This is a genomic window from Streptomyces sp. P3 (genome assembly GCF_003032475.1).
In the GTDB taxonomy this organism is placed as follows: domain Bacteria; phylum Actinomycetota; class Actinomycetes; order Streptomycetales; family Streptomycetaceae; genus Streptomyces.
In genome coordinates this window covers 7,333,677-7,391,347 of the sequence record NZ_CP028369.1, presented here as the reverse complement: position 1 = coordinate 7,391,347, position 57,671 = coordinate 7,333,677, and the positions used below count along the sequence as shown (strand labels likewise).

Genomic DNA, 57,671 nt, shown 5'->3' with positions numbered 1-57,671 from the left:
TTGCCGCCTATGACCGCGACGACCCGGGTGCCCGTTGCCGGACTCCGGCGAGTCTATCTGGCTTGTGCGGCAAGGGCCATGTGACGAAAACCGCCTGGCCCATCGGCGCACCGCTGCTGACCGCCGCCGTGGCCAGCGTCCGCGTCTGGCACATCGGCGGCACGAGCCGTACATCCTCAAGCACTAACAGCGACCCTGCCCGTGCCGCCAACGAGGCCGCCGCTCTCGCCCTCCTCACGCACCACCGGGTCCCGAGCTCCCGCCTGCTGCACGCTGACATCGAAATGCAGCCGGCCTGGACCGCCCAGAACGTCGTCCAGGCCGAGCCCGTCCCCGCCGACCGGTTCCTGGATGAACTCGCCGGTCCCCTCGCCGCAGTCCATGCCATCCCCGGAACGCACTTCGGGCGCCTCGCCGGAGCCACCCGCCACCACACCTGGCGCGACTACCTCCACGACCGCCTGAACCTGTACACAGAGCCACGGCACCCGATCTCGCTACCATCGCAGCAGCCCTCCGCCAAGACCTCGACCTAGTGAATCTCGACATCGAGCACCGGCTGCTCCACCACGACCTTCAGCTCGGACACCTCGTCCGCGTCCCAGAGGGCCCACGTGTACTGCTGGACTGGGAACTCGCCGCTTTCGGCGACCCGACGTCCGACCTTGCCCGCCTCGCCGTACGTCTACGCCTGCTCTCACCTCAGCCCGTGCTCGCCCATGGGCCCGCTCCAGCCGACCAGCGACGCCTGGAGCTGTACTGGCGTCTCCACCTCCTCGCCGATGCAGCTCTGGCCACCAACCCCGAAGTCCAGGCACACGCCCTGGCCCTCACCACCGGCACCATCACATGATGTGAAACCGCGGGCCCGTCACCGGCCGTCGAGGCCGAAACGAGCCGCCTCGTAGCACACCGCGGGGCAGAATCCCGATGACCGTCCACGAAGGGGGATGATCCGAGTGCGACCCAGCCAACAGATGCGCGACCTCGGCATCGTCCAGTACGGCGCCCCCATCCTGGCCGAGCCCGGCCGCTCCTTTGAACTCCCGGACGAGCGGAAGCAGGCCGACGCCGTCGTCGGTCAACTCCTCGACGCCATGGAACGCATCCGCCGCGCACACGACTTCTCCGGCAAGGGCCTGGGCCTGGCCGCCCCGCAAATCAGCATCGACCGGGCCGCAGCCGTCGTCACGCCGCCCGGCGCCGACCCGATCATGCTCCTCAACCCTCGTATCACTTCCGCATCCGACGAGATGGACGAGAAGTTCGAAGGCTGCCTGTCGTTCTTCGACGTACGGGCCCTGGTTCCCAGGCCCCTGCGGATCACCGTCGAGACGGTGACGCTGGACGGCAGCACCACGACCACGGTCTACGAACGGGGCGAAGCCCGGCTCATCGCGCACGAGATCGATCACCTTGACGGTCTTCTGCTGCTGACTCGGATACGGCCCGGAATGACCCCGATCCCCGTCGAGGAGTACCGCAAGACGGCCGAAGCCACCGGCCGGGCCTGGTCATATGAGTAGAAGAGGCAGGGCATCACCGTGGGCAGGCACGCCCCTCCCGGACCGCCGGACCAGCCGTCCCGCGCGGCCCCTAGCATCGACCCCGACGACCCACTCGCTCCCTACCACCGGCGCAGGTGTGCACCGATGGACGTCTACCGCCGACACCGGCCCGTCGGCGGCGGGGCCACCCACCGTGCGGCCGGAGGAACCGCGGGTCCTGGAGCCCTGGGACGGCTTCGCATACGTGCCCGAAGGCACCGCGCCGAACCTCGTGGCCGCTCAAGCCTGGGCGGCCGGCGGACCGGCGCCGGGCGGGTAGGTCACCGGCTCGATCGGCCCAGGCAGAGCTGGGATCTCGGCGACAATCGCCTCGCTTCAGACACAAATCCGGACCATGGAAACGTTGAGGATTGGCCCGGCTGCAACAACCCGGCCGAACTGCGCATTCGGCTCGATGTGGCGCTCGAGGAGAACGTGGAACTACTCGCAAAGCTCGCCGAGCCCCTAGCCGAGAACGAAGCCAGGATCCACGCCACATGCACCGAGTAGCTCGTCCGCAAGGAGTGCATGTGCTACGAATCATGAGGCGTGGAGGATTGGAAGATGGGCTGGATAGTGTCGAGGTACGCCGACAAGGAAGGCAGGCCAGTTGCATGGCGGACGAGATCGTTGTCGCACAGACGACCATCGACGACGAGGACAAAGCGATGGTCCTGGCGCGAGGCGCAGTCGAGAACCATCTGGCCGCCGGTGCCCACATTGACCCGCCGTTGACCGCGGTCTACTGGTGGAAGGGAAGGATCGAAACCACCCGCGAATGGCGGATCTCATACAAGACGTCCTCCGATCGTCTGCCGGAGCTTGAGACTTGGGTGGCCCAGGAACACACCTATGAGGTTCCGGAGTGGGTCGTCCTGCCAATTGTTGGCGGGTCCGACGCCTACCTGTCGTGGGTGGCCGACGAATCGACCGCAAAGTAGGCCGGAGGATGAGCGTCCGGTTGCTTTTGATGACGCCGGGATGTTCGCCGACCGGGCCGACGTCCGCGTCTGAGCCACGGCATCGGGCGGCAATGCGGCCTCCCATTTTGCTAACCCCAGGGTTCGGAAGGAGTCCTACACCGGCGTGGTGGACTGCCACTCTCGATCGAGGATCGCGTGCACTACGGAGTCCCGCCATCTGCCAGCTTTCAAAACGTGCTCGCGGATCACTCCTTCCTCAATCATCCCGACAGCCGCCATCGTCTTGGCCGAAGCGTCGTTAAGAGGAGACCGCGCTCCCCAAATGCGGTGAAGGCCCAAATCGTCGAAGCCGACGCTGAGCAGCAACCGCACCATGTCCACGCCGTATCCGACGCCCCAGGCATCTGGACGCAGCGCGAAGCCTGTGGTGGCTGCTCGCTGCTGATGCGGATCGGCAGCGAGACGGCCGAACCCGATCAGCTCGTTCGTGTCTCGTTCGATGACGGCGAGAGCGTATTCGATGCGCGGAGTCGCCCTCGCCGAGGCGATCGACCTGGCTACCATCTGGGTCACCTCTTCACGGCTACGCGGTTCGAACGACAGGTGCTCCGTAGCTTCGGGGCTGCCGTAGATGGCCAGCACCGCATCCACGTCCTCATGGGCGAGTTCACGCACTGCAAGGCGTGGGCCAGAACGTCCGACCGGATGCATGGAATACATCACATGATCCCTTTCCAGCTCCAGGGACGCGGCTCGGCACGGCCGCGCAGGCAGTCGACGCGGTACTGTGCCTCGGCTTGCCACACCGGGCGCGTTGCGGCGTGCTGGGCCGCGTAGGTGGTCATGCGCAACTCACGGGCTTCAGCGAGGAGGTCATACCCCTCCCACTGCGTGACGTCTATGCCGTACGCAGCACAGAACTCGGCATACTCCGCTGCGGTGACAGTACCGGTCGTGGACACCTTGACCGCGATGGACACCAGATCCCATTCTGGCGGCCCGACGGAGGCCCGCTCGAAGTCCAGCAGTACCGGCCCATCCGTCGTACGTACGACGTTGCCCACCCACGCATCACCGTGTACAACACACTCGGGCAGGCCCTGGGGCCGGCGCTCCCACTGCTCGCGAAGTTCCGCATGCCGGTCCCGTAACCAGGCGCGATCGTCCGCCGACAGCGACGTGGCCGCCTGGATCCGCTCAGACACCCGGACGAACGGGTCCAGCCGGTCGAGCGGCAGGTCCGGGACCGGCAATGGGTGAAGTTGCTTCAGCAGCGTCACGACGTTCATGACGTTGGCGATCTCGTGCGGCGGGAGCTCGGCCCAAAAGGTCACGGGCTGGCCTCCGGCCTCGATGGGCTGCTCAAACGGCAACGCTCGCACGGCCGACACTCCGTTGTCGGCGAGCCACCGGGCCACGAGGACCTCACGCAAGGCTGCCTTCCACTGGCCAGCGCGGGCGATACGGACGATTACATTGCTGGCGAGACGCCAGATCTCATTCTCGGCGAGGCGGACAGGCTCGGCGCCTGCGGGGTCGAAGTCTGCAAGAGCGCAGGCTTCTTCTAATACGGCACGGGCGGGTACAGCCGAGATCGTCATATCAGCAAGGTAGTCGTGAACCGCTTGTGCTGGTGAGGGTTGCAACGCCTGACCAGCCTGGCGCCGGACTGCCTACTCGCCCTTGGGCTCGCCTGCGGCCAGCTTCGGGCCGATCCGGGCACACCGAGCGGCATAAGCCTGAAGATGCAGACTCTCGAATTCGGCTCGGTCCCAGTCCTCTGGCCTCACCTCCCCGTCCGGCCAGATGTACGCCAAGCCGTGGTCGCCGGTCGAGAGGCTCACCTCCCGCAAGTCGTATCGGTTGTCCTCGAACGAGTCGAGCAGCGTCCATTCCTGGTCGGTCAGGTCGGTGAGCAGGAGGCCAGCCGCGGCGGTTCCGGGCGCGGCAACAAGTCCGGGATAGACCCGGCCTTCGAGCGCAGCAGCACGCCACCCCGGTGCAGAAGCAAGAATGTGGGCCGGTACTCGCCCCAACAGAGCTTCGAGGACAGCAGCGAACTGGAGCGTGCCGTAAACGAACAGCCCGCCAGACGCATCGGAGAGGCGATCGAGACGGCTGGAAGGCTGGACCAAGGTCATGCCTGCAAGGTAGTCGTGATCCGGCGGCGCGGGTATGCCGCCTCCTCCATGTGACAACGGGGGTCGCACTGTGGACTGGCCGCACGTGACTCGCCCGGGATGGGCGTCCGGTCCGGGAAGCCGCGCATCGCAGGGCCAGCCGCTCGGTGGTACAGCTACAGGGTCTCGCCGGGGATGGACAGGTACGTCTCGCGGAGCGCGCTCAGCACGGGGTGAACAGTCGGCAGTTCCTTGTCGTCGATCGCCGACAGGGCGCGTACCCCGATGCTGGTGTTCGTCGCGAAGGCCGCCGCCATGCGCTTGGCCTGGTCGAGAGTCACGGGGACAGTGCGGTGCTCAACGACGTTGGTGTGCTTCTGGAGGAGGGCCATCGTCACGCCGGGCAGCACAGGTGCCTGCGGCCACACCACGGTCCCGTTGCCATCGATGAAGGCAACGTTCCAGGTGCCGCCCTCGCTCACGAGACCGTCGCGGCCGACGAACAGCGCGTCGCCGAACCCCGCGCGCTGTGCTGTCCCACGGGCGTGCAGGGCACCGAAGAGACCCACGTGCTTCACCTCGGGCAGGTCGCGCTCGTACGGCACGCTCATGGCGCGCAGCGGTTCCGGGGGCAGAGCGCCGGCACCCCGCACGGACACCATGATGTGAGGCTCGTCAGCGTTGGCCGGGTGCCCCATCTCCACCTTTGGGTCGTAGATCGTGACGCGGGCGACGCACGGGCTGCTCTGCCCCTCCAGGGCCCGGCGGATGTACTCGCGAACGAGCGTGGTGTCCAGATCCGCGCCCCACACGGTCTTGCAATCCCGTACGAGCCGTTCCATGTGCAGGGAGAGGCCCCGGATGGCGCCATCTCCATCGATGCGCATAGACGTGAAGTGACCGAAGTTGGTCAGGGCCAGGGGGAGCAAGTCGTCTGCGGACACCGGCTTTCCATCAAGAGTTGCCATGCGGCCCAGCATGTCAGGACCGTCCGCTTCTGCGGCAACCCCGGTCACTCGCCGTCTCCGAGCTGGTCACCAACGCCGTCGAGCACCGGACCGGAGACGTGGGACCCCGGGTCCACCACCACGGACAGCGAGTTGCGGATCGAGGTCACTGACGACATCCCGACTCCAGCCGATCTGCGCTCCTCATCACTCCTTCTCTGCCCAGTAGTTCTCCAGCATCTCGCCAGGCCACGCTGGCTCGTGAACCGGGCCGCGCGGACCCATCTCGATGAAGAACGGAGACAGGTCGTAAATCTTGGTGCCGACCACGGCGTCCAGGTCGGTCACCCGCAGACGGAGGCCGTCGACTCCCATCAGGCGGGGGAATGACTGTGCGAGCTGATTGGGGCGCCGGTGGTTGCGGTGCGCGAAGGTGCCTGTTGCCGGCCATTGCGGGTTTCCGCGCGGGCTGCGAGCGTGGTACTCGACGTCGCTCGGGGACGCTTGGTCGAAGTGCCAAACGACCACCAGATGAGAGAACTCTTCCAGCCCCTGCACAGAGTCGAGGGGAAACTCATCCTCATCGAGCTGAATTACCGACTCGACGCCACCCCAATAGTCATCGGCGACCTCCGTACGGCCCGCGACAACCTCCCCGATCGGCTTGATCTCCAAAGCCATGGCCCAGCCTTTCGACTCCGTCTCAACGACACTTGCGATCAATCTACTTGGGCCAGATATGCGGACGCACGGGCATCGAGTACGCCCACCGCGGGGATGCCGCGCTTCCGGTAGGGCGACAGAAGTCGTCGCATCTCGACGACCCTCTGCCGCGCACGGCCGGAGTAGATCCCGTCCTCCATCGCGTCCAGGACGCTGGTCCATGTCGCGCAGGCTTCTTCGACGCCACCTTGTGCGATTTGCGTCGCGCCCATGTACCCGAGGGTCACCGCGTGCGTCCGCCGGAACGCAGTTCCACGCGTGCGCACGGAGCGCCGGAACTCCTTGATCGCCCTCTGGTGATCACCGAGATCCCGCAGCGTGCATGCGGTCTCGTGTGCCAACGACGCCTCACCGAAGAAGAACGTGCGGTCCGGCTCCCTGATGCCGTCATGGGCGTTCGACAGATTGTCCTCCGCTCGCAGCAGGGCCCGGACCGCCTCTTGATTGTGGTCATTCGCAGCGAGAGTCCGCGCGTGCACTACACCCAAGAGAGCACGTTCCCGGGGCGTGGCGGCTGCGTACCGCTCGCCGTGCACCGAAGCCTGCGCGATCTGAAGGGCTTCTCGTCGGAAACCAAGGTCGAGTGCCTGGTGCGCCATGGCCCGCAGTATGTGTCCGATCAGGGGTGCGTCGCCGGAGCGCGCTGCCAGCTTCACCGCGGTATTGAAGCGCTGGAGCGCGATCGCATGCTCGCTGTTGTCGAAGCCCATCCAACCCGATAGATACGCCAGTTCGGCGGAGGCCGCGAACATGGCGCGCCGGGTCTCATCGTCAGCGAACCTGCCCCGGAGGAAGTTGTGGGCCTCATTCCGCAGGTACTCGTCGACCGCGCGCCGGCCGTGCCCGCCGCCACGCCGCTGGTCCATGCGCGAGAACGCTAGGGTCAGCTCCCGTACGGTCTCGACGTCTCCCCGGCCGACGCGCTTGCCCGTCGACGGCTCTTCGGCTGGTGGCCGCGACATGGCGTCCCACCACGTCTCGTCCGGCAGGATCAGGGCCGCCGCGGAGTACACTCCGCCTGCCAGCAGGCGGCGCCGGTCCGGGTCCACGCCACTCCCTATGTCGTTCAGCGTGATCAACGGATCGACGCGCCAGTCCAGCGCCCCCTGCGCTGGTGAGGTGGAAGCTGCGAACCCGATCTCTTGTGGCGTGATCTCACGCTTCAAGCGACGGGACAGCGCCTGGCACAAGATAACCGGTGCGATTCCCGTCGGCTGGGTGCCTCCCACCCACATGCTCACGTGGGAGCGCCCGATCTTGGAGTTTTCCCGGACCTCGCCTCTCAGTGTCTCCTCGGCGACTCGGTTGTACGCCGCGGCAGCCTGGGCCCGTGACCAGCGAGCTTCCTCCAGCAGTGCGGCTAGCTTCTCGTTCCGCTCGCGCGCCATCCTTGCGCCCCCACCAGTGAACTCGATCTTTGACCACGTTGACCGACCTGCGCTCTCTGGAAGCCCAAGGCCAGCCACAGCTCCAACGCTAGACTCAACTAGCCGCCCACGTTCGACATGTGGCAGAAAGTCACCTCACGGGGCAACCTCTGGTCATTCAAGGCGGCCGGGCTCAGGTCGGTGGGAGAGGAGCCGGGCGCGGCCCTCTTGATGTCTCAGGCCGGACGCTTGACCATGACGGCGTACAGCGGGGAGTCGTCGGACGGTTTGGCCTCGTCCTGCTTCTCATAGCCCCACTTCTCGTACAGAGCCTGCGCACGCGCTCGCCAGAACACGGCAAACCATCGAGGCCACGGGCACCAGAGCGCCCGCGGTCGTGAGCTGGATCGAGGAGTCCCGTCGATGGACGTTCGGATGCGTGGAGTCGACGAGGAACACTCTACGGCGGAGGTCCTTGCCACCGTGAGCTGATAACTACGCTTGCCCTCATGGCGACTAACAGCGTGAGCGTTCGCACCCTTGACGGCCTGCACCTGGCGGGCACCCTGGTACGTCCCCAGAAACCGACACCGTCGGCCGTGGTGCTTGTGCACGGCGGAGGCGTCACCCGTGAAGAAGGCGGCTTCTTCACGCGGCTTGCAGACGGCCTTGCTGACGCCGGTATCGCCTCACTCCGGTTTGACCTACGCGGCCATGGCGAGAGTGAAGGACGGCAGGAAGAGCTAACGCTCTCGACAATCCTCAACGACATTCGCATCATGCTTACGCACGTCCACAAAGCGACTCAGGCCGAACAAATCACGTTGCTAGGCGCGAGTTTCGGCGGCGGTATCTGCGCCTACTACGCCGCAAAGCGGCCGAACGAAGTTACTCGGCTCGTGCTGTTCAATCCTCAGCTGGACTACAAGCGGCGGACTATCGACAGTCGGCCGTACTGGACAGATGACGTCATCAGCGAGGAAGCTGCCCAGGAACTCAACGAGCGCGGCGCACTTCAGTTCACGCCAACGCTCCACCACGGGCGGCCCATTCTCAACGAGGTGTTTTGGCTTAATCCCCATGAAGCACTCGGGGAGGTTCAAGCACCAACTCTCATCGTGCACGGCACGGCTGACACGCTCGTTCCGTACGAGTCCTCGCGCGTTGCTGTCGAGCAGTTCACGGCACCGGTTGAGCTCGTGCCCGTTGAGGGCTCGCAGCACGGTTTCGCTGTCCATGATGACCCGCAATACTTGAACCCTAAGAGCCAGGGATACCAAGCCTTCGTCATCCGCACCGTGATCGAGTGGCTCAGGCAGTAAGCAACTCACGGAATTCGCGAACCGCAGGCCGGCTACGCCACCTATCAAGGGTCAGAAGTACCTCGCCGAGGACGCGCACTGTGCGCTCTGACTTCACTTCGCGCGCCACTTCGGCCGACTCCTTGCCGACCTTCGCGGCTTCATCAGGCTCACCGCTGAGCGCCAATGCTGCCGCCCGTCGTGCATTGAAAAAGCCCGTGTCGCGGCGGGAGAGGCTACCCGTGCTCAGTACGTCGCTGAAGAGATCGACGGCGAGACTCGGCTTACCGGCCTCGGTGTAGGTAATTGCATCGCGGAGCAGGCGCGTGTGCCCAGTGAAGTACGCCCCGAGACTGTTTGGCTCCTCCTCGGGAACGCTGGCCAAGAGGTTTTGTGCCGTGTCCAGTTTGCCGCGCACCACGTCGAGCGGGTCCCCGAGCATGGCGCGACCTAGCGCTTCTTGCTGCGTAACTTCGGCCCGGACACGGACCGGCAGCTGCCAGCGGGCATTGCTGGCAGCTTCGGCAAGCGTCAGCATGCGCAGGGCATCACGCTCGTCGTACGCCATCTGTGACTTTTTGAGAAGTACGTAGCCCTGCATGGCTGCGTTGTCCGCTTCCTGCGCCCACTCCATTGCGCGGTCATACCAGAAGACGGCCGCCTGCGGCTGTTGAATGTCTCGGTACAGCCATCCGGTGAACTCTGCACCTTCCGCACCGACGGCGAGGAGTTCACGGCGCACACGCGGCGTCACGTCCCGAGCATGGCCCTCAATCGCACCCAATAGGCCGAGCATAACCGGCAGCGTCTTCTTCGGGCCGAGCGCCCCGTCGTCGCGCTTGGCTTGTTCGAGTTGGCGACGGAAGTAGCTAACGACCGGCCCGTCGAGGTAGCGGGCATCGTCCAGCGCAGCCGCAATGTGCTCTAGCTCGTACAGCCCGAGGCCAGGCAGCGCGGCAGCTGCTACGCCAGTCCTGAGCAAGTCGCGGCGGTTTATGGGGCTCATGGGGTCTCGCTTGCGTGCGTCCGTGGCGGTGCTGTCCGCCGAGTGACCAAGTAGCGTGCCCAAACCGCTCGCTGCAAGGGTCTCAGCGTTTACCGGCACCAGGACTGTCCGGCCGTGGATAACGATCGGCAGCATCACGCCGACCTGCGGAGCCTCTTTCTGAGCGGACGACGTTTCTTCGGGTGGTGGCACTACAGGAACCGCCTCGGTAGAAACTTCCTGCATTGACCTGGGCAACTTGAACCACAGTAGGTCTGCCGGAATCCGCAGGCTATGCGCCCACCTCATGAGTTTGCTGAGGTCTTGCGGAGGTTTGCCGCTCTCAATACGGCTTAGTTGCGCCTGATTGAGTCCGAGCCATACCGCCATGGCTTCTTGCGAGAGCACACGGCCATGCCACGGATGCGTGCGATAGGCGTAGAACACCCGGCCCATGTGCCAACTACTCAGCGCTTCACGCATGGTGGGCCGCTGCCAGAACTCCGGGGGCACAACGGGCGGGGAGGCCACAGCATGAGCCCGGTCCTTACGGAGGCAGAGGGCGCACCGGTTCGCGTAATTGTCCCGTGCCAACCGCGTGCCACAGGCGCAGTGCCGAACCTGCCCAGTTGCCATGTGCCGTACCCCGCTCGTCTGGCGCTCCGCTCTGGGAGCCCAAGCCTAGAGACGCTAGATGTCCGCTGTCCGGCGGTCCATGCGTCTCATGCATACCCGCTCATGCAACGACGCAATGACGCAAGAGGGTTCGCGGCCCTCATGCTCCTAACCGTGCTTCGCCCGATGGCGTCCCGCCAGGTGGTGTAGTCGGGCAGCGTCCCGGAACGCGCGGGTGTCTGCCCGGGGCGTGCAACCGCTGGCGGTGCATGCTCCCTGAACAAGGGCAGGCCATCGCGCAAGTCTCTCTGGTGAACGGGCAGTTCGACCGGAGGAGCACGCGATGGCCTTGTCCCAGTCTGAGCTGATGCGGCTGCTTGAGTCACTACGTCAGGCCGATGGAGTTGAAGCAATCAGGGTGGTGTGCGAGCGCATCCTGCAGGAGCTGATCGAGGCCGAGGCCACCGAGGTGATCGGCGCCGCGCCGCGCGAGCATTCCCAGACGCGCACGACCTGGCGCAACGGTCACCGGGACAGGCTGCTGACCACGCAGGCCGGCGACCTGGACCTGAAGATCCCGAAGGTGCGGAGCGGGTCGTTCTTCCCGTCGCTGCTGGAACGCCGGCGGCGGATCGACCGGGCGTTGTTCGCCGTGGTGATGGAGGCATACGTGAATGGTGTCTCGACCCGCTCGGTCGACGACCTGGTCAAAGCACTCGGTGCGGACAGCGGGATCTCCAAGTCCGAGGTCTCCCGCATCTGCGGTGAGCTGGACGAGGAGCTGACCGCGTTCAAGGAGCGGCCGCTGGACCACACCGTCTTCCCCTACGTCTTCCTGGACGCCACCTACTGCAAGGCCCGGGTCAACCACCGGATCGTCTCCCAGGCCGTGGTCATCGCCACCGGGATCTCCGCCACCGGACACCGCGAGATCCTCGGGCTGATGGTCGGCGACAGTGAGTCGAAGCCGTTCTGGACGAAGTTCCTGCGCTCGCTGCGGGCCCGCGGCCTGGAGAACGTCCAGCTGGTTATCTCCGACAGCCACAGCGGGCTGGTGGCCGCGATCCGCACCGTTTTCCTCGGTGCGGCCTGGCAAAGGTGCCGGGTTCACTTCGTCCGGGACGTGTTCTCGGTGATCGAGAGGGGCTCCGGGGAGATGGTCGCCGCCACCATCCGCACCATCTTCGCGCAGACCACCGGCGAGCAGGTGCGCACTCAGCTGAACGTGGTCGCCGACATGCTCGGACGTCAGTTCCCGCAGGTCAAGAAGATGCTGCTGGACGCGGCAACAGACATCACCGCATTCGCCGACTTCCCGCCGGCCCACTGGAAGAAGATCTGGTCGACCAACCCGCTGGAGCGGCTGAACCGGGAGATCAAACGGCGGGCCGATGTCGTCCAGGTCTTCCCCAACCCCGCCGCTCTGGACCGGCTCGCCGCCGCGGTGCTGGCCGAACTCCACGACGAGTGGCAGGTCTTCGACCGCCGCTATCTGTCGGAAGCCTCCATGGCCGAGCTCTTCACCACCAAGTCAACCGAACCCGAACCGCAGATCACCCCACAACCGGAACCGAAACAGCTGCCGTGACTACACCACCTCGCGGGACATGACCCTTCGCCCAGCAATCGACAGCAAGGGAGCACCACCATGGACCCGGGAACCCGTCGTCAATCGACGGGAGTTGGCCGCGCAGACCGCTGTGCACTGGATCCATGCCAAACGCACAACGTTGACGTGGCAGCGGCCATGCGTGCCCATCCCGCGCGCACCACGCCACCCGCTGCGTCGATGTCCGCAGACGATCTTTGACCACCTTGACCACCTCCGATCTCTTGACCCCATTCCAGTCACCGGGATTAGGCGGTTCGCTCTTGTAGGCCGGCTACTCGACGAGCGGGAGCACCCCCACATGAACTCCTCTACTGGCAGATCCACTGTCTCGAGCGCCGTACTGCTGGGCGGCGTCGGCCCGCAGTGGCACGGTGGGACCGGCCCCCGATGAGCCCCGCCACGGCCGTCGCCATGGTCGCAGCAGAACTCGTGCACCAAACCGCCCTCGGTTTCGCGGTGGCCTTCACCCCGGACAAGGCCCGAGTCGGACGCATGCGGCGGATCACCGCCGCCCACTTGCGGCTGTGGAGAGTACCTGGGCCGACCGCGGAGAACATTGTGCTCGCCGTCTCCGAGCTTGTCGCCAATGCCATCGAACACGGCTGCGGAGACATCGAGTTGACGGTCCTCTACTCCTGCGGAGAGGTACGGGTCGAAGTCACAGACGGCAACCCGGCGCCAGCCAAGCTCACCGTTGCGGACGACGAAGATGTCTCCGGCCGCGGGCTGTTCCTCGTTGCCGTCCTCGCACAGGACTGGGGCGTCAGCGCCGACGGCAGGTCGACGTGGTGCGTCTTCGGCGTTCCTACGAGGAGGTCGTGATGATCGCAGTCACGCGAGAAGCTGCCTCAGGACTAAGCCGGCGATGCTCCACCGAAGTAGTGAGTCCACTACCTGCATCGTCGTCCCCTCCCGAGATTTCAGGGTCGTCTGGGGGGAGCGACGGAACGGCCCAGCCGCAACGACTCACCGTTGTTGGGTCGTTCGGCCCTGATGGTCGTGTAACCAGTGGGACGTCCCAGGACGTCCCGACCGGGTCCTGCGGCGCGGTACCGGTGTCTACGGGCCCCTTGGACGATGCCCATGTAGCACGCTGCGCCGTGCTTCACCTGGACGAACCGCCCTTGTCGGCGAGTGGCGGCTCGAAATGCCTCGGCGGCTCCTCCTTGAGGGCCGCCGAGGTGACACCCCGATCGCTAACTTCGTATTCGATTAGTGGAGTTGCCCTTATGCCTCGCACCACGGCCTCGGCCCACCCAGTCGGCAGTGGGCAGGTGGACGGCGTGTCCTGGCCGGAGGGCTCATTCAGGGAACTGAGCCTTGACCTGAGGACCGTTGTATCGACCCTCGCACCTGGACCATCGCCTGTCGCGGCGCAGGAGACCCTTCACCGCGAAGTGACCAGACTGGTCTTCGCCGAGACTGCCTCCGTCAGCGAAGACCCGGACGAACGACACGTCCAACTGCTCCTCATGCGCGGTCACTTGATGCGACTACTCGGAGCAGTCGTTCCTGTCGATGCCAACGAGCCTCCTCTGGAAGACGCTCGACTGGTCATACGCGTGCGTGCGCTACTCGACGAAGAGATTCCCGGCGACACCGTGCGTGCGGCGTCCCTGCACCGGCGGATGTCCGAGGTCGGGCGGGAGCTGCTCGCCGTCTTTCCTGCTGTCGACGCCTCTGCCGACATGGTCGACGGCTGGGGCAGGACTGTGTGCGCCGGGTTCGATTCGACCCGTATCCGCGAAGCCATTCGTGCAGCGAAGTCCTGGAAGCACGCGGGGGTGTACCCGCATCCGCGCACCCTCGCGGCGGTCACACGAGCGCTCAGCGGCTACGTCACCACTCTCGTCCCCCACGTCTCGATCCACTTGGAATCGCTCGCCGCCGGGAGTCGCGGGTCCGCATGCGGTGAGGCGATCGAACGCTCGCAGGAGGCCCGCGACGTCGCTCCGGGAGAGGGGCTCAAGGCGGCGAGGGAGCACGCATACCGTCTCGCCGTCCACACCGAGACCCTGGTGCGCTACGCCGAACAGGACTGCGAGCGGGACGGTGCATGACATGACCGGGTCCTATCGCGCGGCGCCTCCTCAGCGGATTCACCGTGCTCCGGCCGCCCCACCGAATTCGGGCTCACCCCGCAAAGACGAGCCGGCCCCAGGGCGCGTTCGACGTGGCTGGCGACAGGCTCGCGAGCACCGGGGCGCCGTCCTCCTCGCTACCGCCATCAGCCTGCCCAACGTCTACGTCCTCGCCGAACTCGCCCTGCAGCTCTACGGCGGTTCGTAGCTCACGCCCCAACCAGCCGACCAGCGAAGTGGGCCGGCCCCGATAAGACGACGACTGTGCCAGAACACCAAAGGAGTACGACCATGCCGGCCCCGGACGAGACCGTCTCGCCGCCGCTCTCCCCTCAGGAGCGGGAGGCTCTGCTGGGCATCTCTCAGGGAAAGACGACCGCAGAGACGGCCTGCGACATGGGAGTGTCCGACAGCACGGTCAAGACGTACATCCTCCGGATCGGCGGAAAGCTCGGAACTTCCGAGCGGGCGAGCATGGTGGACCTCGCCTACCGTCACGGGTACTTGGACGTCCCCGGGCCTGTGGACTACGTCGTCAAGCTGCCCAAGGAGCAGCACACCGTCCTGGCAGGGCTCGCCGGCGGAAAGACCGTCGAGGAGATCGCGGCCGGCGCGAAGCGTCCGCTGTACGACGTGCGCAAGGACGCTCGACGCCTGCTGCGGGCGCTGGGTGCTTCCTCGGCCGCGCACGCGGTCACGCGAGGATGGCAGTTGCGTCTCCTGAGCCCCGCGACCGGCCGTGACAACTCCGGAGACGTCGTCGCCATGGCAGGACAGGCATGAACGCCCGCGTCGAGGCCGGCAGCCTGCGACCGGGCAGTGGCCCCGTTCACCAGCACGCGGGGGACGTGTTCACCTGCGACCGGCGGCAGGACTTCGTGCCCCACGTGATCCGGACGCACCGAGGTGGGCGCTGGCGCAGGGTGGACCGGAGTAAGAACGCCGGTGAGTGGGCGAAGTTCGTCCATCGCTCCGAGATGCTCGTGTTCGACGTCGACGACGGTGGGGAGGGCGGCCCCGGCATCGTCACGGGAGTGATCCCGTCCAAAGAAGACGTCACGGCACGCCTGGCCGCGCTCGCTCCAGTGCCGGGGACGGCCGTGGCCGAGATCGGTACGGACTGCGGCTGGACGGCAGCCTCTCTGGAGCACCATCTCCAGGGCGGCCAGGTGGTGACGGTCGCGGACACAGAACGTCTCGCCGAGATCGCCCGGCAGCGCCTACGTCCCTACCCGCGGGTTCAGGTGGTCAGCGGGTCTCAGGCCGGGGTCTTGGGACCGGCGGGTTCGTTCCACGGGCTCATGTCCCATCGTGCGGTACGCCGTGTGCCGTGGGAGTGGGTCACCCGGGTTCGTCCGGGTGGTCGGCTGTGCCTGCCGGTCCGTACCGCTCTGGGCGGATCCAGCACTCTGCTCGTCCTGACCGTGGCGCGGGACGGGGCGTCGGCCAGTGGCCGTTTCCACGCCGGACCGGCTCCGCAGACCGTGTGGCTGCGCGAGCACCGCCCTGGTGAGGGCAGCTCCGTCGAGTCGCAGGGCAGCCCGAGGGCGTCGGAAGCCCTGGCCGCGAGGGGGGCGCACGTACGGCTGGCTGCCCGGTTGTTCGCCGGCATGCTTCGCCCTGACCTTCGGATGCAGGTCGTGCGCGGCGTTGCGCAGCTCGAAGGCGACGTTGCCGACCGCCTGCGTATTCATGACCACCAGGCGTCTCGGGCAGTGGTCTTCCTCCACTCCCCCCGCATCTACGAGTGGGGGCCGCGCGATCTCGGCTCCGATCTGTTCGACGCGCTCGGTCAGTGGCACGCGGCCGGAGAACCAGAGGTGGAGCAGCTGGGCGTGACGATCACGGAGACCGAACACACGCTGTGGCTCGGTGCACCGGACGGTCCGTCGTGGCGTCTGCCCGAACTCCACACGATCACCGGCGAGGTGGAGCGGCATGCGACCTGACCATCCGATGCTCCTGCACCCCTCCGCAGCGATCGCCGAGTTGCAAGCACGGCCGTCGAGCGCCCGGATGCAGAACTACCTGCTCGGCGGGCGAGACCACTACATCGTCGACCGTGACGGGGCCCGTCGGGCGGCCGACCGCATGCCGTTCCTGGAGAGCGCCGTCCGCCACGAGCGCATGTACGTGCTCCTGATGGTGCAGGCCCTGGCCATCGCGGGCATCCGGCAGCTGGTCGACTTCGGCTGCGGCCTTCCCTACAGCCCCACGCCGGTGGATGTCCTGACCCGCATTCATCCCGACGCCCGCGCCGTGTGCATCGACAATGACGTGCTGGTGCACACTCACGCCGACGCAATGATGACGGGCAAGGCGCTCGCTGTCGTCGAGAGCCTGTGCGCCGACGTACGCGACCCCGAGTCGGTTCTCGCTTCCAGAGAAATCCTGGAGACGATCAACTGGCGAGAACCGGTCATCCTTCTGTTCGGTAGCGTGCTCCACCACATCGAGGACACCGCGGCGCAGCCCCTGACCGTCCTCGTCGACCAGTACAAGCACGTCGCCGCCACCGGCAGCGCTCTCGTCATCACGCACGCCACCGCCGACGTCTCGGGCAAACCCGTGCGCCGATTCGCCAAGACCATGACGGCGGCCGGCTGCCCCGTCCACCTGCGGACGAAGGAGCAGATCGCCCGACTGTTCGACGGCTGGCAACTGAGCTCCCCGGGCCTGACCGCGCCACAGACACTGGCACTCGAATACCCGGTCCTGCCCCAGGCCGCGTCATACGCCGGCACGGCCCGAAAGGAGTCCGCGCGTGGCCGAGCTGTGTGATCAGCAGATCGGCGTGATCAAGCCGGTGACCAGCCAACTCTCAATGGTGTCCCGGATAGAATCCGTGACGTCCGGAAACGGGCACCCGGGCGTCGCGGTCACTGACGCTAGACGTCACGTCTGCACCCCGGAGATCCGCATGCCCCACACCCGCGCGTTCGCGCGCGTTCCCGAAAACCCCTTTGCGGGTCGGCTAGCCGACGTCACGCCGCGGTGCCCGGACGCGAGCCGACGTCGGCCGCACCCCCGTCTGACAGGCCAGCGGTGAACAGGCAGGCAACCTCGCATCGGGGCGGGGACGACATCGTGCAGCGCCACCGGGAACCGGTCGACGTCCATCTCATCCTGCGGCGTGGCGGCGAGGTGCTGCTGAGCCGGCGGGCGGGAGACACCTACGCCTCGGGCTTACTGCACATGCCCTCCGGGCACCTCGACGGCGACTTCGAGGACGTGGTCACCGGGCTGGTCCGGGAAGCCGAGGAAGAGCTGGGCATCATCATCCGGCCGGCCGATGTCCGCGTCGCGCTGGTGATGCAGCACCGCAGCCCCGCCGGTCACAACCGCACCGGCTGGTTCTTCGAGGTCACCCGGTGGATCGGCGTCCCGCGTATCGCCGAACCGGACCGCTGCTCACAGCTGGACTGGTTTGCCCTCCACGACCTGCCCGACGACATGGTGGCGTACTGCCGGGCCGGCCTGGAGGCGTACCGGGACGGGCACTCCTTCGCGCTGCATCTCCAGGAACCCGACGACCCGATCGTCTACGAAGCGAACGGGCCCAGCCGTCTGCACCCCTTGCCCACGCGGGCGCCGGACCCCTACGCCGTACTGGGTGAGCAGCTCGGCACATTCGCTGAACGGACCATCGGCCCGCTGAAGGAGGTCACGGACGCCTCCTGGGCGCGGGAGGCTTCCCACGTGTGGCGGCTAACCGGACGCGACAGCGGGAGCTGGTACCTGAAGGTTCACCAGGGGCCCAAGTTCCACCAGCGTGAGGTGGGCGCCCTGAGAGAGTGGGCCCCAGCCCTCGGAGCCGACCGCGCCCCGCAGCTCGTCGCCGCCGACCCCGAACAACTCGCCGTGATCGTCAGCGCGCTTCCCGGCCGCGTACTCCACGGCGCCGACCTGAGCATGGCCGCCTGGCAGTCGGTCTACCGCCAGCTCGGGCAGCTCCTGCGGGCCCTCCACCTCGGCGAGCCCCCGATGATGGCGCAGGCCCTGGGCGGGCTGGCCAAGCTGGAACGGCACCTCGCGGCAGCCGACGGGCTCCTCGAGCCCGGAGAGGAGACGCTGGTGCGGTCCCTCGCCCTGCACCTGCCCCGTGTACCGCCCGTCCCCCATGGCCGTCGCCACGGTGATGTACAGCGGCGCAACCTGCTGCTCGACGACCACGGGACCCTGGCCCTCATCGACTGGGAACGCGCGGAAATCGGGCCCCTCGTCAGCGACTTCGTACGCATCGCCGACACCTGGATTGACGCGCCCGAACTCGAAGCCGCCCTGTTCGACGGCTACGGCCGCACGCTGTCCCCGGACGAGGCCCAAGCGCTCAAGGGTCTGTCGGCCCTCGACGCGCTCAGCGGCATCCAGTACGGCGCCACCCACGGCGACCCCGAACTCGTCGAGCGCGGGCATCGCACCCTGCACCGGCTCCGGAAGGAGGCATGACGACATCCGATCCCACGGCATCGGAGCGGGTCAATGAGCATGCCTGGCGATAGTACGGGCGCAGGCAGCTCGACCGGTCCCGACCACCACACCTACACCTTCGAACGGATTCAGGAGCTGCCCTTGGGGCGCTGAGCAAACGCCGGCTTCCGCCAGCCGGCATCCATCGCCGAACCACCCTGCAGTTGGCGCCGACGCCGGAGGCGAAGGCGCACGAGGCCCCGTAAGGAACCCCTCTATGACCGATGTGACCGTGGCCCCCGACGAGGCCACCCGGCTCCGCAACAAGGTCGTCGACCAGCTCAAGGAGGACGGCACGATCGTGTCGCCTGCGGTCGAGGCCGCCATGCGCAAGGTGCCCCGGCACCTTGCCGTACCGGAGGCGTCGCTGGAGGACGCGTACAGCACGTACAACGCCGTGATCACGCAGGAGGACGAGCACGGCAATCACACCAGCTCGGTGTCCGCTCCGCAGATCCAGGCGATGCAGCTGGAGCAGGCCGGCATCCGCCCGGGTGACAACGTGCTGGAGATCGGCACCAACGGGCCGAACGCCGCGTACCTCGCGGAGCTGGTCGGGCCCACCGGTCAGGTCACCACTGTCGACATCGACCCCGCGCCCGCCGACCGCGCCAAGCGGTTCCTCACCGAGACCGGCTACGCGAGCGTCAACGTCGTCGTCGCCGACGCCGAGAACGGCCTTCCCGAGAACGCCCCCTACGACGCGATCGTGGTGACGGTCGGCGCCTGGGACATCCCGCCAGCCTGGATCGACCAGCTCAAGGACGATGGCCGGCTCGTCGTGCCGCTCCGCATCAACGGCCTGACCCGCACCTACGGGTTCGTCCGGCAGGCTGACCACCTCGTCGCAACCAGCGCCCACGTGTGCGGTTTCGTGGCGGCACAGGGCGCCGGCTCCCACAAGCAGCAGGTCATGCAGCTGCCCGGGGAGGAGGGCGTCACGTTGCGCTTCGACGAGGGCTTGCCCGCCAACCCCTCTCTGCTGGACGGCGTCCTGAACAGCGCCCGCGCCGAGACGTGGACCGGGGTGACCGTCGCCAGCCAGGAGCCCATCGGCACCCTCCAGATGTACCTGTCCACACAGGTCCCCAAGTTCTGCTTCATGTCCACCAAACCCGAGTTGACCACCGGCAAGATCGGCCCCACGGGCAACAGCTGGTCCATGGTCGCCATCGACGGGCCGCACTTCGCCTACACCGTCGTGCGCCGCGACACCGAGAAGAAGACCGCAGAGTACGGCGTCCACGCCTTCGGGCCCGACGCGGCCGAGTTCGCTGAGCGAATCGCCGACATCCTCCGCACCTGGGGCGAAAAGGTGCGCGGCGCTGACGGCCCGCGCATCGCCGTCTACCCGGCGGGCACGCCCGATGACCGGATCACCGGCGACCGGATCATCGACAAGAGGCACAGCCGGATTTCGATCTCCTGGTCGGCCGTCTGAACCGCGGCGCTGGGCCAGGGCGTTCTGCACCATCCCATCGGACAAAGAGAGTGATCACATGACCACCGCCGTACTGCACAGCGTCCCCGCCCCAGTCGGGCTGCCGGTCGACGCCCTCGCCGACGACGACTTCGAGCTCGACATCCGGGTCGTCATCTCCGAGAGCCCCCTCACTGTCTTCATGTGCCCCACCAGCGACGGCTGCGGCAACACCTGCGTGAACGGGGCCAGCGCCTGCCAGTCCTCCATCGAGGACGCCGCCTGACACGTGGCGTCCGCCGGGGCGGCAGCCGATCATCGCTGCCGCCCCGGCACCCCCCGTCCGCGCACCCCACAACAGGAAGGGACACCGGTGGCCCACGGAATACCCCTCACGTATCAGTGGCAGCCTGGAATGCTGCTGCGCGCCTCCACCGCTTCCCGGCCGATCCCTGTGCCGGACTTTGACCTGCACGGCGACGACGCCACGATCCGTGGTCGGCAGTGGCTGGAGGAGGTATGGCGCGCCCCAGTGCCGACGGCGCTGTCCGCAGCCAGCCCCGTCCTGTGTCAGCGCGTCACCGAGATCCTGAACGGCACCGTCACCGACGGCCGCCGTATCAGGCGGGCCGTCCGGTCTGTTGCCGCGTACCTCCTGCGGTGGAACCACCGGCCCACCCCGTTCGGGGTATTCGCCGGCGTCGCCCCCGCTGAGTCCGCTCAAGCCGCCCATATTCTGTGGGGTGAGGGGTACCGGACTGTTCTGCGGCCTGATTCCGACTGGCTGACGGACGTCATTACCCGCCTGGAGAGCCACCCCGCTCTGCTGGCCCGGCTGACGGTCGTGGCCAACAACACCGGCCGCTCCCGCGGCAACCGGCACGTGGTGGACGGGATGCCGACTGACGCGCACACCTCCGGTTACGCCCCCATCGAGCTGTCGGTCCGTCTGACCCGGCCCGTGGCTGCCGTGCTGGAGGCTGCCCGCGCCCCGATCCCGTACGAGCTGCTTGTGCACCGTCTGTCCGGACAGTTCCCCACCGCACGCCCTGAGCAGCTCGCCGGCCTGATCTCCGACCTATTGAGCAAGCACATCCTGATCAGCAGTCTGTGGCCCCCGATGACGTCCGTCGACACGCTCGCCCACATATGCGATGAGCTGGAGAAAGCAGACGCCACGGGCATACCCGATATCGCAGAGCTGGCCTCCCAGCTCGCTTCGATCCGGGGCGGCTTGAATCACCCGGACACCGTCGCCCCTTGGACGCTCGGAGACCCGCTGACGCAGAGCATGCGGCACGTGAGTGCCACCGGCCGCGTCCCGCTGCTGGTCGACGCCGCACTGGACTGCACCGCCTACATCCCCGAAGCCCTCCTGGCCGAAGCCGCCGAGGCAGCCCAGGTCATGCACCAGCTGTCGCCTCATCCGTACGGGTATCCGCAATGGCGCGACTACCACCAGCGGTTCCTCGACCGGTACGGCAACGAGGCGCTCGTGCCCGTACTGGATCTGGTCGCGGACAGCGGCCTCGGACTGCCCGCGGGCTTCCTGGGCTCCGAGCGCGCCCGACCGCCGTATGAGGTGACCGACCGGGACGAGAAGATCCTGCGCCTGCTCCAGGGGGCGATGCTCGGTGGGAGGCGTGAGCTGGTCCTCACCCGGGCGGCGATCGCCGACCTGACCGCCGGCCACACCGAACCGCTGCTGCCCGTGCCCCGGGCTGAGATCGCCGTGGAGATCCACGCCTCCACTCTGGAGGCCGTGCAGGGCGGCGACTACCGGCTGCTGGTCACCGGCGCCCCCCGCCCCGGCAGCAGCATGCTCGGCCGGTTCGCGCACTTGCTCCCGCCGTCCGCTCAGAGCGCGCTCACCGACTCGTACGCGACCGCCGGCCCCGGCGCCATCGCGGCGCAGCTGTCGTTCACCCCTCGCCGGCGCCGCAACGAGAACATCGCCCGCACCGTGCAGGTCCTGCCCTTCACTATCCCTCTCGGCCAGCACCACGAGTCCGGCCCCGGCGTGATCCCGCTCGACGACCTGGCGGTGACTGCGGATACCCGCCGGTTCTATCTGGTGCGCAGGTCAACGGGGCAGCAGATCGAGCCTCGCGTCACCCATGCGCTGGAAGCGTCCGTCCACACACCGCCGCTCGCCAGGTTCCTGGCGGAGATCACCACCGCCCGCAATGCCGCCTACCGGGCGTTCACGTTTGGCGTCGCCGCCACCCTGCCCTACCTGCCACGCGTGCGGTACAAGCAGACGATCCTCGCGCCTGCCCGTTGGTTGCTGTCCGCCGAGGAACTGCCCGGCCGGTCCGCCCCCATGGCCGACTGGGACAAGGCACTAGCCCGATGGCGCGAACGGCTCTGCGTCCCTGACCGCCTTGCTCTGGTCGAAGACGGCCAGCAGCTGCCCCTCGACCTCGACCAGCGCATCCACCGGGCGCTGCTGCGCGCCGGCGTGGACCGCAACCGCGTTGTCGAACTGCGCGAAAGCACCACTGCGCGGGACTGGGCATGGATCGGCCGCCCCCACGAGCTCCTGATCCCTCTGGCGAACTCCACCCCCGCCGACCCGCCCCGCCTGCCGGAGGCCGCTGCCGCCGCCCCCGGGACACCCAGCCAGCCCACCGTCCTGTATGCCCGTCTCTTCGCGCACCCCCAGCGCTACAACGAGATCCTGTCCGGCCACCTGCCCACGCTGCTCGACCAGTTCACCACCATGCCGCTCTGGTGGTTCAGGCGCCATCGCGACACAACCCGCCCGGCCTCCGACCAGCATTTGGATCTGTACCTGCGCCTTCCCGATTCAGCCGCCTTCGGTCCGGCCGCCCAACTGGTCACCGGCTGGGCAGACGCCCTCAGCGGCCAACATCTGGCGGCCGGCCTGGAGTTGGCTACCTACCCGCCGCAGACCGGCCCGTACGGGCACGGCCCCGCTCTGGACGCCGCGCACCTGGTGTTCGCCGCGGACTCGGCCGCCGGCGTGGCGCAGATCCGTGCCGCTGCGGATGACGCCGCCACCGGGCAGGCCCTGACCGCTGCGAGCATGTTCGACCTGACGGTGCGGTTCACCGGCGACGCAGATCAGGCGTCAGACTGGCTGACCCGCACGCTCCCTCAAGAACGCGGCCCCATACCCCGGGATCGAATCGCCCTGGCCCAGGCTCTGGCCGATCCCGAGCACACCGCACTCCAAGCCCTGCCGGGCGGCCCCGAGGTCGCCGCCGCCTGGCGGCAGCGCGCTGCCGCCCTGACCGCCTACCGGCAGCAGCTGGCCACCGGGCACAACTCCGACAGCGTGCTGCGGTCGCTGCTCCACGAGCACCATGTGCGGGCGCTGCCCGTCGACCCCGATCACGAACGCACCACCGGCCGGCTCACCCGGGCCTGCGCCCTGCGACACCGGGAGCGGCAGCTATGACCACCGCAACCAGCCCAGCTGTGCTGGCGGACACCTTCGCCCGCCACCTGGCCACCCCCGTCCCGCCGCCCGAAGACCAGCCCTGGGCGGCGCAGGACCTGGCCGCCGGCGCCGCGGGATCCGCGCTCCTACACATCGAACGCGCCCGTACCGGAGACGGCACCTGGCAGCAGGCACACCCCTGGATCAAGACCGCCGTCGCCACCCCCGTCAGCGCCGCCGACACCAGCGGCCTGTACCTGGGGGCGCCTGCGGCAGCGTTCATGCTCGACTGCGCCGTTACTGCCGAGGCTCCCCGGTACCAGGAGGCGCTGGCAGCCCTGGACCACCACGTGGCTCAACTCGCCCACCGCAGATGCGACGCGGCGCGGACTCGTATGCGCCACGGGCGTCCAGCTGGCTTCCGCGAGTACGACATCTTCTACGGGCTCACCGGCATCGGCGCGTACCTGCTGCGCCGGTCCCCGTCCGGCACCGCGATGGCACGCGTCCTGGCCTACCTCGTACAACTGACCCGCCCCATCCGGCACGGTGACCAGGGCGTGCTGCCCGGCTGGTGGGTCGATCACCAGCCCGACCTCACCTCGTCCACCGTCCCCGCCGGCCACGCCAACTTCGGCGCCGCCCACGGCATTACCGGCCCGCTGCTGCTCCTTGCCCGCGCCCTGCGCCAAGGCGTGAGGGTCGACGGCCAGGAAGTCGCCATCGACACCATCCTTCACTGGCTCGATACGTGGCGGCAGGACGGCCCCGCCGGATTCTGGTGGCCCGAGCACCTCCGCCTCGGTGAACTCCGCACCGGCCGTCCCGCCCAACCCGGCCCGGCACGGCCCAGCTGGTGCTACGGCACCCCCGGCATCGCCCGCGCCGGACAGCTCGCCGCCCTCGCGCGCCGCGACCCGGCTCGCCAGCGCCTGTACGAGGACGCCCTGGTCCGCTGCCTGACTGATCCCGATCAGCTGTCCGAGATCACCGACGCCGGCCTGTGCCACGGCTGGGCGGGCGTCTACCAGACCGCCTTCCGCGCCGCCCACGACGCCGCCGCCCCGGCTCTGCGCGCCACCCTGCCCGACCTGGCCGCTGCCCTGACCCGGCACGCCCGTCCAGGCGGCGACCCCGGCCTCCTGCAAGGCGCCGCGGGCACCGCTCTCGCCCTGACCACCGCAGCCCACGACGCTGCGCCGACCTCGGGATGGGACACATGCCTACTGATCGACTGAACCAACCCTCCCTCCTGGAAGCGACCCTGCACGCCGTGCTGGATGTCATGGCCGGAGGCGACACGGACACCGCCGCAGCCCGCGCCGGACTCGAGCTCGCTGACCTGGACGCTGCCGTCGCCGTCTACCAGCAGGCCGGGCAACAGGCCCTCGCCCTACAGGCGGGACCCCCGGCATGGCGTCAGCTGTACATCCAGTGCACCGACTGGGCCAAGGCCGAGCAGACCGCCGCCGACCACATCGCCCCCGTCCTGGACCAGGCCCAAACTGGCGGACTGATCACCGGGTGGTGGTTCATCCGTAAGCACCCGTGCTGGCGGATGCGGCTGCTCCCGGCCTTCGGGACGCAACTCCCCCCGGCACTGACCGACATGCTCGACAAACTCACGGCCGCCGGACAAGTCCACCGCTGGTGGCCCGGCATCTACGAACCCGAAACCGCAGCGTTCGGCGGCGACACCAGCATGACCATCGCCCATACCCTGTTCCACGCCGACAGCCACGCCATCCTCACCACAGCTCGTGGCGAGCTGGGCCGCCGGGAGTTGTCACTGCTGCTGTGCGCCACCCTGATGCGCGCCGCCGGACTGGAGTGGTACGAGCAAGGAGACGTGTGGCACCGCGTCACCCGGGAACGGCCCCTTCCCTCAGACGTACCGGCCGCCAAAATCCACGCCATGGCCGACAGCCTCCGACAGCTGCTCATCGCTGACACCAGCCCCTCTGGTCCCATGCTCCAGTCGGACCGCACCCTCAAGCCCGCCGCCGACTGGGTGAGCGCGTTTCGGCAGGCCGGAAGAGACCTCGGCGCAGCCGCCCGGGACGGAGCCCTCGACCGCGGCCTGCGCGAGGTCATCTCCTACCACGTGATCTTCCACTGGAACCGGATCGGCCTGCCCGCCCGCACCCAGAGCGTCCTCGCTCACGCGGCACATGCCGCGATCCTGCATCCCGCTGACCCCACGGAAAGGCCGATGCCGTGACCGCGCCGCCACAGCACCCACAGGCAAGGCTCCGTCGGCTCTCCAAGCGCTTCCCTCTGGTCAGCCGGTCCCACCTCGTCTACCCCAGCTTCGCCGCCCGGCTCGACGAAGTCCGCACCTGCGGGGAGAAGTCGGCGCAGGACGGACCTCTCCTCGACCGGATCAACCTCGCATGCGCCACCTGGAACCTGTCCGCACTGATCGCCTCCGACAGCGGGCTGACCGACCTGGCGACAGACCTCTGCCGACGTCAGCTCCGTCTCTTCCAAGCCGCATGGCCTGTCACCGGGGACACCGCCATCGCCAGCCTCCAGCCCATCGTCAACCTCGTACGACTGACCGCCCGAACGGGCGACCCGCAGGCCGCCTATCAGCAGCTCATGAACGTGCACCGCACCGCCCGTGACGGCGGCACCGTGACCGTCCACAGACAGGCCATCGACCTCACGGGCTTCACCACCGAAGCCACCTTGGACCACATCCAGCCCTGGCTCCACGACCTCTTGCTCGACGACGGCACCCGGCTCCTGGTCGCCGCCGGCCAATGGCATGAGGCGGCAGAACACGCGACCGTCTATGACGAGCGGCCCGAGCGGCTGTACGGCAGCAGGCAAGCACGCATCGTTGCGAACCTGCATACGGACGCCCAGGACACGGCCAACTCCCTGATCGACAAGGCCACGATCACGGAGCCGTGGGAGGAAGCCGTCGCGCAGATCCTCCGCCACTACGCCGACCACCTTGCGGGCCGCGCCACAGCACGAGGGTTCGCCGCTACGGCACTCGCCGTGCGGGATGCGCTGGAGCCGGACCCGCCACACCTGCGCATGTTCCGGGTGCGGCTGGCCCTGGCCGCGATCGACCTGGCTCCGGAAGGCTGCGAAACCCTTGCGCGCCCCCTGTACGACGCGATCGTCAGCGACACCACACAGGCGCGGGACGCGTACGCAGCACGCGAAATCCTCCGCCAGCCCGCTCCACCGGCTGACGGGTGGTCACGCCACGAGCTGGAGGCGATCGTCCACGACGGCGGCCTCGGCGGGGGCACGCTGCCGGAATCGGTGCTGTCCACATTGATGCGGGCTGTCAGCACGGCTGGGGCGAGCCTCGCTCAGTGCCTCACCGAGGACGGAGGTGTATCGCCGCATGCGAGAGGGCCAGGCGTCAGCTGATGCAACGACCGCCGATGCTCGGGGGGCGTGGGATGCGTGCCGCTCTCACCCGCCACGCAGTCGCCGCCTTCGGCCACACCTGAGTGCTTCCGACCAGCAGGAGGCTGGGGCATCGGCTTCGCCGCCAGTCGCCTGTGTGGAGGCGCAAGCCACCGACGCGCCTCCCCGTCGTTCCACCCCGCCAGCCCCTAACCTCGCGCGAATGGAGACCACCGTGACGCCCGTCACCGATCCCGCCGTATGGCGCGACGAGCTCGTGAGCCGCCTCGTCGACAGCGGCCACCTGCGCACCCCGGAAGTCATCGCCGCGTTCCGGGGCACTGATCGCCACCGGTTCCTCCCCGGTGTCGACCTTCAGAGCGCCTGCGTCGACGACGCCGTGGCGATCAAGCACGACGCGACGGGCGCGATGCTTTCCTGTATCTCCGCACCCTCCATCGTCGCCACCCAGCTCGAACAACTGGGCGCCCAGCCCGGCCACAAGATCCTCGAAGCTGGGGCCGGCACCGGTTACAACGCCCGGCTGTTGTCAGAACTCGTAGCTCTCGAAGGCCATGTGTGGACCGTGGATGTCGACCAGGACCTCGTCGACGGCGCGCGGAAGAACCTCGCGCAGGCCGGGGCCGCAAACGTCACCGTCGCACTGGGCGACGGCGCCGCCGGTCTGCCCGAACATGCGCCCTTCGACCGCATCCAGTTCACGGTCGGCGCCGGGGACATCCCCGTGCGGATTCTCGACCAGCTCGTCCCCGGTGGACGCCTCGTCATCCCGATGCGGATTCGCGGCAGCATCTCCCGCAGCTTCGCGTTTGAACGCGACGGCCAGACCTGGAGGACGGTCTCCACCGAGATGATGACGTTCGTCCCCCTGCGCAAGGGCGTCTGCAATGACGTCCGAACCATGGTCGACATGGCAGGTGACGGCGACGTGCGCTTGGAGACCTACAGCGAGCAGAACGTCGACCGCGAGGCGATCCGCACCGTCCTGGACCAGTCCCCAGCCGAGATCTACACCAACGTGAAGTTCCGCAAGGGCGACTCCTACGAGTGGCTCTACCTGTATTTGGCATACGTGCTGCCGAACGGCCTGTCCCGGATGCCGGGGTCCCGCTCCGGCCTCATCCCGAACTTCGGCTGGGGCTCGATGACCGCACTCGACAATGACTCCTTGGCCTACCTCACGAAGCGGGAAGGCGAGGACGAGCACGGCACGTTCTGGCAGATCGGCGTCATCGGCCACGGCCCGCGCGCCTCGGAAGTAGCCGACCGGGTCGCCACCGAAATCAGCGAGTGGAACCAGAGCTGGGGCAACGGCTCACCCGAACCCAGCTTCCGCATGGCCGTTGGTGACGCCCGCAACCAACTGACAGCCTCCGAACCGCGCTTCGTCATGGACAAGCCCTGCAGCCGCCTCGTCGTCCACTGGCCCCGCAGGAGTTGAGCCGACGATGTCACCACAGCAATGGAGGGAATTCAGTCCGGTTGACCAGCATCACCGAACATGCAGCGCAGCGGTATTTCCCGTTCTGGGCGCCAACACCCTTGTGCACCATGCATTTTTCACAGGCTTCTGACCTGAGAGCATCGATTACTTCCCTGGTTTACCTGTAAAATCATCGAAGGCCGGAAACGGTCACCCGGGCGTCGCGGACATGACGCGAGACGACAAGTCTGCGCCCCCGGAGGACATCGTGCCTGCCCCGTTTCCCGCCTTAGCCGGTATGACGGCCCATCTCGGCCGCGCCCGGACCAATGCGGTCACCAGCTGCGCAGGTGCGCCATCCTTCAGGCGCGCCGTCGCTTCAAGTCCCGCAGCCACGCGGGTCATTGCCGCCGACCCGATTGGCAACGCGGGACCCCTCGGACGCACTCGCCCAGCAGAAACGCAATTCTGTGAGCATCACTGTCTCCCTGGTTGTTGTGCTGGCCGTCATGGTGTGGTTGCTGATCCGCAAAGGCGGCCTCAAGGCAGGCCACGCAATAGCGGCCGTGCTCCTCGGCTTCTATCTCCGCGACAGCTCGCTTGCTCCGTCCATCAGCCGCGTCGTACAGAGTGCGGTCGAGACGATCAGCGGGATCCGTATATAGACCGGCCGCCGGGGCACCCCCGTGGACCCGGGCCGTACGCCGCCTCCCCCGTCGGCTGCGGTCAGGCGCGCGTGCCCCGGCGGCCACTCCCACCCAAGTCCCGGCCTGCACGCTGCGGTCCCCGCCCCCGGTGCGGGTGCGCTGCTCGCTCGTTCCCTGCCGGCTATTCCCTCCTCCCTGTCGGGACCACGTTCCGCGAGGTCACCAATGTCTGATCAGTCATGCCCGCGACCCATCGGTCACCGACGTGGCCAGCGTCGGCGTGCGCGCGGCGCCGAGCCACTACGCACCGAGAGGGGGCTGCACCTGCGGCTGCGGCTTCTGGTGCTCGTGCCCGCCCTCTTCGTCGCGGCGATCTTGTGTATGGCGGCTGCCGTCGGCGCGACGGCACGCGTCCATGTGGATGGCTGGATCATCGGGGCGGCGGCAGCAGCCGCCGGCCTGGCCGTGCTGGTCTGCGCGGACTGGATGGCAGTTCGCACGGCGGCTGAGCTGCACCGGCAGCGCAGCGAGTATAGCGATTCCGTGCATGGCTGGCTGCGGCACTTCCAAGCCGGCGTGGACGAAGGACGCAAGAGCATCAGCGATGCTCTGGAGCAGATCGACCGGGGCGAGCGGCCTTCCCCTCCTGACTTCTCCACAGCGCAGGCGAACTCCGGCGGCAACCCGTGGAATGAAACCGAGGCCGCTCTGTTCCAGTTGCACGCAGAAACGTGGCGGGCGGTGGTCAACGGGCGGCAGACGGAACTGACGCAGGCGCTTGTCTATCTGGCCGGGGGCTTGACCCTGCTGCTCGTACGTGCGCTCGGCATCGTGACGGAGCTGACGAAGCAGGTCCAGGACCCGGACGTGCTGTATCGCGTGTTCGACGTCAACAACCTGCTCAAGCGCATGCGGCGGTCGGCCGGACGGCTGGCGGTTCTGGGCGGTGTGAAGGCGCGCACGCTGAACCAACCGATCGGGCTGGTGGACCTGCTGCGCGGCGCGTCGGGGGAAATCGAGAAGTACGCCCGGGTCCGCATGCACACATCCACCCTGGATGTGCAGATACCGGGCTTCGCCGGTCCCGATCTGATCCACCTGCTGGCCGAGTTGGAGGAGAACGCCACTCTCTGCTCCCCGCCGGACAGCAAAGTCGTCGTGCGCGCGACGAGGGTCACCGCGGGTCTGGCCGTGGAGATCGAGGACCGGGGCATAGGCATGGCCCAGGGCGAACTCGATCGCTGCAACCGGATGTTGGCCGATCCCCAGGACACGGACCTGGCCGAGCAACTGGCCCAGCGCCAGACCGGCTTGCTCGTAGTGGCCAAACTCGCCCGCCGGTACGGCATCCAAGTGCGACTGCAGAAGAATCTCATGCACGGGATCACGGCGCTCGTGGTGATGCCGGACAAACTCCTGCTCTGGCAGAACGAGCCGGCGGCACCGTCACAGGCTCACGCATACGTTGCCGCCACACCGGTCCCGGCAGCGCAACTCACAAGGCACCCCGGTCCTCGGCCGTCCGGCGGTCCTCGGCCCAGTCCTCCGGCCCCAGTCCCAGCGGGGACGGCGCCACTGCCTTACCGTGACGCGCGGCCTGCCCCTGGGCGGCGCCCCGTCGCCTCGACAGCGACCACGGCAGCACCGCCGCTCGGCGCCACACCTGACACTCGCCCCCGGTTGCCGCAGCGAACACCACAGGCAACGGTCCATGAGCGCGCGGCCCCTGCCGAGCCAGAGGCCGCCCCCGTCCCGCTCGCGCCGCCGGATCCTGCCTTCGTCAGCAATTTCACCCAAGGCGTGCATCGCGCGGAACAAGCCGCGGCAGACAGCGAGACGCGACCGCCAAAGGGGAGCGCGAGCTGACCAACGCAACGCGCCCCACACATCCTTCGTGCCTCGCTTCGCGCCTGAGCACCAGTCCGTACAGCGTACGGAGATACGGAGAATTGGAATGACCACCGACTCGACGGCAGTACAACCGGATGTGGTTGTGGACGAGCTCCTCAACGACTTGGCCCAGCTGCCCGATGTGACGGGCGTCCTGCTCGGCACGCAGGACGGTCTGCGGCTGGCTCACGCCGGACCGAGCATGGACGGCAAACTGGCAGACCGCCTGGCCGCAGTGATCAACGGCCTGTACTCGATCGCTCACGGAGTCGACGACGGCGAGGGCCGTGTCGAACAGGTCCTCATCAGGAAGAGCAGCTTCCTGCTGTTCATCATGAGTGCCGGGAGCCCCCCGTCCGTAGTGGCGCGAAATGCGGGACGCGACCCGAAAAAGGTCGAAAGCGTGCTGGGTGTGCTGACCAACACCCGCGCGGACGAGGGAGCCGTCGGTTTCGCGATGGTCGACCTGATCAAGCGGATGGGCGAGTTGCTGACCACAGAGGCACGTGTGGGCGGGGCTCCTTCCGGTGACGGCCAGTGAGATGGCGTCCGCAAGCAGCCCGGCCTGGACCGTCGAGGACACCGAGGCCCCCAGCCTCTATGTCCTGACCGGCGGCCAGACCAAGCCCACGCACGACTTGCAGATCGAGACGCTGCTGTGGGCCGAGGGAGAACCGCCTGCGGGCCAGCCGCCGGAAGTCGAACAGGCGATGGCGTTGTGCCGGGATCAGCCCCTGGCCGTCGCTGAAATCGGCGCCCTGATCGGGTTGCCCTTCCAGATCACCAGGATCCTCATGTCCCGGCTGATCGACTTCGGTGCGCTGAATGCCATGACCGCCACGCACTCTGCTGACCTTCCCGACGTTGCTCTCCTGAAGGCCCTTCGCAATGGACTCCTCAAGCTCTGACCTCGGGCTGCCGCGCCGGCTCGGCGGCGCGAGTGCCACCTCCGTCAAGATCGTTGTCGCCGGCGGGTTCGGGGTAGGCAAGACCACGTTTGTGGGCGCCGTCTCCGAGATCACTCCGCTGCGTACCGAGGCCGTGATGACGGCCGCCTCCGAGGGCGTGGACGACCTCACGCTGCTGTTCGACAAGAAGGCGACCACCGTCGGCATGGACTTCGGCCGGATCACCTTCCCGCAGCTGAACACCGTGCTGATGCTGTTCGGCACGCCTGGGCAGACCCGGTTCTGGTTCATGTGGGACGAGCTCACGCGAGGAGCCCTCGCTGCGGTTGTCCTCGTCGACACCCGCCGCCTCGACGAAAGCTTTCCCGCGGTCGACTACTTCGAGCGGCGCGGCCTGCCCATCATCGTGGCCGTGAACGAGTTCGACGACGCCTGCCGCTACGACCCCGACGAAGTCTCAGCCGCTCTCGCCCTGCCGGCCACGGTTCCGGTCGTGCTGTGCGATGCCCGCAAGAGGGCGGACGCGGCCGGCGTACTCGCCCATCTCATCGACCACGCGCTCACCCGCCCACATTCCCCTGCCACCGTCCTTCAAGGAGCACAGCTGTGAACTCCCACGCTCCGTCCGACCTCCTGTCCACCGCCGGCCACGACATCGACTGGCAGAGCCACCTGCCCGAATTCTTCGACCCCACGGCTCCGCCCGTGGGCGCGTTCGACGCCTTCGCCCAACAGGTCGCCAACGCGGCCGGCACTCCGTACGCCATGCTCAACTGGGTCGGCAGCGAGCAGTTCTTCCTCGGTCTCGCCAACCCCTCCGGAGGCGAACTGCCCGTGGTGGGCCGCACCATGCCGCTGACGCACGGCTTTTGCCCGCACGTCGTCCAGCGCCGGGGCTCGCTGGTCCTGACCGATGTCCTCGACTTCGACGAGTTCGCCGGCAACTCGGTCGTCGACGAGATCGGGGTCCGCGTGTACGGGGGAGCTCCTCTCATCGACGAGCGCACGAACCATGTCTGGGGCACGGTCTGCGTGGTCGGCACCGAGCCGCGCAACCGCTCGGAAGGTCGCCCGCTGTGGACGCTCATCGACCACTACCGCGACCTCTTCATGACCGAGTTCTACCGGCGTACCAGCTCGTAGCAGCACCCGCGCGCCCGGCCGCACCACCCGCGACCACCACCCCGAGGGGGAGACAACGATGCCCACGATGTCGTCCACGACTCCGGTCACGCCCGACTACGAAGCCCTGGTCCAGCAGTTCGACGAGTTCGCCGCTGCGGAAGTCACCCCCCGAGTCCAGCGCATGGAGTCCTCCCCTCACACCGTGGAACGCGACCTGGCGCTGCTCATGGCCGAGCAGGGATGGTTCGGCGCCACGATCCCGCGCCAGTACGGCGGTATGCATGCGGGACATCTCGCCAAGACCCTCATGATCCAGAGCGTGGCGCGGGCATCGGGCGCGGCCGGCGCCATCCTGCAGGCGAGCCAGCTGCCCGTTTCGATGATCATCCACTTCGGCAGCGACGAGCAGAAGGCCATGCTGCTGCCCCGGATCTCCTCCGGGGACACGCTGCTGTCGATCGCGGTGACCGAAGAGGAGACCGGCAGCCATGTACTCGGCATGGAGACCACCGCCCGCCGCGACGGCAGCGACTGGATCATCGACGGCAGCAAGGTCCACATCGGCAACAGCCACATCGCCCACGTCCACTGCGTCGTGGCCCGCACCGCCTCCGCTGACGCGGCAGGCTCCCGCGCCCTGACCGCCTTCCTCGTCGAACACGACCGCGACGGACTGACCGTCGAACCGCACCGGCCCGCCCTCGGCCTCCACGGCTTCAGCTTCGGCAAGCTCACCTTCGACGGCGTACGCATACCCGAGACCAACGTGATCGGCGAAGTAGGCGACGGCAAGGACATCGCCTACAGCAGCAGCATCCTCTACGGCCGGCCCAACCTCGCCGCGGTATCCCTCGGCATCCACGAAGCGATCATGGAATGCGCCGCCAGCTTCCTTGAGGGACGCCGCCGCTACAACGGCACCCTCGCCGACCTTCCCGTCCTGCGTGACCGGATCGGTGCCATGAAGTCCCGGCTGATGGCCTGCCGCGAACTCGCCCACCAGGCCGTACACATGCTCGACCACGGCCAGAGCTGCGACGGCGAACTCATCAACTCCAAGTACCTCAACCACAAATGGGCCGTCGAATCCGGCCAGGACGCCATGGAACTGCACGGAGCCCACGCCCTACGAACGGACTACCCCCTCCAGCGGCTCTGGCGGGACGTCCAGCACACCTACTCCCCCGCCGGAACCGGCGAGGTCCAGCGCCAACGTCTAGCCGAAACCGAGCTCGGCGCCCCTCCCATCCAGTGGTCCGAACGACTCGCCGCCAAAACCTCGCTCTTCCTCCCCACCAGCACAGCCGCCTAACTCCCAGGCACCCGCGCCCTCAAACACCACAACCAACTTCGGGGAACCCCGACCGCCTATCTGCCTGCCGCCTGTCCAAGCTCCACCCGTCGAGTGGAGCCTGCCGACAGCGCGGCTGACCGTGGAACAGATCACGCGCCACGACCTTCCCACCCCATCTCCCACTCAACCGACACGGAGCACCTCCATGACCAGCACAACTCCCGCCGTACGTACGACCGACACGGACGTGTCCGCGCTGTTGGTCGAGGCGCGACGGGAGCTGGACAGCATCGCGAACCGGGGCATCGTCTCCGCCCCACGTGCCGTCGCCGACACTCTCACCACACTGAAGGAGCTCGCCCCCACCCTGATCCCGCACGCCCGCACCCTCGCCGCAGCGCTCGGCGACAGGGAACGCTCCGAACTCCACGAGCTGATTGAGCGGACCGAGGCCCGCTCCAACTCCCGGCCGCGGGCGGACCTCGCGTACGAACACCTGCTGGTGCTGGTCAGCCAGTTGCAGGAGCTGCTGCGCTGGCTGGAGCGAGCGCACGGCATCTCGTGTCGACGCACACAGGCAGCCGTCGCCAGGCGCCGCAGCAGCGAAGAATTTCATCCGAACCAACTGGGGTAACGGTCTGCACGTGGTGCCAATCGGCGCTCGTCATCGCCACCTTCGAGCTGCACGCCCGTGCAACAGATCCTCAGCACCGCCGTGTAACCGGGGCCAACGGCGCGCGAAGACGCCCCTGCCGTGCCCCGAAGTCCCGGCTGGTTTGGCCCGCCTGACGCGGCGGGGCGGCGGGACGACACGCCCTACCCGCTGAACGAGTGCCTTCCGATCCCTCTTCGACGACATCGAGGAACCGACCGACCGTGAATCAGCTCCAGACCTCACCCCCGCTGTTTCCGCACCAGCAGGAGGCCGTGGACATCCTGGCCAAAACCCTGATCGACTCCAGCCGGGTCACCGCAGTGATGGCGTGCGGGACAGGCAAGACGCGGGTGGGCGCCGAAGTCGCGGGCCAGGTCGCCGAGATCGGTTCCCGGCGCCGCCTAGTGGTCGTCCCCACCCTGGAACTAGTCCGCCAGACGATGATGGAATGGGCACACCAGCTCGGCCGACACCGGCTGGGCCGCATCATCGCGGTCTGCTCGGACCGCGAGGTCCTCTCCGCCCACCGCACCGGACTGCAGGACGAACTCACCAGCACCGAGGCCCAAGTCGCCAACGACGCCGCCCAGCTGGCAGCCCTCGCCAAAGACCCCGGGCCGCTCACCATCGCCTGCACCTACGCCAGCCTCCACATCCTGGCCCAGGCCCAGGCCCACCACCGCATGGCGCCTCCGGACATCGCCGTGATCGACGAGGCCCACCGCACCGCGGGCGCCGCAACCAAAGCCTGGGCGGCCATCCACTACGACGACATCATCACGGCGCGCCGCCGCCTGTATCTCACCGCAACGCCCCGGATCCTCGACGGCGAGGGCGAGGACGTCATCAGCATGGCGGACGAACGCCTGTACGGCCCGGTCGCCTACCGGCTGCCTTTCGCGACCGCCATCGACCTCGGCTTACTGGCCCGCTACCGCCTCGTGGTCCCCGTAGTCACCAGCAGCGAGGCCCACCAGCTGCTCGGCCGGGACGACGCCTTCCTGCGCATCGGCAGGACCGCCGTGGCCGCCCCCATGCTCGCCAAGCAGCTCGCCGTGCTGCGCGCCGCCCACGAGCACGGCATCAGGCGCATGATCACCTATCACGGCAGCATCGCCGAGGCGAAGTGGTTCGCCACGCTCCTGCCCCGCGCCCACGCTCTCCTGCCCCCCGACCAGCGCCCTACCGCCTTGGCCGCCGAGCACGTCCACGGCAACCAGACCGTCGCCCAGCGGCGAAAGGCGCTGGACCGGCTCGCCGGGCAGGAAGACGGCCTGATCGTCGTCTCCAACGCCCGCGTCCTGTCAGAAGGAGTCGACGTCCCTGCCGTGGACGCCGTCTGCTTCCTCAGCCCGCGAAGCACGATCGACACCATCCAGGGGACCGGCCGGGCCATGCGGCTCAGCGACCGCAGCCGGCCCAAAACCGCGACCATCATGGTGCCGGTCTTCCTCCAGCAGGACCAGGATCCCGAAACCGCGCTGAGCTCCACCCCCTTCGGTCCGGTCTGGCAGACGGTGCGGGCCCTCGCTTCACACGACGAGACACTGCACCAAGAACTCGAGACCGCCCGCCGCTCCCTCGCCACCCCCACCGCTACTGGAAGGGTTCGGCTCGGCGCCGGCACCGAAGGCGAGCTGCCCGACTGGCTCTCTTTCACCGGCATTCCCGTCCCTCCGGACTTCGCCGACGCCATCACCGTACGGACGGTTCGCGCGGCCACCACTGTCTGGCCCGAATACCTCCAGGCCGCTGAGACCTACCGGGCCGAGCATGGGGACCTTCGTGTCCACGAGGACTACCGCACCCCCACCGGACTGGGCCTGGGGCGCTGGATCGCGTACCTGCGCAAACTCCACCGGCTGGGCAAGCTCTCGCCTTCCCAGATCGAGGAATGGGAAGCCCTCGGGATGACTTGGTCAGTTCCCGATCAGAAACTGCAGGAACTGATCCACGAGCTAAGGGAATTCAAGAGAGAATACGGCCACCTGGACGTCCCGAAAACCTACGTCGCCAAGAGTGGCGACCGCGAGTACACGCTCGGCCAGATATATGCCAGCCTGCGCACCTCCTACAGATACGGACAGGTCCCGGATGCCAAGGTAGCGGCACTCAACGCGGAGGGATTCATCTGGGACCGGGCCGAGTACGTCTGGAATCAATTCGTCTCAGACTGCCGCGAGTTCATGATCTGGAATGGCCACCTCGACATACCCCAGACCTACGTCCTGCGCGGTCGAAGCATCGGCCAGCAGGTTTCCGGATTCCGTACGCATCCGGACCGCCTAACTCCCGAGCAGCGCAGAACACTCGACCGCATAGGCTTCGTCTGGGACTCGCTGCAATTTCGCTGGGACCTCCATATAAAGGCAGTCACCGAGTTCAAGACCGAGCACGGGCACCTGAACATCCCAGGCAGCTATGTGATCGAAAAGCCCGTCCTTCTTCGCCCACGCAGCTGGATGAACACATGCGTCCAGAAATACCGGAAAGGGAAACTCAAACCGGAGCGACATCAGCAACTCGTGGCCCTCGGAATGAAGTTCCCCGACTAGCAGGAGAGACGGTGCCAAGTGAAGATCTCCGCCGCGGACGCGCCAATGCCTGACCGGTCGGCCCGCCATGCTGATCAAGCCGCTCCGAGCTCGATCGCGCCCCGAACATGCCGTCTTCCCACTCACCTCATCGGCCTCATCTGTATCGGCCGTCGGTGTTTCGGCCACCGCCGTCATGTGGTGGACCCGCTTGAATCAACGGCCACGAGCGTGCGGACCGCGAGATTGGGCGGCTGGGGATACGACTCAAACACGTGTGTTCGAAGACGGACGTCGCGTCGTTGTTCCGGTCATCATCAGCCATCCCCCCAAGTCGGTGCTGGAGGTGCCCAGTTGCCTGTCGTTCAGGCTGCCCCGAATGAGCTCCCGACGGCCTCATGGCCGTTTGCGTCTGCCTCACGGTTTACGGACAGGGCGAGGGGAGGTGGCCGGTGAGCCCGGAGCCCGCCTCTCCGGCGCCTGACACGGCGGCGCCGCGCCGGTTGCCGCCTCCACCGCCTGCCGAGCTGCGCTACGGCGGCCGGCACGCCAAGAATCCCCTGACGGACGCATCGTTTGCGCAAATGTGCCGGCGGCTCCCGTCGGTGCTGGCGCAGACCGCACGGATGGCGTGGGTGATCGACCGGCGGGCCGTGCTTCTGCTGGCGAGCTGCCAGCTGGCCATCGGCATCAGTGCCGCCGTTCTGCTCACCGCCACATCCCGTGCGATGCGCTGGATCCTGGCCAACGGCGAGGTGGCCGACCGGCTCCACCAAGCGCTGCCGGCCCTGCTGGTCATCACCTGTGCGTCAGCGGCAGGGCGGGTGGCGACCGCGCTGTCCTCATACGCGGACGGCCGGATCACCCCGCGGTTGACGACCGAGTCCGACTGCGCCCTGGTGGCGGCGGTGTGCCGGATGGAGGCCGCCGCGCGGGCGGAGGACGGCTGCGCGGACCGGCAAGAGGCGGCGGAGATGGGGGTGGTCCGCAGCCACGTGATGGTGCAGGACGCCACCCGGTTCACCGCCGCTGTCGTGCGTATGGTCAGCGCGAGCGGGGTGCTGTCGGTGCTGCACCCGCTCTTGCTGCCGCTGTTGCTGCTCGCCGTCGTCCCCGCCGGCGTGGGCGCCGTCCTGCACGCCCGTGTCAGCTACGAGACCCACTACGCCAACGTGGGCGACCGCAATGTTCGGCAGAATCTGCGCGGCTGGGCGACCAGCGTGAAGTTCACCGATGAGATCCGCGCCAACGGCATGACCTCGTACCTGGTGTTCTGGTACCGGTCGATCTCGGAGCGGATCGACGCGCGCACCCTCGCTGCGGCGCCGAAGATGTTGCGGATCGTGCTGGTCAGTTCGGCGATCGGCGGCATCTTCCTCGTCGCGACTTGGGCGGGGCTGGCCTGGCTGGCGGCAAGCGGACGGATCGGGCCGGCAATCGCCGCGACCGCGGTCGTCGCGGTGCAGACCGCGCTCGCCGCCCTCAGTCAGCTCGTCATCTACGGCGCAGCCATGTTCCACACGTCCCTCTATCTCGCGGACATGGGCGGTTTCCTCGACTACGCCGCCGAACGCGCTCCCAACCGGGGCGAGTTCACGCCGAGTCGGCCGGTGGAGGAGATCCGCCTGGACGAGGTCGTGTACCGGTATCCGGGCAAGGAGACTCCGGCCGTGGCGGGAGTGTCGCTGACGGTGCGCAGCGGCGAAATCCTCGCCGTGGTCGGCGAGAACGGCTCGGGGAAGTCCACCCTTACCCGGCTGCTCGCCGCCATCTTCCTGGCCGACAAGGGCATGGTCTCCTGGAACGGCCGCAATGTCGCCGACCTCGACCCCGACAGCCTGTGGGACCTGTCCGGGCTGGTGCCGCAGAACTTCGCGCAGTGGCCGCTGTCCGTCCGCGACAACGTCACCCTTGGCCAGCCCCGCGAGGCGGGCGACGACCTGGTGTGGCGGGCCCTGGAGGAGGTCGGGCTGCGGGACGCCGTCGAGGAACTCCCCGGCGGCCTGGACACGCTGCTGGCCCGGGAGCTGTGGGGCGGGACGGAACTCTCCGGCGGGCAGTGGCAGCGCTTGGCGTGCGCGCGGGCCCTGTATCGCAGGTCAAGCCTGCTGATCCTGGACGAGCCGACCAGTCAGATGGATGCCCGCGGGGAGCACGCCATCCTGGAAGAGATCAAGACCATCGCGGCAGGCCGGATCACGATCGTGGTGACCCACCAGCTGGTCAACACCAAGATCGCCGACCGGATCATTGTGATGGAACACGGCCGGATCGCCGAACACGGAACATACGACGAAGTCGCCCACGGCGGCGGCCTGTTCGCCGAACTTCTGGCCCTGTCCACCGACCGCTGACCCAACTGCGTCGAGCCCCGGCCCCCGGGGCTCGACGACCCCACCACTTGCCCGCCGTTCCGATGGAGGATTCCGTGACCGCATCAGCCGTTACCACGACCACGGCGGCGCTGCTCGTCAACGCGGACGGCCACTACCTGCTGCATCTGCGGGACGCCAACAAAAACATCAGCTGCGCCGGACAATGGTCCCTGCCCGGAGGCCATCCCGAACCCGGCGAAAGCCTCGACGACACGATCGCCCGCGAACTGATGGAAGAGGCCGGCCTGCACATCCCCGACCTCGTCCCGCTCGCCGTCGTCGAGGACACCGACGCCGACGGCCGGACCACCAGCCGGGTCCAGGTGTACGCCGGGACGTGGGACGGCGACCCCGCCCTGCTGCCCCTCACCGAGGGGATCATGCTGCGCTTCACCGATGCCGAGCAGATCCCGTATCTGACCATGGACCCCGGCACCACGGCCGTCATCCGCCACCACCAGGAGGGCCCACGCCCAGACGGTGGTGCCACCGACGCGTTGCCGGTGCTGCGCCTACGCGATGCCAGCACGAAGACGGTGCCGAACGTTATCGGCGTCCATCTGTACCTGGAACGGGACGGCGAGATCCTGCTCGGGCTGCGGCATCCCGACTCCGCCTACGCGCCCCTGGAGCACCACTTCCTGGCCGGTCACTGCGAACGAGAATCCGCCATCGCCTGCCTGATCCGGGAGGCTTGCGAGGAGGCCGGGTTGGTGATCAAGGCTGAGGACGTCGAACTCGTGCACGTCGTCCACCTCGTCGACTCCCCCGGCGCACAGCCGCGCCTCCAGCTGGTCTTCCGGGCCCGAACGTGGCAGGGCGAACCCCAGGTCCTCGAGCCGGACAAGTGCGTCAGCTGGGGCTGGTGGCCCGCCGACGCTCTGCCGGAGCCGACCGTCACCTACACCCGGGCCGCCATCGACGGCATCCGGCGCGGCCGCCTCTACACCGAACTCGGCTGGACCTGACCCTTGTGCCTTTCCCCTCGCCTTCTTTAGGAGATCGCCACCATGCCCAAACCCGCCCCACCCGTTTCCCCCACCACCCCAGCCGTGGACGACGCCGACGCGGCGAGAGCCCGTGCGGCCATGGTCGCCCACCTCCACGAGGCCGGGCATCTGCCCCCGGGCCCGGTGTCCGAGGCACTTCTGGCGCTGCCCCGCCAGGTACTGATGCCGCAGGCGTACGTACGACGCAGCGCACCGGACGAGACCCCACCACGCTGGGATCTGCTGGACTGGTCGGCGCCCGAGGACCGGGACGAACTGTTGCACGTGCTCTACAGCGGGGACAGCGTCGCCATCCAGCATGACCGTGAACCGCTCCTGGGCCGGGCGCGTGGCACGCTCTCGGGCGGGGCGATGACGTCCATGTCGAGCGTGACGGGGATGACCGCCGGGCTCCTGCAGGAACTGGATCTGGAGCCTAGGCAGCAGGTGCTGGATGTCGGCACGGGCGCCGCCGTGACCGCTGCGGTGGCCTGCTTCCTCAGCGGCGACGCCGGGGTCGTCACCATCGACCGCGACGAACACGTCACCTCGGCCGCCGCCACCCACCTCGCCGACCTCGGCTACCGGCCCACCGTGGTGACGGGAGATGGCAAGGCGGGCTGGCCCGACCGGGCGCCGTATGACCGGGTGTTCGTCTCGTTCGCCGTGCCTCGTGTGCCGTCGGCGCTGGTGGAACAGCTCGCGCCGCAGGGGTTATCGCTGGCGACTGTCGGCACCAGCTCGCCGTCGTGGCCGGGATTGGCTGTGATCACGAAAACCGCTCAGGGACGCATCGAGGGAGAGCTGCGGGCGGTCGAGTTCGGGCACCGCGCCGGGTGGGGCTGGGACCGTCTCTTCCTGTCCGCCGCGTTCCGCGAGGAGATGGCCACTGCCGAAGGTGTGACCGTGCGCGGGCACCGCCTGCCACCACCCCGAGAGGCGCGTGGATTCTGGCTGGCCCTCGATCACCTTCGGCCTGGACTGGTCTGCAACTTCGGCGCCGAGCACCTTCAGATCGGCGCTCCGGAGTGCGGCTCCTGGGTGCGCGTGAGCCCGGATGGTGACGGCACGTGCTCAGTCACAGAGTTCGGGCCTCGCGGCATCTGGCACGAGATCGAAGAGATCGCGGCCCAGTGGCAGGCGGCCGGCGAACCCGACGCGTACCGGATCGAGTTCTCTGCGGACGGAAAGCAGTGGGCGGTCGCCGGATCCGGCCGTAACGAGCTGTGCTGGACGCTCCGCGACGAACGCCCGGTGAAAGGGGACCCGCAGTGAACACACCCGCCGATCACCCACCCACTCCGGCTCCGGATGGCGAGGATCTGCTGTTCGGCGCGGCGGCCGACGAGTACGCCCGCTTCCGGCCGGGTGTACCCGAGCAGGTTGCGTGGCTACTGGCCGACGCCGTGAAGGGCGTACCGGACGTGACGCTGCTCGACCTCGGAGCAGGCACCGGGCAAGTTGCCGCAGCTCTCCTCCCAGCGCTTCCCTGTATTACTCACGTGGATCTGGTCGACCCCAGCCGGGCCCAACTCCGTGAAGCCGTCGTCACCCTCCACCCTCTGTTGGGGAACCGCGCTCTGTCCTGCCACGAAGTCCCGGCCGACCAGTTCAACCCTCAACGGCCTCACTACGGGGCTGCCTTGATTACCTGCTGCCGGGCCTTCCACTGGATGAACCGCCCCGCCGTACTGGCGATGGCCACCCGGGTCGCAGCCCCGCACGCGACGCTCGCACTCATGGGTGACGGCAGCCTGTGGACCCACGAAGCCGACTGGACAGGCGCGTTGAAGGGCTTGATCCAGTCCTATCTCGGGCCTGGCCGCCGTGTCGGCAGCTGCGGTACCTACAACCAGCCAAGCCGCCGTTACGAGGACGACCTCGCCGACTCCGCCTTCAGCGACGTCAGCCAGCACCTCTTCCGCTTCCCCCGGGCCTGGACGCCGCAGCAAGTGATCGGCTATCTGCGCACCACCTCGTTCGCCCGAGCCGACCTGTTCGCCGAGCGGCACGCCGAGTTCGAAGCGGAGGCGCTGCACCTGCTCGAAGGACACGCCGATGAGAACGGACGGTTGACCGAGCAGGTCGAATTCACGGTGCTGCTGGCCCGCCGCCCGGGAGGAACCGCGTGAGCGGGCAGGCCGCCGCTGGGCGGTTCACACTTCCGGTCGACGTACACCTGATCCTGCTGCGCGACAGTCCCAAGGGCCAGCAGGTGCTGCTGACCCGGCGGGCCGGACCCGTGTATGCGGCCGGGATGTGACATCTGCCCTCTGTTCACTAGGCAAGCCACCTGTCGCGTATCAGCTTGTCGAGTTTCGCGCATGGAGCGTATCCCTCCAGGGTGGTCGAGGGCATCACCGGCACGTCGTGCTCGGTGAACGCCCGCCACAGCTGGGGACGGCGGAGCCAGCCGAGGTAGCGGGCCGGTATCCCGGCCGCTACAACAGCGGTGACAGGGCGTGGAACTGGGCTCCTGAGGGCGCGACGCTCAACTCGATACCCGGGATCGGCGCCAGGCTCTGGACCAGGTGCTCGGTGCCCTTCTCGGCGGTCGGCCGTCCCGCCTAACAGGGGCAACTGTCCGGGTGTGGCATTTTGAGCCCTCTACACGACGTGCATGAGATCACGGACTCCTGGATGGTCCTCGTACGGTTGCAGTGCGGCGGCCACCTCTCGGAGCCTGGACAGCGCACGGGCCGATTCGACGCCATCAGTGAGGTGGGCCGCCTGCAGGGCCAGTGCGGTGCAGGCGTCGACGTCGCCCGAGACGCGATAGGTATCGGCCAGGTCAAGTGACGCGAGCATGTAGTCGCGGGGGTAGGCAGGGCCGGTCATGGCCAAGCGCTGCTTGAGGTAGGGCGTTGCGTCCTCTGGCTTGCGCGCGGCGAGCCAGGCGCGGCCGGTCGCTGCATCGAGCGCGTGTGGAGTGAGCCACTGTGACCACCAGGGCCCATCTGTGCCGGCGTCCTGGAGGAGCTCGTGGCCCCGGTCGCGTGCGCTGCTGAGCGCGTCGGTGTCGCCGCGGCGTCCTGCGGCGAAGATTTCCCGGTCGGCAATGACCGCGCGCACGCGGGGTGGGAGATCGCCGTGGGAGGCGACGTCGAGGAGTGTCTTGGCTTCCTGGTGCTGCCCGATCCAGGATGCCTGGTAGGCAGCCGAGGCCAGGAGGTTGTGTGCCGCGAAGCGGGCGGGGCCAGCCGGTCCGACCTCGCGGGCCAGGCGTAGTCCGGTCTGGTAGACGCGTTGCGCCTGCGCGTGGCGGTCCGCGTCGAACAGCATCCACCCGTACTGCTCACAGACCTCGATGAAGGCTGTGTGCAGGCGGTCGGCCTCGGCATTGCGGTATCGGGCGTTGATGACGACGCGGGCGACGCTCTGCCACAGTCCGTGCGCCCAGTCGAGATTGCTGGAGCTGCCTTCGGTGTCGTCCAGGTCGCGTAGCTCTTGGACGCCGTTTTCGATGCTGGCGACCAAGCGGAGGGAGAGGCGGTCGCCGCCTTGTGCGGCTCTCAGAGCCCCGCCGGACATGAGGAGTGCCAGGCCGGGCGCTGTGACAGCGGCACCGCTGAGGAGGGTACGGCGGTCCATGGAGTTGGGGTCTCCCTTGCTGATCTCATGGAGCAGGTCGGGCAAGGCGGCGTCGCCGGGGGTGTCCAGGTATGGGCGGACAGGTTTGTGCTGGCGGCGTCGTGGCCCGTCCCAGCCCAGTTCCTGGGCTGTTACGCGGCGTCTGGCTCGGAAGCTGAGGACGGCGAGTGCGTCCGCCTGATTGGCCTTGTCGGGGCGGACTGGCACCGGCCGGATCCACGGGTATGCGCTCTTGAGGTGCAGCGGCGATAACCCGCGACGGGCACGCAGTTCGTTGATTCGCGCGGCGAGTTGTTCGGGTTTCATCCCGAGCTGCGTCAGGAGGACGGCAAGCGGTGCTGCACCTACCGGCTGTGGCTCCACCACGGCACTCCTTCCGGGCGCACAACGCGTCTGTCGACGCTAGCGCGAGGCGATCCGGAGTGGCACCTGGCGCGGGTGAAACCTGGTGTATGTACACCGAGTTGCGTGCGTACACCCCGTCCACCCCGTAAACCGCGCGGACGACTACTCCCCGGGCCCCGTTTGCGGTTCTCTGTCGTGCACCGAACGAGGAGCAAGGGGGAGAAAAGTGGATCAACCTACCGATTCTCTGCAGTGTCGCGGGCTCGACACCACGGGTACGGGCTGGACGCTCAGGGTCTGGAACGGCCGAGACCCCGCGCCATCATCGGCGAGTGGCTGATTAAGGATCGGCCGCCGACCGGGGGCTGCCCGGCTGGACTTGGCAGCCCGATCCCGTCCCTGTCCGGACGGTGGCGGATCTCCTGATCGCCCGGACCCCGATGTACCGGATCCGAGCCGGAGTCGCCACCGGCGGGTGGGTCGACCGCTTAGCGGACTGGATCCGCTGCCTGGAGCCCCATGCCATACCGGCGCCGGCGCTCACTCCATGAGCCTGCCCACGCCCCCCTTGTCCTGCACCGCCGAATAGGCCGGGTCAGCGGCATCGCTGCGCCCTGCGCTTCACACCGGGAGGAAACGAAATGACCGCCACCGACGAGGCCGTGGCCTCTTCGCACCTGGCGCAGTCCCTGGCCCCGCCGACGGGCAGTTCCCCTCCCAGCCCTGGGCGGAGGTTCACCGCCACGGGCGGGGGGATGGCGCTCGACGACCGATGGCACGCCCAGAGTGCTCGTACGGATGCGCGGGCTGCTACCAGAGGTGACGTGGTCGGACCGTGCGCGAGCGGCCAGACCCGTTACCCGCGCTACTTCAGTCGCGCTGCCGGGCCTTACCTGTGGGATCTGGACGGGAGGCGGTACGTCGACTTCACCCTCGGGTACGGGCCCGTCGTCCTCGGGCACGCCGATAAACGGGTGACCGAGGCGGTGCTCGCTGAACTGCGCAACGGCAACTGCATCGCTCCGCTGTGGAGCCGTCGCCAGAGCGAGCTCACCGACCTGCTGACCTCGGTGGTGCCCGGCGCGGAGATGGCATACCTGCTCAAGACCGGGTCCGACGCGACGAGTACGGCGGTACGGCTGTCCCGGATCTTCACCGGACGCGACAAGGTGATCCGCTGGGGCTACAACGGCTGGCACGACTGGGCGGCAGGTATCCCGGCGGGCATTTCGGAAGGGACCCGCGCCGACACGCTGCTGTTCGAGTACAGCGATCTCAGTACGCTGCGTGAGGCGTTCGCCCGTCATCCCGGGCAGGTGGCGTGCGTGCTGATGATGCCGTTCGGCGACGAGACGGCTCCCGAGGGCCACCTGCAGAAGATCCGTGACATCGCGCACGAGCACGGGGCGCTGTTCGTCCTCGACGAGATGCGTTCGGGGTTCCGGCTGGGCCTGTCCGGTGCTCAGGGACTCCTGGGCGTCCAGGCGGACGTCAGCACGTTCAGCAAGGCCATGGCGAACGGGCATCCGATCTCCGCCGTCGTCGGGCGGGCCGACGTGCTGTCGACCTTGGCCCGCACCCGGATCTCGTCGACGTTCTACGCGGACCCCGCACCGATGGCCGCGGCACTGGCCACGATCCGGATCCTGCGTGACACCGACGCGTTCGAGCGGATGTGGAAGGTCGGCTCCGCCTTCCAGGACGGCCTGTCGGCGCTCGTCGACCAGCATCGTGTGCCAGCCCGGGTGGTCGGGTACCCGCCGATGCCGTTTCTTCAGTTCACCCACGCCGATCCGGTCATGCGCGAGCGGATGAGCACGGCCTTCGCCGCCGAGGCGGCGCAGCACGGGGTTCTGCTGCATCCGAGCCACCAGTGGTTCCTGTCCGCCGCACACACCGGCGAGGACATCGAGTTCGCACTGCACGGCTGCAACCAGGCGCTGTCCGCGCTCGAACCGGTGCTCGCAACGCAAGCCGCCTGATCAACGCCGAAGCGCCTCCCTTCGTCCCGGCGCGAGCGTGCCCGTCGACGGTGGCCCGCCGACGACGGCACAGATTCCTTCGCAACTCGCCGACGAGTTCGGCCGAAACTAGAGGAGACCACGAGTGACGACAACCCGGCTGATCGCGCCCTCCGACACGGAGCAGACGACCAGAAACCGGCTCATGGACCTGTTCGCCGAACGGCCGATCCCCGATGACGCGCTGCTCGACCACCTCGAAGTCTTCATGCGCCCGCAGCGCATCAACGAGATCCTCACTCTCGAACAGCTCTACCAGCAGATCCTCGGCGTCCACGGGATCATCGTCGAGTTCGGTGTCCGCTGGGGCCGCCACCTGTCCGTGTTCAACGCGCTGCGTGCCCGCCACGAGCCGACCAACATGTACCGGAAGATCGTCGGGTTCGACACGTTCACCGGCTTCCTCGACCCGGCCCCCCAGGACGGCGACTCCGACCGGGTCTTCGCGGGCAGCATGAGCGTCACGCCCGGCTACGAGAACTACCTGGAACAGGTCCTGCGCCTGCACGAGGCCGAAGCGCCGATGGCGCACATCCAGCGGTTCGAGCTGTGCAAGGGCGACGCTCCGGAGCAACTGGCCGCCTACCTGGAACGCAACCCACAGACGATCGTGGCGCTCGCCTACTTCGACATGGACCTGCACGATCCGACCCGCGCGTGCCTGGAGCTGCTGCGCCCGCACATGCCCGCCGGCAGTGTCCTGGCCTTCGACGAGCTGACGCACCCGGACTTCCCCGGCGAGACCATCGCGCTGAAGAACGCGATCGACCTCACCGGCCACCGCGTCCAGCGGTTTCCGCAGTCGCCGTACCCCGCGTTCGTGGTGCTGTGATGGGCGCCCTCACGCAGGTCCTGCGGTGGGCTGCCGATGCACACGACACCCCGGAGGATCAGGACTTCGACGACCGCGTGCTGCTCGATCTGATCGGGCAGCACGCGCTCAGCGGCCGTCTGGCCCGGCGCCTTCCCACCGGGCCGCAATGGCTGCGTGACCGGCTCGGTGGGCCCGTAGCGGCGATGCATGCCGACACCCTGGCGCTCGCCGAGGCACACATCCGTGCGGTCGATCGCATCGTGACAGCGCTCGGCGAGCAGCAGCCACCGCCGGTGGTGGTGAAGGGGATCGCGACCGGGCTACTCACCAGCCAGAAGCACCTGCTGCGGTGCGGGGACATCGACCTGGTCTGTGCCGACGGGGGGCCGCTAATCGAGACGTTGACCCAGCTCGGCTACGAGCGCACCCGGGCACCGTTCCTCCACGAACTCGGCGAATTCACCCGTGCGGGCGTCGAGATCGACGTGCACGCCTACCTTCCGGTACCCGGGTACGGCGCGGTACGGCACGCGGACCTCACACCCCCGGAGCGGGGGACCTGGTATCAGCCGCGCCGCGCTCCCTCGATGCACTCGATCCGGCACGGCCAGCTGGTCGACGGCGGCACCGTCACGGTGGGCCGGGTCAGTGTTCCCGACCCCTGCCTGCTGACGATCGTGCTCTGCGCCCACGCCTTCTTGAACTTCACCAACATGTGGTCGCTGTCGCATCGCGCCAAGCCGTACGTCAAGTTGGCCGAGCTGGCCGACCTGCACGCCCTGGTCCAGCACGAGGCATTCGATACGCAGAGGTTCCTCGCGTTGGTCGCGGAGCTGGACGCGGGGGACGCGGTGAGCTGGGCGGGCTGGGCCTCGACCGTGCTCCTCGGGAAGAATCCACTGCCCGTACCGGCCGGCACCGGACCGTTTCTCCGCTGCCTGTGGTGGGACTTCTGGGCGCGGCTTCCGGTCGACGAGGAGGCGCTGCTCCTGCCCGACTGGTTCGACCCCGCCGCCGTGACCCCCCTGCTCGGAAGCCGGATCGAACTGGACACCGGCCGCCCGGCGCCGCCCTGGACGGTCGAGGTCCGCCGCGACGGCGACCTGGTGACGGTCATGGTCGGCCTGCCGGAATCGACCGACGCGGAGGCCGAGCGCGGCCGGGTCGACTTCGGAGCGATCGGGACGGAGTGGGTCCTGTCCGATGGACAGCTGACCGCTGTCGGCGGCCATGACACCTGTGACCTGCTCTCGGGACGTCGCGTCCGGCTGCGCTACCGCGTCGACCGTGCGGGCGGCAAGCTGCTGGTCGGCGTGGCCGAGCAGAACGCGTCCGGAGCGCTGCTGTCGGCCGTGCTGCTTCCCGCCACCTGGCAGACGTCGGATCGGGCGGGTGTCCGGTGATCCGCGCCGCTCAACTTCCCGGATACTCCTGGGACACGACCGGGCGGGTCGAAGCCAGTATCCAGGCCCTGATCGGTGCGCGGCTGGCGGAGCTGCCGGCGCGCGCCGCCACGGTGGCAGCCCGGCTGCGTGAGGTCACCGGGGACTGCCGCCTGGTTGCGGTCTACCTGCGGCCGGACTCGCCCGACGCCGTCGTGGGGCTGTGTGAACGCCTCGCGTCCACGCAGAGCGCTCGGGAGCGCGCCCGGTTGCATCACGAGATCGGGCGGCTCCGCTTCGCCCGCCCCGGCACGGCGGAGGTGAGCCTCACGGGCGACTTGGGACAGGTGCTGACGGGGGCCGGCGACCGTACCCGGGCCTACGTACCTGATCCCGGGCATCGGGACATGATCGGTTCCCTGCTGGACGACTTCGGCACGGGTTTCTCGGACTTCGTGGAGAGCCAGCACGAGGTGCCCGGACCGAACGCGCGTCTGCGCCAGGGCCTCGTCAAGTCGTGGCGTCTGCCCGACGGCACCCGTGTGATCAGCAAACGTGCCAACCCGGCCAAACCTGGCCGGTTCGCCCAGGAACAGTTCGCCTATCGCGCCATCGCCTCCCGGCTGGCCGGCCCGGTCACCTTCGGCCGGGACAGGCGCCTTCAGCTCGCACCCCTGCTCGCGACCATCCGGGACGGCGCATCCGGGCACGTCTACGCCATCTTGCAGTGGGTTTCCGGTGAGACCGCCGAGTCGATGCTGCTGGCACCGGGCGAGCACGCGTCGCTGCTGCGCGACTACCGGGATCTGATGGACGCCCTGCTCGACCGCGGAATCCTCTGGGGCGATTTGAGCCCCCGCAACATCCTCGTGCACGGCCCCGTGCACCATCTCGTCGACTTCGAGAAGACACAGGCCCCGGGCGAAGCCCCCGTATCGCACGGGGACCGGGGCGCCTACTGCCGCGGTCAGATCGGAGTCGAGGAACTCGGGGTCCTGTGCCCCGAAGACGCGGTCCGCACATGCCTGCACGGCTACCTGGACCCCGACACCTGGGACGTCAACGCGCCGGGCCCGGTGCCGTTCCCGCCGCGCCCGGAGGTGACGGCGGTGCTCGCCGGGCGCGGCGTCACCGACCCGGACCTGGGCACCTACAACCGGACCGACCGACAGATCTGGCAGGTCCGATCACCCGACCTCGACCCCGTCACCGGGCAGCCCCGCTATCCGGGCCTGGTCAATTTCCGTGTCGAGCACTACCTGAGCTGCGCCGGTCGCACCGACGCGGACGACTACGACCGCAAGACCACCGAGATCCTGATCGCGGGCCGACGGCACGGCTGCTTCGACGACGCGCTCGGGGCCGTGGCCGACGCGGTGGACGAGGCGGAACGGCAGTTCGTCGTCGCCGAGGTCGCCGGGCTTCTCGCCGGCAACGACACCGGGCCCGTCACCGCGCCGCACGCGGCGATCCGCGCACTGGTGGACCGCATCGACGTCCTGGACACCGCCCGGCAGGATCCCGGCACCTTCCGGTCGGCCTGCACGGCCTTGGGAAAGGAAGGACGATGACGCAACCGCCCTTACTCCGGTCCGTGTCCTTACGCACGGATCAGGTCGTCCGTATCGGCCCGCTCACCCTGCGCATCGCCAGCGACCAGGCCGACTTCCCCGCGCTGCGCTACTTCAGCCGAGCCGCCCGGATGCCGGTCGCCACCGTGCCCGACGTGGAACTGTGGTGCCTGTCGGAGGCCGATCCCGGCCTGCCCGCCGACACCACGGCGCGCGCCCTCAACTTCGCCTCCGGCTACTACGTGACCGACCATTTCGGGCCCCCGGTGCGCATGTCCACCTCGGGCAACCGGATCGTGCTCGTGGGGGACCACCTGGAACGGCTGGTCTGGCCGTACATCGTGAAGTATCTGCTCCTTCGCCACACCGCCACCACGGGTGGGCTCTTCCTCAAGGCAGCCGCCCTCGCCGTCGGCGACGGGGCGACGCTGGTCGTCGGCCGCGGTGGCGCCGGCAAGTCCGTCCTGGTCACCGGGCTGTGCCGCAACGGCGCGACGTACATCACCAACTCACACGTGGTCCTCGCAGACGGGGCCGTCCAGGGAGTCGCGAGCACCATGCGGATGCGGCCCGGCCCCTGGCTGGACCAGGCGGCGACTACGGCGGCCCTCGACCCGAGCGAGCGCCTCGTCGACCCGTACGACGTGTTCCCCCACCACGCGGGCGCCGCGATGCCGCTGCGCGCCGTATGGATCGCCGACTTCCGGGCCCCTGGCGAACACGACGTGCAGCAACTGGCCCCCGACGAGGCGGCCGGCATCGTCGAGCAGTTCGGCTTCGGGCTCAACGTCTACCGGCTCGAAGAGGACCTGCTGGACCTGTGCGGCGGCGACTACCGGGCCTTCTCCACCCAGTACGGACGGATGCGCGCGCAGCTGCTCGCGGCGGTCGCCAACTGCCCTACGTACCGCGTGCGCTCGGACGTCCAGCTCACCGCACACCGCGACCAGCTTCTCCAACTGCTCTGTGACGGAGGTACATCATGAGGGGCGCCCTCATCGGCTACGGCACCATCGCGACCGGTCACGCCATCGGATACCGCAACACCGCGGGCATCGACGTGATCGCCGTCGTCGACCCCACCCCGGCACGCGCGGAGGCCGCCCGCAGCGCCGGGCTGCGCGCATACGCCACCTACGAGGAGATGACCGACCGCGAGGCTGTCGACTTCGTCGACATCTGCACGCCGCCCAACAGCCACGCCGGTTACATCGAGCGCGGGCTGCGCGACGGTCTGCACGTGCTGTGCGAAAAGCCGGTGCTGATGCCGCACGAGGGCCGCTACGACCGCGTGCTCGACCAGATCGCGGCCTCGGACAAGGTCTTCTACCCCTGCCACAACTACAAGTTCGCGCCCATCCTGACGGAGATGGAACGGGTCGTCCGCAGCCCCGGCTTCGGCGACGTCCTCAGTGCCCGCTTCCGCACCCTGCGCCAGGGCCACGCCGTCGGCGTCCCCGAGTGGAACCCGCACTGGCGGCGCGATCCGCTCATCGCCGGTGGCGGGATCCTCCGCGACCACGGCCCGCACAGCGTGTACCTGGCGACCCACCTGACCGGACGCACGCCGCTGGCCGTGTCCTGCCTGACCGGTTCCATGCGCCACGACGGGCACACCGGCACGGAGGACACCGCGAAGCTGATGATCCGGTGCGACGGCGACGTCCAGATCGAACTGGATGCGACCTGGTCGGCCGGCTACCGCAACAGCTACTACTCGATCATCGGCAGCGGCGGCTGGGTCACCGTGGAGAACGACGACGTCCAGTACAGCCTGAACGGCCAGCCGCACCGTGCGGCTCTGCGATCGAACTTCGACGACCCCAGGCACAGCGACTGGTTCGCCGCGATGTTCGCCGACTTCCTGACCAAGACACGGCACCCGGAACAGGCGGCACCGCTGCTGGCCGAGTCCTTGACGACCTCCCTGGTGATCGACGGCGCCTACGCCTCGGCCGCCGACGACGGCCGGTGGGTCGAGCTGACACCGGCGCGGGACCTGCTCATGGGCGTCGCGCGATGACGGCGCCGCGCGACGGCGGAAGCGGCCCGGTGCCACTCGACGACATCCGGGACTGGCTCAGCAGCCGCCCCGGCGAACGGACCGTCGTGCTCGCCACCGGCTGCTTCGACCTCCTGCACGCGGGACACCTGACGTTCCTGGAGGAGGCGAGCCGGCTGGGTGACCTCCTGGTCGTCGGGGTGAACAGCGACCAGTCGGTCCGGGACCTCAAAGGCCCGAGCAGGCCCATCGTCGGCGAACGCGAACGCGCCGTCCTCGTGGGCGCTCTGAGGTGCGTCGACCGGGTGTTCCTCTACGACGAGCCCACCGCCGACCGCCAGATCCGCTTCCTGCGTCCGCAGGTCTTCGCCACCGCGCGCGCAAGCATCACCGCGTACCCGAGTGAAGTGGCGTCCGCCGTCGAGGTCGCGGCACACGTACACGCGATCGACCGGATTGCGCCGTACTCCACGACCACGCTGGTCGACACCCTGCGAGCGAACCTATGACGGAGGAGGTCATCGCCACCGGCAGCGCCCCATGGATCCCGGTGCCGCATCTGATGGAGGTGGTCCCCGCAGACTTCTCCCCGCCCCAGCACCTGACCACCGCGGCCTTCGCCCTCGTATCCGAAGCTCAAGGCCGCCTGCTGCTGACGCACGTCAACCTTCCCGGCCGGGGCTGGGACGTGCCCGGCGGCCACATCGACCCGGGCGAGGACGCCCGGCGTGCGGCAGCGAGAGAAATCAGCGAAGAGACCGGGCTTCTCGTACCTTCCGAGACACTGACGCTGCTCGGATGGCAACGATTCACCTTGCACGAGAAGCCACAGGACAGTTATCCGTACCCGTTCCCAGTGTCGTACACGCTGATGTTCACCGCGCAGACCGGCCTCGCCGATCCGCCGGTGGCCCCACCCCGGGACTCGGAGTGCGGGCCTGCCGGATGGTTCACCCCTGCGCAAGTCCGGCAGCGGTGCGCGACCTGCACCTGGCTGCCGTTCCTCGCCCTGCTACGCGAGGCCCGGCACCCTGCCGACGTCTCCTCAGACTGAGAAGACTGAGCTTCCAGCGTCGGGCACGAGGAGACACCGATCGAGAAGGGTCACCTGCGTCTACGCCGGGCCGCTTGGGGAACGCTCCTCAAGCGGCTCGAAGCCCTCAGGCAGAGGGATCCCGAACCGCTGGCACAGCAAGGGCACGTCGTGGCGATCGACATCACGAGCCGGATAGCCGGTATGCCAGCGCACCGCCCACTCGGCCGACTCGCACCGCACTGCAGTTCCGGCAATCGAACCACGTCCGGCGAGGGCCTCAGCCGGAAAAGGACCGCCCTCCACCACGGATCCGTAATGCAGCGATCCGTCCGCGAGCGGCTCGTAGAGGTGCAAGTCGACCCGCAGCCGAACACCGTCGTGCAAGACGAAGTTCCACGGCCTGTCACCAGGCCACGGGAAGATCCGGTCGACACCAGCCTCAGCGAACGCGACGAACAACGACTCCAGATGGGCGGCCGGCGCCCATACGTCAAGGTCTGAATGTTCTCGCGTCTGCTCCCCGAGCAGCGCATCCACGCCCCACCCGCCGCCAACACACGCATCTACGCCGTGGGCGTCGAGCCGTTCCACAAGCGCAACTACATCCTTGGCTGACATCGAATAATGGCTCACCGCATCAGGGTAGAGGCTAGCCCGACCCCACATCTGGCGATCACTTCGGCTTCACCGGACTGGCTCCCGGGGAGAGACGCCAAGACCGCCTACGCCTCGTCGAGCCCAGCGGCGGATCTAGTGCCGCCTCAGGCAACGTTCGCCCTGTCGACGACCTTGCGTAGTCGTTCGTCGGCGGTGTGGTTGTTCCACCAGACGATGTAGCGGCGGATCATGCTGCCCTGCTGTAGACGACGGACGTCCTCGAGCATTCCGACGGACTCTGGGCGATCGTCTACGGGCCGTCCTACACACACGGCCTCCGAAGCCGCGACCGGCCCAGCCGGATCTGACGTGAGGCGGCCCGCACCCGTTCTGGCTGCCGGGCTGGGAGAAGTACCCCATCTTCCCTGTTGGATCGACGTGTTGAAGCGGATCGAGCAAGAGCGGATGCGTGCCAGGTCGGCGTACGTACTGAGCGCCGAAGGATCGCCGGGTGGCAGGGGATCGAGTGCCTGTTCTTCGACTTCCTGTGGCGGGAAGGCGCGGAGCTAAGCCACGGCCGACGATCTGTGGGACTTCGAGAACTGGCGGACCCAATCCCTGCGGAATCCACGTCGGGTTGGTGGGGCGCGGCGGAACCGTGGGCCGGCCGCGCTGATCCGTGAGCACGAGGGCGGCCCTCGGTAGGAACGGCGAGCGGGTCCTGATCCCGGCTGCTCGGACGAGGAACGCCCGGAGCAGCGAGGTCCGTTGAGCGATGTCCGTTGCCTGACACCGCGGGCCTTTCGCCGTTGGGCGCAGGTCGGGTTACTCGGGTACGGCGCGGACGGTGTGCTCTCACCGAGGTGTTCGCGGCGCCGGGAGCCATCTCGTGCGCCGCGAACACCTCGGATTCTGCTTCTGGGCTAGAAGGCTGCTGTCCGGTCTTCGCTGCGCGGGTCGATCACTTGGTGGCCGGTGTAGACGCCCGCGCGCGCCTCACGACGCCAGGGACGCGCGTAGGTCAGTGCCCATGTGGCGGCCTCGGCACTGTCGTCGAGGTTCACGACGGCTACCGATGGCGAGTCGTCCGCGGGGCACCGCGCAAGCCAGTCGCCGTTGGGAGCGACGATTCCGGACGGTGCGGTGGCGCTGCCCTGACAGGCTGACCCAGTAGCTGTTCACCGCGGCGTGGCCTTGGGCTTGGGCGGCGGTGTTACCCGGGGTGCCGCTGGTGGAGAACAGGACGCAGTCGACATCCAGCTTCTCGTATTCTGCGAACAACTCCGGGTAGTGGATCTCCATGCCGAGCAGGCAGCCGAAGCGCACACCGTCGACCTCGAAGGTCACCGGTGAGACGCCAGGCGAGTACATGTACGAGACCTTCGTCTTCGACATCAGGCGCTCGTCATAACGCGTGACGACCTCCCCGCGATCGGAGATGACATGGAGGCTGTTGTGCGGACGGTTCGGGCCGCTCAAGCGGTGCACCGACGGGATCACCGTCCACAACCGCAACTCGCGGGCCAGCTCGGCGATTGCAGCCAACTCCGATTGGAGCACGGGCCACTGGCACCGGTCCCAGTCCGCCGGGCCGACCGTGTCGGGGCCGTCGACGGACATGACAAGCTTGCTGGGAAAGCAGATCGCTCCTTCCGGAAAGTGCACGATCCTCGCTCCCTGAGCACTGGCCTCGCGCATCAGAGCACGGACCGCACGCCCACTTTCGCGCAGCGCTTCTACGTCTCGGGGGTCTTCGCGTACGGGGGTCTGCGCTACGGCGAGCCGCACGCTCTTGGGATTCCTTGCTTCCGACATGACGTCTCCTGATGGAGTCGGACGGAAGTGCCGCAGGGCGGACGTGTAGGACTCGCCGGTCTTGGCGGCGCGGGCACGCACCTGTCGTTTGAAGTTCCTACGGGCTGTCATCGCGGCCTTCCACGCCTTGAGCGACGGCTCCCCAGCAACCTCGCCCGAGGCGATCGGGCTGCAACAACGACCTGAGACGCTGGTCCCTTTGCCTCCGATGGGAGACCGCGCTGGGGACGGTCGCGGGAGGTTCGGCGTAGGCCACGCAGTCGGTCATCATGCCGTCGCTCGCGGGCTCCGTCAACGTCCTTCAACACGTCCAGCGCGCCGTCGCACGGCCGGCCGCTGGAGAGGAACACCTCAGCTCAACACACTGAACTTGACAGAGAAAGCAACGTGGGGCAAAGGGCAGGGCCCCGGCGGACACAGCACCTGTACGCGCAACTGATCCCCAACCAGGGCGGGCCGGACGCCGAGCCGCGGATCTGGATCACCCCGCCCCGGCACACTGTGCAGACCGTCGATGAGCTCGCTGACGTGATCAGTGCGGCCATCGCGCCCTACGAGCCGGTCAGATGCCCGGCGTGCTGATCAAGATGTGGCTGACCCGTCCGCCCCTGTCATCTCAGTAGACCGAGTCCAGCAAGCCCCGCTCCGTTGGGTGCCGTTGAGAGGACGGCGCGATAAAGAAGGCCGCGAAGAACCCAGGCCGGGGGCGACCCCGGCGCAGAACAGCAACGAGTGCGCTCCTGCGGCATTTCGCCATTCACCATCGCGGGACCGCCGGTGGTGACCGCGGCGGTTCTTCGCAGGTGAGAGACACCCTGTCGTGAACCTCGAAGCGCTTCGGCGGGGCGGGACTTTCCTGACCGCTCAGGAGTCGGCAGGTTCATCCGCCGAGGTCAGCAGCCCAGGCTTCCATCCTGGTGGGCTGACAGCTCGGAGTGGCGCGCCTGGCTTGATGACGGCCTGCCCCGGCTCGCTCTCGTCATGATCCATCAGTTTCTGTCAGTGCCCGCTGCTACACCATTTTCGAGGGACAGGCCGCGACCGCGGCTCGCATACGGGAGGGGACACCATGTCGAAGGCGCCGAACGGCTTCCACTACGTACGCGGCCACATTCGCCGCAATCCGAAGCCGGGCAGCGGGAAGCGGATGAGCGGCTGGATGATCGCCGGCCTTGCGGCCGGCATCTGGTTATGGGGGCAGGTGTTCGGGTTCGGCGAGGCGAGTTCCACGACGCCGCCCGCTCAACCGCAGCCGGCCGTCTCCACTCCGGCCGCCCGCTGATGGGGCGAAAGCAGTTATGCATTCGCCGCCCGCGCGGCGCGCCCGAGGTCCTCTCGGCCACTGTCGTGGCACTGGCCGCCCTGGTCCTGACGTTCCAAATGGCCGCCGCGGCGGTCGGAGCGCTCAAGGACGCCTGGCCGTTCCTCTTGGCCCTGGTTCTGCTGGCGGGGGCCGTCGGGGCCTGGCGGATCGCGCGCACGGTGCACGGTAGACGGCGTGCCGCCGAGCGGCTGGCCACGCTGCGGCTCACCCTGGCCGAGTTCGACGCCATGGACGACCGGCAGTTCGAGCACGCGTTGCGGGACCTGTTGGTCCGCGACGGATGGTCGGCACGCCGCGTAGGCGGCAGCGGCGATCAGGCCGCTGACGTCATCAGTGACCACTCGCACCTTGGCCGGATCGTCGTCCAGGCCAAGCACACCCGCGTCGGCGGGAAAGTGGGGTCCTCAGTCATGTACGCGGTGA

At 68.2% G+C, this 57,671-nt stretch carries 53 protein-coding genes and 2 pseudogenes (1 of these 55 only partly in view); 43 read left to right on the top strand and 12 right to left on the bottom strand.

Features of this window, described 5'->3' with window-relative positions; all coding sequences use genetic code 11:
• Nucleotides 1-80: 80 nt before the first annotated feature.
• From C6376_RS32610 to cutA, 4 genes are all read left to right on the top strand, one after another.
• Nucleotides 81-536, top strand: coding sequence for a hypothetical protein (locus C6376_RS32610; protein ID WP_107446649.1), 456 nt, complete (start codon nt 81-83; stop codon nt 534-536).
• Nucleotides 437-853: a phosphotransferase family protein gene (locus tag C6376_RS32605; protein ID WP_107446648.1), complete on the top strand. Its 417-nt coding sequence runs from the start codon at nt 437-439 to the stop codon at nt 851-853. The genes C6376_RS32610 and C6376_RS32605 overlap by 100 nt, the downstream gene beginning before the upstream one ends.
• Nucleotides 854-950: 97 nt before the next feature.
• Nucleotides 951-1,526, top strand: a complete 576-nt coding sequence (locus tag C6376_RS32600) for a peptide deformylase (protein ID WP_107446647.1) — start codon at nt 951-953, stop codon at nt 1,524-1,526.
• Between the two features lie 635 nt (nt 1,527-2,161).
• Nucleotides 2,162-2,488: a divalent-cation tolerance protein CutA gene (cutA, locus tag C6376_RS32590; RefSeq protein ID WP_107446646.1), complete on the top strand. Its 327-nt coding sequence runs from the start codon at nt 2,162-2,164 to the stop codon at nt 2,486-2,488.
• A gap of 135 nt (nt 2,489-2,623) precedes the next feature.
• Here the strand turns inward: cutA and C6376_RS32585 are convergent, their stop codons facing one another.
• The 6 genes from C6376_RS32585 to C6376_RS32560 form a co-directional block, all read right to left on the bottom strand.
• Nucleotides 2,624-3,181: a GNAT family N-acetyltransferase gene (locus tag C6376_RS32585; protein ID WP_107449325.1), complete on the bottom strand. Its 558-nt coding sequence runs from the start codon at nt 3,179-3,181 to the stop codon at nt 2,624-2,626.
• An 8-nt stretch (nt 3,182-3,189) separates the two neighbouring features.
• Nucleotides 3,190-4,071 carry a phosphotransferase family protein gene (locus C6376_RS32580; protein WP_107446645.1) on the bottom strand — a complete coding sequence of 294 codons (882 nt, stop codon included), beginning with the start codon at nt 4,069-4,071 and terminating at the stop codon, nt 3,190-3,192.
• 72 nt (nt 4,072-4,143) lie between these two features.
• Nucleotides 4,144-4,611 carry a gamma-glutamylcyclotransferase family protein gene (locus tag C6376_RS32575; protein ID WP_107446644.1) on the bottom strand — a complete coding sequence of 156 codons (468 nt, stop codon included), beginning with the start codon at nt 4,609-4,611 and terminating at the stop codon, nt 4,144-4,146.
• A gap of 155 nt (nt 4,612-4,766) precedes the next feature.
• On the bottom strand, nt 4,767-5,558 hold the full coding sequence (locus tag C6376_RS32570) for an aminotransferase class IV family protein (protein ID WP_173985782.1): 792 nt from the start codon (nt 5,556-5,558) through the stop codon (nt 4,767-4,769).
• Nucleotides 5,559-5,744: 186 nt separating this feature from the next.
• Nucleotides 5,745-6,218: a TrmO family methyltransferase gene (locus tag C6376_RS32565; RefSeq protein WP_107446642.1), complete on the bottom strand. Its 474-nt coding sequence runs from the start codon at nt 6,216-6,218 to the stop codon at nt 5,745-5,747.
• Between the two features lie 38 nt (nt 6,219-6,256).
• The gene (locus C6376_RS32560) at nt 6,257-7,648 is read right to left on the bottom strand and encodes a Tat pathway signal protein (protein ID WP_107446641.1); all 1,392 of its coding nucleotides are present in this window, start codon (nt 7,646-7,648) and stop codon (nt 6,257-6,259) included.
• 488 nt (nt 7,649-8,136) lie between these two features.
• Between C6376_RS32560 and C6376_RS32545 the strand changes: the two genes are divergently transcribed.
• Complete coding sequence (locus tag C6376_RS32545) at nt 8,137-8,949, top strand: alpha/beta hydrolase (RefSeq protein WP_107446640.1); 813 nt, start codon at nt 8,137-8,139, stop codon at nt 8,947-8,949.
• On the opposite strand, the gene C6376_RS32540 is transcribed toward C6376_RS32545, so the two are convergent.
• A complete protein-coding gene (locus C6376_RS32540) occupies nt 8,939-10,396 on the bottom strand; it encodes a helix-turn-helix domain-containing protein (RefSeq protein WP_107449324.1) in 1,458 nt (485 codons plus the stop codon). The genes C6376_RS32545 and C6376_RS32540 overlap by 11 nt on opposite strands.
• 475 nt (nt 10,397-10,871) lie before the next feature.
• On the opposite strand from C6376_RS32540, the gene C6376_RS32535 reads away from it, so the two are divergent.
• From C6376_RS32535 to C6376_RS46240, 28 genes are all read left to right on the top strand, one after another.
• Nucleotides 10,872-12,116, top strand: coding sequence for an IS256 family transposase (locus C6376_RS32535; RefSeq protein WP_107446639.1), 1,245 nt, complete (start codon nt 10,872-10,874; stop codon nt 12,114-12,116).
• A 411-nt stretch (nt 12,117-12,527) separates the two neighbouring features.
• On the top strand, nt 12,528-12,962 hold the full coding sequence (locus C6376_RS32530) for an ATP-binding protein (protein WP_107446638.1): 435 nt from the start codon (nt 12,528-12,530) through the stop codon (nt 12,960-12,962).
• Between the two features lie 461 nt (nt 12,963-13,423).
• On the top strand, nt 13,424-14,200 hold the full coding sequence (locus C6376_RS32525) for a DUF6415 family natural product biosynthesis protein (protein WP_254076167.1): 777 nt from the start codon (nt 13,424-13,426) through the stop codon (nt 14,198-14,200).
• Between the two features lie 312 nt (nt 14,201-14,512).
• Nucleotides 14,513-15,004: a LuxR C-terminal-related transcriptional regulator gene (locus C6376_RS32520; RefSeq protein ID WP_107446636.1), complete on the top strand. Its 492-nt coding sequence runs from the start codon at nt 14,513-14,515 to the stop codon at nt 15,002-15,004.
• The gene (locus C6376_RS32515; protein ID WP_107446635.1) at nt 15,001-16,170 is read left to right on the top strand and encodes a protein-L-isoaspartate O-methyltransferase; all 1,170 of its coding nucleotides are present in this window, start codon (nt 15,001-15,003) and stop codon (nt 16,168-16,170) included. The genes C6376_RS32520 and C6376_RS32515 overlap by 4 nt, the downstream gene beginning before the upstream one ends.
• Nucleotides 16,160-17,002, top strand: coding sequence for an SAM-dependent methyltransferase (locus C6376_RS32510; RefSeq protein ID WP_107446634.1), 843 nt, complete (start codon nt 16,160-16,162; stop codon nt 17,000-17,002). Before C6376_RS32515 ends, C6376_RS32510 begins: the two co-directional genes overlap by 11 nt.
• Nucleotides 17,003-17,266: 264 nt before the next feature.
• Complete coding sequence (locus C6376_RS32505) at nt 17,267-18,670, top strand: phosphotransferase (protein ID WP_107446633.1); 1,404 nt, start codon at nt 17,267-17,269, stop codon at nt 18,668-18,670.
• Between the two features lie 238 nt (nt 18,671-18,908).
• Nucleotides 18,909-20,132, top strand: a complete 1,224-nt coding sequence (gene fxlM / locus C6376_RS32500) for a methyltransferase, FxLD system (protein ID WP_107446632.1) — start codon at nt 18,909-18,911, stop codon at nt 20,130-20,132.
• A gap of 58 nt (nt 20,133-20,190) precedes the next feature.
• Nucleotides 20,191-20,397 carry an FxLD family lanthipeptide gene (locus C6376_RS32495; protein WP_107446631.1) on the top strand — a complete coding sequence of 69 codons (207 nt, stop codon included), beginning with the start codon at nt 20,191-20,193 and terminating at the stop codon, nt 20,395-20,397.
• An 87-nt stretch (nt 20,398-20,484) separates the two neighbouring features.
• Nucleotides 20,485-23,535 (top strand): lantibiotic dehydratase, encoded by a 3,051-nt coding sequence (locus C6376_RS32490; RefSeq protein ID WP_107446630.1) that lies wholly within the window; start codon nt 20,485-20,487, stop codon nt 23,533-23,535.
• Nucleotides 23,532-24,755, top strand: coding sequence for a lanthionine synthetase C family protein (locus C6376_RS32485; protein ID WP_107446629.1), 1,224 nt, complete (start codon nt 23,532-23,534; stop codon nt 24,753-24,755). The genes C6376_RS32490 and C6376_RS32485 overlap by 4 nt, the downstream gene beginning before the upstream one ends.
• Nucleotides 24,737-25,738, top strand: a complete 1,002-nt coding sequence (locus C6376_RS32480; RefSeq protein ID WP_107446628.1) for a thiopeptide-type bacteriocin biosynthesis protein — start codon at nt 24,737-24,739, stop codon at nt 25,736-25,738. Before C6376_RS32485 ends, C6376_RS32480 begins: the two co-directional genes overlap by 19 nt.
• Nucleotides 25,735-26,910 carry a hypothetical protein gene (locus C6376_RS32475; protein ID WP_107446627.1) on the top strand — a complete coding sequence of 392 codons (1,176 nt, stop codon included), beginning with the start codon at nt 25,735-25,737 and terminating at the stop codon, nt 26,908-26,910. The genes C6376_RS32480 and C6376_RS32475 overlap by 4 nt, the downstream gene beginning before the upstream one ends.
• A gap of 202 nt (nt 26,911-27,112) precedes the next feature.
• Nucleotides 27,113-28,351, top strand: a complete 1,239-nt coding sequence (fxlM, locus tag C6376_RS32470; RefSeq protein ID WP_173985781.1) for a methyltransferase, FxLD system — start codon at nt 27,113-27,115, stop codon at nt 28,349-28,351.
• A 452-nt stretch (nt 28,352-28,803) separates the two neighbouring features.
• Entirely contained in the window at nt 28,804-28,998 is a 195-nt protein-coding gene (locus tag C6376_RS32465) for a hypothetical protein (protein WP_107446625.1), read from the top strand.
• Nucleotides 28,999-29,328: 330 nt separating this feature from the next.
• Entirely contained in the window at nt 29,329-30,846 is a 1,518-nt protein-coding gene (locus tag C6376_RS32460) for an ATP-binding protein (protein ID WP_159083331.1), read from the top strand.
• Nucleotides 30,847-30,934: 88 nt separating this feature from the next.
• Nucleotides 30,935-31,411 carry a roadblock/LC7 domain-containing protein gene (locus C6376_RS32455; RefSeq protein WP_159083330.1) on the top strand — a complete coding sequence of 159 codons (477 nt, stop codon included), beginning with the start codon at nt 30,935-30,937 and terminating at the stop codon, nt 31,409-31,411.
• Nucleotide 31,412: 1 nt separating this feature from the next.
• Entirely contained in the window at nt 31,413-31,778 is a 366-nt protein-coding gene (locus C6376_RS32450) for a DUF742 domain-containing protein (protein WP_159083329.1), read from the top strand.
• Complete coding sequence (locus C6376_RS32445; RefSeq protein WP_107446621.1) at nt 31,759-32,388, top strand: ATP/GTP-binding protein; 630 nt, start codon at nt 31,759-31,761, stop codon at nt 32,386-32,388. Before C6376_RS32450 ends, C6376_RS32445 begins: the two co-directional genes overlap by 20 nt.
• A complete protein-coding gene (locus C6376_RS32440; protein WP_107446620.1) occupies nt 32,385-32,921 on the top strand; it encodes a GAF domain-containing protein in 537 nt (178 codons plus the stop codon). Before C6376_RS32445 ends, C6376_RS32440 begins: the two co-directional genes overlap by 4 nt.
• 58 nt (nt 32,922-32,979) lie before the next feature.
• A complete protein-coding gene (locus C6376_RS32435) occupies nt 32,980-34,215 on the top strand; it encodes an acyl-CoA dehydrogenase family protein (RefSeq protein ID WP_107446619.1) in 1,236 nt (411 codons plus the stop codon).
• A gap of 187 nt (nt 34,216-34,402) precedes the next feature.
• Complete coding sequence (locus tag C6376_RS32430) at nt 34,403-34,831, top strand: hypothetical protein (RefSeq protein WP_107446618.1); 429 nt, start codon at nt 34,403-34,405, stop codon at nt 34,829-34,831.
• Between the two features lie 242 nt (nt 34,832-35,073).
• Nucleotides 35,074-37,407, top strand: coding sequence for a DEAD/DEAH box helicase (locus tag C6376_RS32425; RefSeq protein WP_159083328.1), 2,334 nt, complete (start codon nt 35,074-35,076; stop codon nt 37,405-37,407).
• Between the two features lie 563 nt (nt 37,408-37,970).
• On the top strand, nt 37,971-39,740 hold the full coding sequence (locus C6376_RS32420) for an ATP-binding cassette domain-containing protein (protein WP_254076166.1): 1,770 nt from the start codon (nt 37,971-37,973) through the stop codon (nt 39,738-39,740).
• 74 nt (nt 39,741-39,814) lie between these two features.
• A complete protein-coding gene (locus C6376_RS32415) occupies nt 39,815-40,729 on the top strand; it encodes an NUDIX hydrolase (RefSeq protein WP_254076165.1) in 915 nt (304 codons plus the stop codon).
• 42 nt (nt 40,730-40,771) lie between these two features.
• Nucleotides 40,772-42,025, top strand: coding sequence for a protein-L-isoaspartate O-methyltransferase (locus C6376_RS32410; protein WP_107446614.1), 1,254 nt, complete (start codon nt 40,772-40,774; stop codon nt 42,023-42,025).
• Nucleotides 42,022-42,882, top strand: coding sequence for a class I SAM-dependent methyltransferase (locus tag C6376_RS32405; RefSeq protein ID WP_254076164.1), 861 nt, complete (start codon nt 42,022-42,024; stop codon nt 42,880-42,882). Before C6376_RS32410 ends, C6376_RS32405 begins: the two co-directional genes overlap by 4 nt.
• Nucleotides 42,879-43,013 carry a hypothetical protein gene (locus C6376_RS46240; protein WP_269647814.1) on the top strand — a complete coding sequence of 45 codons (135 nt, stop codon included), beginning with the start codon at nt 42,879-42,881 and terminating at the stop codon, nt 43,011-43,013. Before C6376_RS32405 ends, C6376_RS46240 begins: the two co-directional genes overlap by 4 nt.
• A 74-nt stretch (nt 43,014-43,087) precedes the next feature.
• Here C6376_RS46240 and C6376_RS45745 read toward each other — a convergent pair.
• Both C6376_RS45745 and C6376_RS32395 read right to left on the bottom strand, forming a co-directional pair.
• Nucleotides 43,088-43,317, bottom strand: a pseudogene (locus C6376_RS45745) (glycosyltransferase); the annotation flags it as partial.
• Nucleotides 43,318-43,357: 40 nt separating this feature from the next.
• The gene (locus C6376_RS32395) at nt 43,358-44,707 is read right to left on the bottom strand and encodes an XRE family transcriptional regulator (protein ID WP_254076163.1); all 1,350 of its coding nucleotides are present in this window, start codon (nt 44,705-44,707) and stop codon (nt 43,358-43,360) included.
• Between the two features lie 620 nt (nt 44,708-45,327).
• On the opposite strand from C6376_RS32395, the gene C6376_RS32385 reads away from it, so the two are divergent.
• The 8 genes from C6376_RS32385 to C6376_RS32350 all read left to right on the top strand — a co-directional run bounded on the left by C6376_RS32385 (nt 45,328) and on the right by C6376_RS32350 (nt 53,530).
• On the top strand, nt 45,328-46,668 hold the full coding sequence (locus C6376_RS32385) for an aspartate aminotransferase family protein (RefSeq protein ID WP_216825636.1): 1,341 nt from the start codon (nt 45,328-45,330) through the stop codon (nt 46,666-46,668).
• Nucleotides 46,669-46,792: 124 nt separating this feature from the next.
• Nucleotides 46,793-47,539 carry a class I SAM-dependent methyltransferase gene (locus tag C6376_RS32380; RefSeq protein WP_216825635.1) on the top strand — a complete coding sequence of 249 codons (747 nt, stop codon included), beginning with the start codon at nt 46,793-46,795 and terminating at the stop codon, nt 47,537-47,539.
• Nucleotides 47,539-48,924 carry a nucleotidyltransferase family protein gene (locus C6376_RS32375; RefSeq protein ID WP_107446611.1) on the top strand — a complete coding sequence of 462 codons (1,386 nt, stop codon included), beginning with the start codon at nt 47,539-47,541 and terminating at the stop codon, nt 48,922-48,924. The genes C6376_RS32380 and C6376_RS32375 overlap by 1 nt, the downstream gene beginning before the upstream one ends.
• Nucleotides 48,921-50,474, top strand: coding sequence for a hypothetical protein (locus tag C6376_RS32370; RefSeq protein WP_107446610.1), 1,554 nt, complete (start codon nt 48,921-48,923; stop codon nt 50,472-50,474). The genes C6376_RS32375 and C6376_RS32370 overlap by 4 nt, the downstream gene beginning before the upstream one ends.
• 23 nt (nt 50,475-50,497) lie before the next feature.
• Nucleotides 50,498-51,460 (top strand): hypothetical protein, encoded by a 963-nt coding sequence (locus tag C6376_RS32365; RefSeq protein ID WP_107446609.1) that lies wholly within the window; start codon nt 50,498-50,500, stop codon nt 51,458-51,460.
• Nucleotides 51,457-52,497 (top strand): Gfo/Idh/MocA family protein, encoded by a 1,041-nt coding sequence (locus C6376_RS32360; protein WP_107446608.1) that lies wholly within the window; start codon nt 51,457-51,459, stop codon nt 52,495-52,497. The genes C6376_RS32365 and C6376_RS32360 overlap by 4 nt, the downstream gene beginning before the upstream one ends.
• A 29-nt stretch (nt 52,498-52,526) precedes the next feature.
• Complete coding sequence (locus C6376_RS32355; protein ID WP_159083327.1) at nt 52,527-52,985, top strand: adenylyltransferase/cytidyltransferase family protein; 459 nt, start codon at nt 52,527-52,529, stop codon at nt 52,983-52,985.
• The gene (locus C6376_RS32350) at nt 52,982-53,530 is read left to right on the top strand and encodes an NUDIX hydrolase (RefSeq protein ID WP_107446606.1); all 549 of its coding nucleotides are present in this window, start codon (nt 52,982-52,984) and stop codon (nt 53,528-53,530) included. The genes C6376_RS32355 and C6376_RS32350 overlap by 4 nt, the downstream gene beginning before the upstream one ends.
• A 60-nt stretch (nt 53,531-53,590) precedes the next feature.
• Here the strand turns inward: C6376_RS32350 and C6376_RS32345 are convergent, their stop codons facing one another.
• From C6376_RS32345 to C6376_RS32335, 3 genes and pseudogenes are all read right to left on the bottom strand, one after another.
• On the bottom strand, nt 53,591-54,145 hold the full coding sequence (locus tag C6376_RS32345) for an aminoglycoside nucleotidyltransferase (protein WP_240439549.1): 555 nt from the start codon (nt 54,143-54,145) through the stop codon (nt 53,591-53,593).
• A gap of 128 nt (nt 54,146-54,273) precedes the next feature.
• Nucleotides 54,274-54,372, bottom strand: a pseudogene (locus C6376_RS46235) (transposase); the annotation flags it as partial.
• 733 nt (nt 54,373-55,105) lie between these two features.
• Nucleotides 55,106-55,924, bottom strand: coding sequence for a carbon-nitrogen hydrolase family protein (locus C6376_RS32335; protein WP_254076162.1), 819 nt, complete (start codon nt 55,922-55,924; stop codon nt 55,106-55,108).
• Nucleotides 55,925-56,993: 1,069 nt separating this feature from the next.
• Here C6376_RS32335 and C6376_RS32325 point away from each other — a divergent pair.
• Nucleotides 56,994-57,206, top strand: a complete 213-nt coding sequence (locus C6376_RS32325) for a hypothetical protein (RefSeq protein ID WP_107446603.1) — start codon at nt 56,994-56,996, stop codon at nt 57,204-57,206.
• Nucleotides 57,206-57,671 carry the 5' portion of a restriction endonuclease gene (locus tag C6376_RS32320; RefSeq protein ID WP_107446602.1) on the top strand. The gene runs 215 nt beyond the window's last position, so only the first 466 of its 681 coding nucleotides appear in the window; the start codon lies at nt 57,206-57,208; the stop codon falls past the right edge of the window. Before C6376_RS32325 ends, C6376_RS32320 begins: the two co-directional genes overlap by 1 nt.

Bases quoted from the DNA above. Each gene is read 5' to 3' on its own strand.
- C6376_RS32385 (WP_216825636.1), top strand. From the start codon at position 45,328: ATGACCGCCACCGACGAGGCCGTGGCCTCTTCGCACCTGGCGCAGTCC.
- C6376_RS32560 (WP_107446641.1), bottom strand. From the start codon at position 7,648: ATGGCGCGCGAGCGGAACGAGAAGCTAGCCGCACTGCTGGAGGAAGCT.
- C6376_RS32585 (WP_107449325.1), bottom strand. From the start codon at position 3,181: ATGCATCCGGTCGGACGTTCTGGCCCACGCCTTGCAGTGCGTGAACTC.
- C6376_RS32350 (WP_107446606.1), top strand. From the start codon at position 52,982: ATGACGGAGGAGGTCATCGCCACCGGCAGCGCCCCATGGATCCCGGTG.
- fxlM (WP_107446632.1), top strand. From the start codon at position 18,909: ATGACCGATGTGACCGTGGCCCCCGACGAGGCCACCCGGCTCCGCAAC.
- C6376_RS32410 (WP_107446614.1), top strand. From the start codon at position 40,772: ATGCCCAAACCCGCCCCACCCGTTTCCCCCACCACCCCAGCCGTGGAC.
- fxlM (WP_173985781.1), top strand. From the start codon at position 27,113: ATGGAGACCACCGTGACGCCCGTCACCGATCCCGCCGTATGGCGCGAC.
- C6376_RS32485 (WP_107446629.1), top strand. From the start codon at position 23,532: ATGACCACCGCAACCAGCCCAGCTGTGCTGGCGGACACCTTCGCCCGC.
- C6376_RS32515 (WP_107446635.1), top strand. From the start codon at position 15,001: ATGAACGCCCGCGTCGAGGCCGGCAGCCTGCGACCGGGCAGTGGCCCC.
- C6376_RS32360 (WP_107446608.1), top strand. From the start codon at position 51,457: ATGAGGGGCGCCCTCATCGGCTACGGCACCATCGCGACCGGTCACGCC.
- C6376_RS32510 (WP_107446634.1), top strand. From the start codon at position 16,160: ATGCGACCTGACCATCCGATGCTCCTGCACCCCTCCGCAGCGATCGCC.
- C6376_RS32430 (WP_107446618.1), top strand. From the start codon at position 34,403: ATGACCAGCACAACTCCCGCCGTACGTACGACCGACACGGACGTGTCC.
- C6376_RS32420 (WP_254076166.1), top strand. From the start codon at position 37,971: ATGTGCCGGCGGCTCCCGTCGGTGCTGGCGCAGACCGCACGGATGGCG.
- C6376_RS32540 (WP_107449324.1), bottom strand. From the start codon at position 10,396: ATGCGTGAAGCGCTGAGTAGTTGGCACATGGGCCGGGTGTTCTACGCC.
- C6376_RS32535 (WP_107446639.1), top strand. From the start codon at position 10,872: ATGGCCTTGTCCCAGTCTGAGCTGATGCGGCTGCTTGAGTCACTACGT.
- C6376_RS32565 (WP_107446642.1), bottom strand. From the start codon at position 6,218: ATGGCTTTGGAGATCAAGCCGATCGGGGAGGTTGTCGCGGGCCGTACG.
- C6376_RS32520 (WP_107446636.1), top strand. From the start codon at position 14,513: ATGCCGGCCCCGGACGAGACCGTCTCGCCGCCGCTCTCCCCTCAGGAG.
- C6376_RS32530 (WP_107446638.1), top strand. From the start codon at position 12,528: ATGAGCCCCGCCACGGCCGTCGCCATGGTCGCAGCAGAACTCGTGCAC.
- C6376_RS32455 (WP_159083330.1), top strand. From the start codon at position 30,935: ATGACCACCGACTCGACGGCAGTACAACCGGATGTGGTTGTGGACGAG.
- C6376_RS32495 (WP_107446631.1), top strand. From the start codon at position 20,191: ATGACCACCGCCGTACTGCACAGCGTCCCCGCCCCAGTCGGGCTGCCG.
- C6376_RS32325 (WP_107446603.1), top strand. From the start codon at position 56,994: ATGTCGAAGGCGCCGAACGGCTTCCACTACGTACGCGGCCACATTCGC.
- C6376_RS32575 (WP_107446644.1), bottom strand. From the start codon at position 4,611: ATGACCTTGGTCCAGCCTTCCAGCCGTCTCGATCGCCTCTCCGATGCG.
- C6376_RS32480 (WP_107446628.1), top strand. From the start codon at position 24,737: ATGCCTACTGATCGACTGAACCAACCCTCCCTCCTGGAAGCGACCCTG.
- C6376_RS32545 (WP_107446640.1), top strand. From the start codon at position 8,137: ATGGCGACTAACAGCGTGAGCGTTCGCACCCTTGACGGCCTGCACCTG.
- C6376_RS32375 (WP_107446611.1), top strand. From the start codon at position 47,539: ATGGGCGCCCTCACGCAGGTCCTGCGGTGGGCTGCCGATGCACACGAC.
- C6376_RS32445 (WP_107446621.1), top strand. From the start codon at position 31,759: ATGGACTCCTCAAGCTCTGACCTCGGGCTGCCGCGCCGGCTCGGCGGC.
- C6376_RS32580 (WP_107446645.1), bottom strand. From the start codon at position 4,071: ATGACGATCTCGGCTGTACCCGCCCGTGCCGTATTAGAAGAAGCCTGC.
- C6376_RS32435 (WP_107446619.1), top strand. From the start codon at position 32,980: ATGCCCACGATGTCGTCCACGACTCCGGTCACGCCCGACTACGAAGCC.
- C6376_RS32600 (WP_107446647.1), top strand. From the start codon at position 951: ATGATCCGAGTGCGACCCAGCCAACAGATGCGCGACCTCGGCATCGTC.
- C6376_RS32450 (WP_159083329.1), top strand. From the start codon at position 31,413: ATGGCGTCCGCAAGCAGCCCGGCCTGGACCGTCGAGGACACCGAGGCC.
- C6376_RS32570 (WP_173985782.1), bottom strand. From the start codon at position 5,558: ATGGCAACTCTTGATGGAAAGCCGGTGTCCGCAGACGACTTGCTCCCC.
- cutA (WP_107446646.1), top strand. From the start codon at position 2,162: ATGGCGGACGAGATCGTTGTCGCACAGACGACCATCGACGACGAGGAC.
- C6376_RS32335 (WP_254076162.1), bottom strand. From the start codon at position 55,924: ATGTCGGAAGCAAGGAATCCCAAGAGCGTGCGGCTCGCCGTAGCGCAG.